The 56,114-nt window shown below is 64.3% G+C and carries 50 protein-coding genes (2 of these 50 cut by a window edge); 22 read left to right on the top strand and 28 right to left on the bottom strand.

Annotated elements, in window-relative coordinates:
* Both cobS and AC5STI_RS07610 read right to left on the bottom strand, forming a co-directional pair.
* Positions 1-734: the 5' portion of a cobaltochelatase subunit CobS gene (gene cobS, locus AC5STI_RS07615; RefSeq protein WP_058284445.1), read on the bottom strand. 253 nt of this gene lie to the left of the window's left edge; the window shows 734 of its 987 coding nt (coding positions 1-734); the start codon lies at positions 732-734; its stop codon lies beyond the left edge, outside the window.
* 530 nt (positions 735-1,264) lie between these two features.
* Positions 1,265-1,888 carry a DnaJ domain-containing protein gene (locus AC5STI_RS07610; protein ID WP_027237031.1) on the bottom strand — a complete coding sequence of 208 codons (624 nt, stop codon included), beginning with the start codon at positions 1,886-1,888 and terminating at the stop codon, positions 1,265-1,267.
* Positions 1,889-1,993: 105 nt separating this feature from the next.
* On the opposite strand from AC5STI_RS07610, the gene AC5STI_RS07605 reads away from it, so the two are divergent.
* Positions 1,994-2,248 carry a BolA family protein gene (locus AC5STI_RS07605; RefSeq protein WP_495446243.1) on the top strand — a complete coding sequence of 85 codons (255 nt, stop codon included), beginning with the start codon at positions 1,994-1,996 and terminating at the stop codon, positions 2,246-2,248.
* A 41-nt stretch (positions 2,249-2,289) separates the two neighbouring features.
* Here the strand turns inward: AC5STI_RS07605 and AC5STI_RS07600 are convergent, their stop codons facing one another.
* From AC5STI_RS07600 to gatB, 3 genes are all read right to left on the bottom strand, one after another.
* Complete coding sequence (locus tag AC5STI_RS07600; protein WP_495446242.1) at positions 2,290-2,784, bottom strand: DUF4177 domain-containing protein; 495 nt, start codon at positions 2,782-2,784, stop codon at positions 2,290-2,292.
* A gap of 170 nt (positions 2,785-2,954) precedes the next feature.
* A complete protein-coding gene (pepT, locus tag AC5STI_RS07595; RefSeq protein WP_495446241.1) occupies positions 2,955-4,196 on the bottom strand; it encodes a peptidase T in 1,242 nt (413 codons plus the stop codon).
* A 316-nt stretch (positions 4,197-4,512) separates the two neighbouring features.
* Positions 4,513-6,024: an Asp-tRNA(Asn)/Glu-tRNA(Gln) amidotransferase subunit GatB gene (gene gatB, locus AC5STI_RS07590; RefSeq protein ID WP_271905932.1), complete on the bottom strand. Its 1,512-nt coding sequence runs from the start codon at positions 6,022-6,024 to the stop codon at positions 4,513-4,515.
* A gap of 292 nt (positions 6,025-6,316) precedes the next feature.
* Between gatB and AC5STI_RS07585 the strand changes: the two genes are divergently transcribed.
* On the top strand, positions 6,317-8,683 hold the full coding sequence (locus AC5STI_RS07585; protein WP_495446240.1) for a Tex family protein: 2,367 nt from the start codon (positions 6,317-6,319) through the stop codon (positions 8,681-8,683).
* A 36-nt stretch (positions 8,684-8,719) separates the two neighbouring features.
* Here AC5STI_RS07585 and AC5STI_RS07580 read toward each other — a convergent pair whose 3' ends face one another.
* The 3 genes from AC5STI_RS07580 to pepN all read right to left on the bottom strand — a co-directional run bounded on the left by AC5STI_RS07580 (position 8,720) and on the right by pepN (position 13,183).
* A complete protein-coding gene (locus AC5STI_RS07580; protein WP_490399913.1) occupies positions 8,720-9,952 on the bottom strand; it encodes a hypothetical protein in 1,233 nt (410 codons plus the stop codon).
* A gap of 215 nt (positions 9,953-10,167) precedes the next feature.
* Complete coding sequence (locus tag AC5STI_RS07575; RefSeq protein WP_495446239.1) at positions 10,168-10,626, bottom strand: hypothetical protein; 459 nt, start codon at positions 10,624-10,626, stop codon at positions 10,168-10,170.
* Entirely contained in the window at positions 10,619-13,183 is a 2,565-nt protein-coding gene (pepN, locus tag AC5STI_RS07570) for an aminopeptidase N (protein WP_495446238.1), read from the bottom strand. Before pepN ends, AC5STI_RS07575 begins: the two co-directional genes overlap by 8 nt.
* 125 nt (positions 13,184-13,308) lie before the next feature.
* Here pepN and AC5STI_RS07565 point away from each other — a divergent pair, with 125 nt between their 5' ends.
* The 3 genes from AC5STI_RS07565 to AC5STI_RS07555 all read left to right on the top strand — a co-directional run bounded on the left by AC5STI_RS07565 (position 13,309) and on the right by AC5STI_RS07555 (position 16,438).
* Complete coding sequence (locus tag AC5STI_RS07565; protein WP_475046453.1) at positions 13,309-13,515, top strand: hypothetical protein; 207 nt, start codon at positions 13,309-13,311, stop codon at positions 13,513-13,515.
* 227 nt (positions 13,516-13,742) lie between these two features.
* Positions 13,743-15,890, top strand: coding sequence for a malate synthase G (locus AC5STI_RS07560; RefSeq protein WP_495446237.1), 2,148 nt, complete (start codon positions 13,743-13,745; stop codon positions 15,888-15,890).
* A 119-nt stretch (positions 15,891-16,009) separates the two neighbouring features.
* Positions 16,010-16,438, top strand: coding sequence for a GlcG/HbpS family heme-binding protein (locus AC5STI_RS07555; protein ID WP_495446236.1), 429 nt, complete (start codon positions 16,010-16,012; stop codon positions 16,436-16,438).
* A gap of 111 nt (positions 16,439-16,549) precedes the next feature.
* Here AC5STI_RS07555 and AC5STI_RS07550 read toward each other — a convergent pair whose 3' ends face one another.
* A complete protein-coding gene (locus AC5STI_RS07550; protein ID WP_475046447.1) occupies positions 16,550-17,032 on the bottom strand; it encodes a fasciclin domain-containing protein in 483 nt (160 codons plus the stop codon).
* 164 nt (positions 17,033-17,196) lie between these two features.
* Here AC5STI_RS07550 and AC5STI_RS07545 point away from each other — a divergent pair, with 164 nt between their 5' ends.
* The 3 genes from AC5STI_RS07545 to AC5STI_RS07535 all read left to right on the top strand — a co-directional run bounded on the left by AC5STI_RS07545 (position 17,197) and on the right by AC5STI_RS07535 (position 19,269).
* Entirely contained in the window at positions 17,197-17,817 is a 621-nt protein-coding gene (locus tag AC5STI_RS07545) for a helix-turn-helix domain-containing protein (RefSeq protein WP_475046445.1), read from the top strand.
* Positions 17,818-17,948: 131 nt separating this feature from the next.
* Complete coding sequence (locus tag AC5STI_RS07540; protein WP_495446235.1) at positions 17,949-18,728, top strand: gamma-glutamyl-gamma-aminobutyrate hydrolase family protein; 780 nt, start codon at positions 17,949-17,951, stop codon at positions 18,726-18,728.
* Between the two features lie 25 nt (positions 18,729-18,753).
* Positions 18,754-19,269, top strand: a complete 516-nt coding sequence (locus AC5STI_RS07535; RefSeq protein WP_495447739.1) for a GNAT family N-acetyltransferase — start codon at positions 18,754-18,756, stop codon at positions 19,267-19,269.
* A gap of 44 nt (positions 19,270-19,313) precedes the next feature.
* On the opposite strand, the gene AC5STI_RS07530 is transcribed toward AC5STI_RS07535, so the two are convergent.
* Together AC5STI_RS07530 and AC5STI_RS07525 are read right to left on the bottom strand one after the other, a co-directional pair.
* Positions 19,314-21,554: a xanthine dehydrogenase family protein molybdopterin-binding subunit gene (locus AC5STI_RS07530; RefSeq protein WP_495446234.1), complete on the bottom strand. Its 2,241-nt coding sequence runs from the start codon at positions 21,552-21,554 to the stop codon at positions 19,314-19,316.
* Positions 21,555-21,557: 3 nt separating this feature from the next.
* On the bottom strand, positions 21,558-22,022 hold the full coding sequence (locus AC5STI_RS07525) for a (2Fe-2S)-binding protein (protein ID WP_495446233.1): 465 nt from the start codon (positions 22,020-22,022) through the stop codon (positions 21,558-21,560).
* A gap of 94 nt (positions 22,023-22,116) precedes the next feature.
* Here AC5STI_RS07525 and AC5STI_RS07520 point away from each other — a divergent pair, with 94 nt between their 5' ends.
* The gene (locus tag AC5STI_RS07520) at positions 22,117-22,698 is read left to right on the top strand and encodes a TetR/AcrR family transcriptional regulator (RefSeq protein ID WP_495446232.1); all 582 of its coding nucleotides are present in this window, start codon (positions 22,117-22,119) and stop codon (positions 22,696-22,698) included.
* A 33-nt stretch (positions 22,699-22,731) separates the two neighbouring features.
* Here AC5STI_RS07520 and kynA read toward each other — a convergent pair whose 3' ends face one another.
* From kynA to AC5STI_RS07500, 4 genes are all read right to left on the bottom strand, one after another.
* Positions 22,732-23,565 carry a tryptophan 2,3-dioxygenase gene (gene kynA, locus AC5STI_RS07515; protein WP_495446231.1) on the bottom strand — a complete coding sequence of 278 codons (834 nt, stop codon included), beginning with the start codon at positions 23,563-23,565 and terminating at the stop codon, positions 22,732-22,734.
* Between the two features lie 148 nt (positions 23,566-23,713).
* Positions 23,714-24,907 (bottom strand): kynureninase, encoded by a 1,194-nt coding sequence (gene kynU / locus AC5STI_RS07510; protein ID WP_495446230.1) that lies wholly within the window; start codon positions 24,905-24,907, stop codon positions 23,714-23,716.
* 81 nt (positions 24,908-24,988) lie between these two features.
* Positions 24,989-25,366 carry an MmcQ/YjbR family DNA-binding protein gene (locus AC5STI_RS07505; RefSeq protein ID WP_495446229.1) on the bottom strand — a complete coding sequence of 126 codons (378 nt, stop codon included), beginning with the start codon at positions 25,364-25,366 and terminating at the stop codon, positions 24,989-24,991.
* Positions 25,366-26,118: an SDR family NAD(P)-dependent oxidoreductase gene (locus AC5STI_RS07500; RefSeq protein WP_495446228.1), complete on the bottom strand. Its 753-nt coding sequence runs from the start codon at positions 26,116-26,118 to the stop codon at positions 25,366-25,368. Before AC5STI_RS07500 ends, AC5STI_RS07505 begins: the two co-directional genes overlap by 1 nt.
* 148 nt (positions 26,119-26,266) lie before the next feature.
* Here AC5STI_RS07500 and AC5STI_RS07495 point away from each other — a divergent pair, with 148 nt between their 5' ends.
* From AC5STI_RS07495 to AC5STI_RS07475, 5 genes are all read left to right on the top strand, one after another.
* The gene (locus tag AC5STI_RS07495; RefSeq protein ID WP_495446227.1) at positions 26,267-27,217 is read left to right on the top strand and encodes an MBL fold metallo-hydrolase; all 951 of its coding nucleotides are present in this window, start codon (positions 26,267-26,269) and stop codon (positions 27,215-27,217) included.
* A gap of 224 nt (positions 27,218-27,441) precedes the next feature.
* The gene (locus AC5STI_RS07490; RefSeq protein ID WP_495446226.1) at positions 27,442-27,891 is read left to right on the top strand and encodes a methyltransferase family protein; all 450 of its coding nucleotides are present in this window, start codon (positions 27,442-27,444) and stop codon (positions 27,889-27,891) included.
* Positions 27,892-28,029: 138 nt separating this feature from the next.
* Positions 28,030-29,601, top strand: a complete 1,572-nt coding sequence (locus tag AC5STI_RS07485; RefSeq protein ID WP_495446225.1) for a Re/Si-specific NAD(P)(+) transhydrogenase subunit alpha — start codon at positions 28,030-28,032, stop codon at positions 29,599-29,601.
* Positions 29,602-29,617: 16 nt separating this feature from the next.
* A complete protein-coding gene (locus tag AC5STI_RS07480; RefSeq protein ID WP_495446224.1) occupies positions 29,618-31,045 on the top strand; it encodes an NAD(P)(+) transhydrogenase (Re/Si-specific) subunit beta in 1,428 nt (475 codons plus the stop codon).
* 229 nt (positions 31,046-31,274) lie between these two features.
* Positions 31,275-32,555, top strand: a complete 1,281-nt coding sequence (locus AC5STI_RS07475) for a DUF3422 family protein (RefSeq protein ID WP_495446223.1) — start codon at positions 31,275-31,277, stop codon at positions 32,553-32,555.
* On the opposite strand, the gene AC5STI_RS07470 is transcribed toward AC5STI_RS07475, so the two are convergent.
* From AC5STI_RS07470 to AC5STI_RS07455, 4 genes are all read right to left on the bottom strand, one after another.
* A complete protein-coding gene (locus tag AC5STI_RS07470) occupies positions 32,491-33,564 on the bottom strand; it encodes a YeeE/YedE family protein (protein ID WP_495446222.1) in 1,074 nt (357 codons plus the stop codon). The genes AC5STI_RS07475 and AC5STI_RS07470 overlap by 65 nt on opposite strands.
* 231 nt (positions 33,565-33,795) lie before the next feature.
* Positions 33,796-34,767, bottom strand: a complete 972-nt coding sequence (locus AC5STI_RS07465; RefSeq protein ID WP_475046419.1) for an ABC transporter permease — start codon at positions 34,765-34,767, stop codon at positions 33,796-33,798.
* Positions 34,760-35,767: an ABC transporter permease gene (locus tag AC5STI_RS07460; protein WP_008556597.1), complete on the bottom strand. Its 1,008-nt coding sequence runs from the start codon at positions 35,765-35,767 to the stop codon at positions 34,760-34,762. Before AC5STI_RS07460 ends, AC5STI_RS07465 begins: the two co-directional genes overlap by 8 nt.
* A 149-nt stretch (positions 35,768-35,916) precedes the next feature.
* Complete coding sequence (locus AC5STI_RS07455) at positions 35,917-37,620, bottom strand: peptide ABC transporter substrate-binding protein (RefSeq protein ID WP_495446221.1); 1,704 nt, start codon at positions 37,618-37,620, stop codon at positions 35,917-35,919.
* Between the two features lie 342 nt (positions 37,621-37,962).
* Here AC5STI_RS07455 and AC5STI_RS07450 point away from each other — a divergent pair, with 342 nt between their 5' ends.
* From AC5STI_RS07450 to AC5STI_RS07435, 4 genes are all read left to right on the top strand, one after another.
* Positions 37,963-39,783 carry an ABC transporter ATP-binding protein gene (locus AC5STI_RS07450; RefSeq protein WP_495446220.1) on the top strand — a complete coding sequence of 607 codons (1,821 nt, stop codon included), beginning with the start codon at positions 37,963-37,965 and terminating at the stop codon, positions 39,781-39,783.
* Between the two features lie 4 nt (positions 39,784-39,787).
* Positions 39,788-40,954: an acetylornithine deacetylase gene (gene argE / locus AC5STI_RS07445; protein WP_495446219.1), complete on the top strand. Its 1,167-nt coding sequence runs from the start codon at positions 39,788-39,790 to the stop codon at positions 40,952-40,954.
* A gap of 201 nt (positions 40,955-41,155) precedes the next feature.
* Positions 41,156-42,322, top strand: coding sequence for a M20 aminoacylase family protein (locus tag AC5STI_RS07440; RefSeq protein ID WP_495446218.1), 1,167 nt, complete (start codon positions 41,156-41,158; stop codon positions 42,320-42,322).
* Between the two features lie 33 nt (positions 42,323-42,355).
* Positions 42,356-43,519, top strand: coding sequence for a M20 aminoacylase family protein (locus AC5STI_RS07435; RefSeq protein ID WP_495446217.1), 1,164 nt, complete (start codon positions 42,356-42,358; stop codon positions 43,517-43,519).
* Between the two features lie 326 nt (positions 43,520-43,845).
* Here AC5STI_RS07435 and AC5STI_RS07430 read toward each other — a convergent pair whose 3' ends face one another.
* The 5 genes from AC5STI_RS07430 to moaA all read right to left on the bottom strand — a co-directional run bounded on the left by AC5STI_RS07430 (position 43,846) and on the right by moaA (position 48,893).
* On the bottom strand, positions 43,846-44,286 hold the full coding sequence (locus AC5STI_RS07430) for a c-type cytochrome (RefSeq protein WP_490399298.1): 441 nt from the start codon (positions 44,284-44,286) through the stop codon (positions 43,846-43,848).
* Positions 44,283-45,278, bottom strand: coding sequence for an ABC transporter ATP-binding protein (locus tag AC5STI_RS07425; RefSeq protein WP_495446216.1), 996 nt, complete (start codon positions 45,276-45,278; stop codon positions 44,283-44,285). The genes AC5STI_RS07430 and AC5STI_RS07425 overlap by 4 nt, the downstream gene beginning before the upstream one ends.
* A gap of 233 nt (positions 45,279-45,511) precedes the next feature.
* Entirely contained in the window at positions 45,512-46,570 is a 1,059-nt protein-coding gene (locus tag AC5STI_RS07420) for a glycosyltransferase family 4 protein (protein ID WP_495446215.1), read from the bottom strand.
* Positions 46,570-47,880, bottom strand: coding sequence for a 3-deoxy-D-manno-octulosonic acid transferase (locus AC5STI_RS07415; RefSeq protein ID WP_495446214.1), 1,311 nt, complete (start codon positions 47,878-47,880; stop codon positions 46,570-46,572). The genes AC5STI_RS07420 and AC5STI_RS07415 overlap by 1 nt, the downstream gene beginning before the upstream one ends.
* A gap of 2 nt (positions 47,881-47,882) precedes the next feature.
* A complete protein-coding gene (gene moaA / locus AC5STI_RS07410) occupies positions 47,883-48,893 on the bottom strand; it encodes a GTP 3',8-cyclase MoaA (protein WP_495446213.1) in 1,011 nt (336 codons plus the stop codon).
* Positions 48,894-48,983: 90 nt separating this feature from the next.
* On the opposite strand from moaA, the gene AC5STI_RS07405 reads away from it, so the two are divergent.
* Entirely contained in the window at positions 48,984-49,433 is a 450-nt protein-coding gene (locus tag AC5STI_RS07405; RefSeq protein ID WP_495446212.1) for a hypothetical protein, read from the top strand.
* A 57-nt stretch (positions 49,434-49,490) separates the two neighbouring features.
* Here AC5STI_RS07405 and AC5STI_RS07400 read toward each other — a convergent pair whose 3' ends face one another.
* From AC5STI_RS07400 to glmU, 3 genes are read right to left on the bottom strand one after another with little or no spacing between them, the layout of a single operon-like run.
* Positions 49,491-50,174 carry a DNA alkylation repair protein gene (locus AC5STI_RS07400; RefSeq protein WP_495446211.1) on the bottom strand — a complete coding sequence of 228 codons (684 nt, stop codon included), beginning with the start codon at positions 50,172-50,174 and terminating at the stop codon, positions 49,491-49,493.
* Positions 50,175-50,179: 5 nt separating this feature from the next.
* A complete protein-coding gene (gene glmS / locus AC5STI_RS07395; protein ID WP_490399285.1) occupies positions 50,180-52,000 on the bottom strand; it encodes a glutamine--fructose-6-phosphate transaminase (isomerizing) in 1,821 nt (606 codons plus the stop codon).
* Positions 52,000-53,355 carry a bifunctional UDP-N-acetylglucosamine diphosphorylase/glucosamine-1-phosphate N-acetyltransferase GlmU gene (gene glmU / locus AC5STI_RS07390; protein WP_495446210.1) on the bottom strand — a complete coding sequence of 452 codons (1,356 nt, stop codon included), beginning with the start codon at positions 53,353-53,355 and terminating at the stop codon, positions 52,000-52,002. Before glmU ends, glmS begins: the two co-directional genes overlap by 1 nt.
* 131 nt (positions 53,356-53,486) lie before the next feature.
* Here glmU and AC5STI_RS07385 point away from each other — a divergent pair, with 131 nt between their 5' ends.
* Entirely contained in the window at positions 53,487-54,149 is a 663-nt protein-coding gene (locus tag AC5STI_RS07385) for an HAD-IA family hydrolase (protein ID WP_495446209.1), read from the top strand.
* Between the two features lie 79 nt (positions 54,150-54,228).
* Positions 54,229-55,422 carry a DegT/DnrJ/EryC1/StrS family aminotransferase gene (locus tag AC5STI_RS07380; RefSeq protein ID WP_495446208.1) on the top strand — a complete coding sequence of 398 codons (1,194 nt, stop codon included), beginning with the start codon at positions 54,229-54,231 and terminating at the stop codon, positions 55,420-55,422.
* On the opposite strand, the gene AC5STI_RS07375 is transcribed toward AC5STI_RS07380, so the two are convergent.
* Positions 55,410-55,868 carry a CreA family protein gene (locus AC5STI_RS07375; RefSeq protein WP_495446207.1) on the bottom strand — a complete coding sequence of 153 codons (459 nt, stop codon included), beginning with the start codon at positions 55,866-55,868 and terminating at the stop codon, positions 55,410-55,412. The two genes, AC5STI_RS07380 and AC5STI_RS07375, sit on opposite strands and share 13 nt — an antisense overlap.
* A 168-nt stretch (positions 55,869-56,036) precedes the next feature.
* Between AC5STI_RS07375 and AC5STI_RS07370 the strand changes: the two genes are divergently transcribed.
* On the top strand, positions 56,037-56,114 hold the 5' portion of the coding sequence (locus AC5STI_RS07370) for a DUF1236 domain-containing protein (protein ID WP_495446206.1). Its footprint extends 576 nt past the window's final position; 78 of the gene's 654 nt are visible here — the first part of the coding sequence; it begins with the start codon at positions 56,037-56,039; its stop codon lies beyond the right edge, outside the window.

The following is a 56,114-nucleotide window of genomic DNA, read 5'->3' as shown; positions in this document are numbered from 1 at the left end:
ATAGTCTTGCGGCCCTTCTCGGTGTTGTAATGCGGCGCCTTGGACAGCACGATGGCGCTTTCGGCGTCGTGGCTCAGGTAGTTCAGGGTCGAGACCAGCGACCAGCGGTCCATCTGTGCCTGGTTGATCTGCTGGGTGCCATGATACAGACCGGTGGTGTCGCCGAGGCCAACGGTGTTGGCGGTGGCAAACAGGCGGAAGAACGGGTTCGGGGTGATGATCTCGTTCTGGTCCAAGAGGGTCAGCTTGCCGTCATGCTCCAGCACCCGCTGGATCACGAACATCACGTCGGCGCGGCCCGCATCATACTCGTCGAACACGATCGCAACCGGGTTGCGCAGCGCCCAGGGCAGGATGCCTTCGTGGAACTCAGTCACCTGCTTGCCGTCGCGCAGCTTGATCGCGTCCTTGCCGATCAGGTCGATCCGGCTGATGTGGCTGTCGAGGTTCACACGCACGGAAGGCCAGTTCAGGCGGGCGGCGACCTGTTCGATGTGGGTCGACTTGCCGGTGCCGTGGTAGCCCTGGATCATCACACGGCGGTTGTGGCTGAAGCCCGCCAGGATCGCAAGCGTGGTTTCCGGGTCGAACTTGTAGGTCGGGTCCAGCGCCGGCACCCGGTCGGAGCCGTCGGCAAAGCCCTTGACCGTCATATCCGTGTCGATCCCGAACACATCGCGCACCGAAATTGCTTCGGTCGGTTTCGCATTCATATCCACAAAGCCGTCGGTCATCCCAGTCGATCCTTATACCGCTTCCCTGCCATCAGGGTCCAATCCGCGGGATTGGTGCCCGATCTGGCGCGCGAGGGCAAGGGGAAGTGTGGCAGGAAACCAGCTGACGCCGCGATTGTTCCGGAACTGGACAGACGGCGCTGAGCGGACCGGGGACAGATGGCAGAGGGGGCGATACGCACTGCGCCCCCGGCCGGGCAGCAGGGGGCGCGTTTTGTTGCCGGCGCCCGCGAAGCTTTGGGGGGGTAGGCTGCGGCCGGCACATCTTTGCCTAACCGGTCACGGCAGGGCGGGTCAAAGAAATAAAAAGTCTATCTATAATTTTCGGCGAAAGACCGCCCATCGCCAGCTTCAAAGCGCAGCACAGCGCGGCCGGCAGTAATAATTACGGGATCGGGCGGTGAGCGGCTGATGAGGCCGGTTCAAACCGGTCAGCAGCCAGGCCAGGGAAATCAGCTCCAGGCACGGGCCCGCAGGAAAGAAAAAGAGCGGCCCCAGGCCGCCCTCCGCAATTCGGTGATCTGCCGCGCTCACTTGAAGCTGCGGCTGTCCTTGATCTGATCCCAGGCCCACATGACCTCCTGCAGCTGCTCTTCCTGGCTGCGGTCGCCGCCGTTCATGTCGGGGTGAAGCACCTTGATCAGCTTCTTGTAGGCCTTGCGGATGTCGGCCTTGGACCAGTCGTCCTTGGCTTCCAGGATCTCGATCGCCCGGCGCTCGGTGGGGGGCAGCCGGCGGCCGGTTTTGGCGGCGCGGCCCGGGTTCTGGGTGGCATTGGCGCCCAGAACCTGATGGGGGTCCTCGATGCCCAGCCGCGCCCAGGCACGGGCCTCGGGGTCGCCCATCGGCTTGGTCTCGCGCTCCCACACCTTGTCCTTGGAGCGCTGCGCATTCAGCTCCGCCTCGGTGGTGCCTTCGAAGAAATTCCACTTGTTGTTGTACTCGCGCACGTGCTCCTGGCAGAACCAGTAGAAATCATCCAGCACGTCCGGCGCCTTGGGGGCGCGGAACTTGCCTGCTTCCTCGCAGCCGTCCTTGTCGCACACGCGCACAGAGGTTTCGGACGCACCGGTAGCGGCCCGCCGCCCGCGCGGGTTCTTCTTCTTGGCAGAGCGGACGGACATATCGAAGCCAAAGGGATCGGATTTGGTCATGGGCGCACCTTCTAGACGCATCTGTTCGACTCGGAGGCAGCAGTTTAGTCTAAGGGGCGCCAGATTGAAGGGGGCGCAGGCAAAAAATATGGGGTTGAGCGGAAAATGAACGTCAAGCAGGAAATGGAAGCGGCCTTGCAGGCGGCCTTTGCGCCAAGCGCGCTGGAGGTTGTGAACGAAAGCCACAAACACGCAGGCCACGCGGGCGACGATGGCTCGGGCGAGAGCCACTTCGCGGTACGGATCCGCACCGGGGCCTTCGAGGGCATGAGCCGGGTGGCGCAGCACCGCGCCGTGCACAAGGCGCTGGGGAATATCGTGCCGCGGATCCACGCGCTGGCGCTGGATACCGGGGCGTAAGGCCGCGCGGTGGCGGGCGGAAACGCCCGCCTTTCACCTGATTATTTTTCGCCGTCTTTCACCCCGGCCCGCGCTTTCAGCGCAGCGGTCATGCCGGAGACCGGGCTCAGTTCCTCGACCCCGTCATCGGCCTGCATCTTTGCAGCTCCGGCGCCGGGAACCTGTTCCGCCTCCGGCGGCGCTTCCGGGTCGCCTGCCGCCGCCGTCAGCCGCGGTGTTTGCGGTTCGCTGCGGGGGAACGAGGCGGAGGGTGCTGCGGGCTCCTTGCGGCCTGCCGACGGAGCTTGCGCCGGCTGTTCCGCGGCAAGCGCGCGGCGGAACACCATGACATTGCGCCAGTTTGTGCTGGAGCCGGTCAGGCCCGAGCGCTCCTCGCTCGGCAGCAGCTCGGCACGCTGGAACTCCCAGCCCTCTGCCGCCATCTCGTTCAGCAGGATTTCGATCGAATTGGCAAAGCGTGCCTCGGGTGTCTTCACGCCCTTCGCCTTGGTGCCCTTGGCGGGGGCGGGGACAACCTTGTACTCAAATGCTTGCATGAACGTCTCCTGTTTCGGCCCGCAGCTTTAGCGGAAAGGGGGGAGCGGTCAAGGGGCCGGAGGGGCAGCCGGTGTGCGGCGGCCCGCCGTTTTCCGGCGCGGAAAACGGCCCGGAAAACACGTGTTTTCCGAGCCGGAATTTTCGCAAAATTCCGGGGCCGTCACCCGGTTCAGCCCTCCGCCGCGGCCATCTGCACCAGCGTCAGGCAGACCTCCGTGGCCTTGGCCATGTCCTGCACCGAAATCCACTCCAGGGGACCGTGCACATTCTGCATGCCGGTGAAAATATTGGGCGTAGGAATCCCCAGCTCGGTCAAGCGCGACCCATCGGTGCCGCCGCGGATCGGGGCCGATACCGGCTCGATCCCATGCGCGCGGCAGGCTTCCAGCGCCAGCTCCACCGGGGTCATGTCGTTTTCCAGCCAGTAGCGCATGTTGCGGTATTGCGGGTAGATTTCGCAGGTGATCTCCGCCCGCGGCTCCGAAGCCTGCACCGCGCCGCAGACCTTGCGCAGCAGGTCGCCCTTGGCGGCCAGCCCGTCCAGTTCAAAGTCGCGAAGGATCAGCTTGATCTCCATCTCCGAAGAGCCGCCGTTCAAATCGGTGATATGGATGAACCCCTCACGGCCGTCAGTGGTTTCCGGCGTCATCGTGGCCTGCGGCAGCGTCTGCACGATCTTGGCCGCCAGATGCGCGGCGTTCACCATCCTTTCCTTGGCCCAGCCGGGATGGATTGACACGCCCTTGACGGTCACCACCGCCCGGTCGGCAGAGAAGCTCTCATAAACGATCTCGCCCGCGTCGCCGCCGTCCAGCGTATAGGCGAAGTCCACGCCCAGATCCTTGGGCAGCTGTGCGCCCACGCCGCGGCCGATTTCCTCGTCCGGGGTGAAGGCGAGGCGGATCTTCGGGTGTTTGATCCCGGGGGTTGCCAGCAAGTGCCGCGCCAGGGTCATCACGATGGCAACGCCCGCCTTGTCGTCAGCCCCCAATAGGGTGAGGCCGGAAGCGGTGATCAGATCATCGCCCTGTTTGGAGGCAAGGTCGGGGGACTTCTGGGGCGACAGTACCAGGTCCGGGTTGTCGGGATAGGTGATATCGCCGCCGTCATACCCTTTGATCACCCGCGGCTTGACGCCGGTGGCATTGAACTGGGGCGCGGTATCCACATGGGCGAGGAAGCCGATGGCCGGCCCCGGCGCGGTGGCGGGAACCGTGGCCAGCACCACGCCATAATCCGTCAGTTCCACATCCTGCGCGCCGATTTCCTGCAGTTCGCGCACCAGCAGGTTCAGCATGTTGAACTGGATTTCAGTGCTGGGTGTCGTCGCTGAGGTCTCATCGCTCTGGCTGTCGATGGCGGCGTAGCGGACCAGACGGTCCTCGAGTTCCTGATCGAAAATGCGTTCCATGAAGCCTCCGGGATTTTGGGCGGAGCAAAGCCGCTGGCGCGGGGAAGGTCAAGCGGCGGCGAATATGACGGGGTAGTGAGCGGGTTTTTGTAAGCGCGAAGGGCAGCGTCTGACCGCGGGTGGGGGCGAAGCCCCCGCCCATGGGGGCGGTCGGGGGCTGTCCGGCGTGCCGCCGGACGGAAGATTTGGAATGACACCACCCGGTGCACAGGGGGTGTACAGGGGGTGCACGCATGTCACCCCCGTTCCGGCACGAAAAAGGGCGCCCCGGTTTTAGCCTTGGGGCGCCCTTTTGAATTCCGTTTTCCGGCTGGGATCAGCCGCCCAGTTTCTTGGCAACCAGCTCGTTCACCGCCTTGGGGTTGGCCTTGCCGCCGGTGGCTTTCATCACCTGGCCGACGAACCAGCCTGCCAGCTTCGGGTTCACCTTGGCCTTTTCCACCTGCGCCGGGTTGGCGGCGATGATCTCGTCCAGGGCGGTCTCGATGGCGCCGGTGTCGGTCACCTGCTTCATGCCGCGCTCCTCGACGATCTGCGCCGGGTCGCCGCCTTCGGTGTACACGATCTCGAACAGGTCCTTGGCGATCTTGCCGGAAATCGCATCGGAGGAAATCAGATCAATGATGCCTCCCAGCTGCGCGGGGGAGACTGGGGATTCGGTGATCGAATGATCTTCTTTCTTCAGACGCCCGAACAGCTCATTGATGACCCAGTTCGCTGCCAGCTTGCCGCTGCGGCCCTTGGCGGTTTCCTCAAAGAAGGCCGCCGATTCCACATCCGCGGTCAGCACCGAGGCGTCGTAATCGCTGAGGCTGAAGTCATTGATGAAACGCGCCTTTTTCTGGTCCGGAAGCTCCGGCAGATTGGCGGCAATGTCATCGACCCAGGCCTGCTCGATTTCCAGCGGCAGCAGGTCGGGATCGGGGAAATAGCGGTAATCATGCGCCTCTTCCTTGGAGCGCATGGAGCGGGTTTCGCCCTTGTCCGGATCATACAGACGGGTTTCCTGCTCGACCTTGCCGCCGCCCTCGATGATGGCGATCTGGCGGCGCGCCTCGACCTCGATGGCCTGCTGGATGAAGCGCATGGAGTTCATGTTCTTGATTTCGCAGCGGGTGCCGAGGTGGCTGAAGTCCTGGGTCTCCTGGTACTTCTCGTACTGGCCGGGCAGGCAAACGGAGACGTTCACGTCCGCGCGCAGGTTGCCGTTCTGCATGTTGCCGTCGCAGGTGCCCAGATACTGCATGATCTGGCGCAGCTTGGCGATATAGGCGGCGGCTTCCTCCGGACCCCGGATGTCGGGGCGGGAGACGATCTCCATCAGGCAGACGCCGGTCCGGTTCAGGTCGACAAAGGACATGTTGGGGTCCATGTCGTGGATCGACTTGCCCGCGTCCTGCTCCATGTGGATACGCTCGACACGCACGTTGCGCGCAGTGCCGTCGCCCAGCTCCACCAGAACTTCGCCTTCGCCCACAATGGGATGGTAAAGCTGGGAAATCTGGTAGCCCTGCGGCAGGTCGGGATAGAAGTAGTTCTTGCGGTCAAAGGCGGACCACAGGTTGATATCGGCCTTCAGGCCCAGCCCGGTGCGCACAGCCTGCTCGACGCAGTATTCGTTGATCACCGGCAGCATGCCGGGCATCGCTGCGTCCACGAATGCGACGTTGGAGTTCGGCTCGGCGCCGAACTTGGTGGAAGCGCCGGAGAACAGCTTGGCATTGGAGCTGACCTGGGCATGCACCTCCATGCCGATGACCAGTTCCCAGTCATGCTTGGCGCCCGCGATCACCTTGGGCTTGGGGAGTTCATATGTCAGGTCGAGCATGGTTTTCCGCCGTATCCGAATGTCCAATGTTGGCAAGCGTTCTAGGCCCGTGCGCGGGCAGGGGCAAGGGGGCAGGTGGCGGAGAAAACTCTTCGCAGTGCGGATCCTCCTTAATTTGCACGGGCTGTAAGCCCGGGCAGCGCCCGTCCGCCCCCATGGGCGGGCGCTTCGCTTCCGCCCGCGGACGGGCGCTGCCCTTCGCGATGGTTCGCCTGAGCCCGATTCAGCCTCTTGGCGGGGTGCATCAGGAGGGCTAGAACTGGCAGCCCGAACAGAATTTCAGGAGGCCGCCTTGGACACATCCGCCCGCATCAGCCAGACCATTGCCACGGAAATCGGCGCCGCCGCCAAGCAGGTGAGCGCTGCCGTCGCGCTGCTGGATGAAGGCGCCACCGTGCCGTTTGTCGCGCGCTACCGCAAGGAGGCGACCGGGGGGTTGGACGACACTCAGCTGCGCACCCTGGCGGAGCGGCTGGAGTACCTGCGCGAGCTGGAAAAGCGGCGGGCCTCCATCCTCGAGTCGATCAAGGGGCAGGACAAGCTGACCGACGATCTGGCGGCTTCGATCGCCAAGGCGGAGACCAAGGCGCAGCTGGAGGACATTTATCTGCCCTACAAGCCCAAGCGGCGCACCAAGGCAATGATCGCCCGCGAAAACGGGCTGGAGCCGCTGGCCGATGCCATCCTGGCCGACCGCAGCGCCGACCCGGAGAAGATGGCCGAAGGCTATGTCACCGAGGCGGTGGCCACGGTGAAGGACGCGCTGAATGGCGCGCGGGATATCCTGACCGAGCGGCTGACCGAAAACGCATCCCTGCTGGGCCGGCTGCGGGAATTTCTGCAGCGGGAGGCTGTGCTGACTGCCAAGGTGATTGAGGGTAAGGAGCAGGAGGGCGCCAAGTTCTCCGACTATTTCGCCCACACCGAGCGCTGGGCGGATGTGCCCTCGCACCGGGCGCTGGCGATGCTGCGCGGCTCCAACGAGGGCGTGCTGACGCTGGACGTGGGGCCGGAGCCGGAGGAGGGCGTGGCACGGGCCGAGGCCATGGTTGCGGCGGAGCTCGGCGCGGGCGGCAATGGCCCGGGCGACAAATGGCTGCGCAAGGTCGCGGGCTGGACCTGGCGGGTGAAGCTGAGCCTGTCGATGATGCTGGAGCTAATGGGCGATCTGCGCGGCCGGGCGCAGGAGGATGCCATTCAGGTTTTTGCCCGCAACCTCAAGGACCTGCTGTTCGCAGCTCCGGCCGGTGCGCGGCCGACGCTCGGGCTGGACCCGGGCATTCGCACCGGCGTCAAGGCGGCAGTGGTTGATGCAACCGGGAAACTGGTGGCGACTGAAACGTTATACCCGTTCCAGCCGAAGAACGATCTGCGCGGGGCGCAGGTTTCTATCGTCAAGCTGATCGCAGAACACGGCGTCGAGCTGATTGCCATCGGCAACGGCACCGCCAGCCGTGAGACCGAGCGGATGGTGGCGGAGGTGCTGAAACACCTGCCTGCCAAGATCAAGGCGCCGACCAAGTTGGTGGTGTCGGAGGCGGGCGCCTCGGTCTACTCCGCCTCCGAGCTGGCGGCGCGGGAGTTTCCCGATCTGGACGTGAGCTTGCGCGGGGCGGTGTCGATTGCCCGCCGCTTGCAGGACCCGCTGGCGGAGCTGGTGAAGATCGAGCCCAAGAGCATCGGCGTCGGCCAGTACCAGCATGACGTTGACCAGCACAAACTGTCGAAATCGCTGGAGGCGGTGATCGAGGATGTGGTGAACGCGGTGGGCGTGGACCTCAACATGGCGTCGGCGCCGCTGCTTGCTCAAGTCTCCGGCCTTGGCCCCGGGCTGGCGGAGGCGATTGTGGCGCACCGGGACATGAACGGCGCGTTCGCCTCGCGCAAGGAGCTGTTGAAGGTCGCGCGTCTTGGCCCCAAGGCGTTTGAGCAATGCGCGGGCTTCCTGCGCATCCGCGACGGGAAGGAGCCGCTGGATGCGTCCTCCGTGCACCCCGAAAGCTATGATGTGGCGCGCAAGATCGTGGCCGCTTGCGGGCGCGACATCCGCCAGATCATGGGTGACGCCGCGGCGCTGAAAGGCCTGCGGGCCGAGAACTTCGTAGGCGGCGATGTCGGCCTGCCGACTGTGCGTGACATTTTCCAGGAACTGGAAAAGCCGGGCCGCGACCCGCGCCCGTCCTTTGTCACGGCCTCCTTCAAGGACGGGGTGGAAGAAATCACCGACCTGAAGCCCGGCATGGTGCTGGAAGGCACGGTAACCAACGTCGCGGCCTTTGGCGCCTTTGTGGACATCGGCGTGCATCAGGACGGGCTGGTGCATGTGAGCCAGCTGGCCGACCGCTTCGTGAAGGACCCCCATGAGGTGGTGAAGACCGGCCAGGTGGTGAAAGTGACCGTCACCGAGGTGGATGTGCCGCGCAAGAGGATCGGTCTGACCATGAAGAAAGACGGCGGTGCGTCCGCCAAGGAAGAGCGAAATGCGCGCGGCCCGGCCAAGGGCGCAGGCCCGCGCCGCGGCGGCAAGCCCGGCGGCCCTCAGGGCGGCAAGGGCAGGATGTCTGCTGGACCCAAGGGCGGCCAAGCCAGGGATCAGGGCTCAAGCCAAAGTACAGGCGCGCTGGGCGCGGCGCTGATGGACGCCTTCAAGAAGAAATGACGGCACGGGGCTTCGGCCCCGTCTTTTGCAGGGCGGTTACGCGGGGCTGAACTCCAGCCCTTCTTCAGTAAAGGCAACCTTCTGGCCGCCTTCGATCTCCTCGCGGAACTGGGTGGCGATGGCCTGCAGCGCGCCGGCATGGCCGCGGGCGGCAAACCGGCTGAGCGAGGTGATGCGGGCGCTGTTGTCGAACCCCTCAGCGGCATGGGCCCAGACCAGCGGATGCAGCTCCTTCAGGTGGTCGCGGATCAGCCAGCCGGCGGCCGCGGCGATCTTGAGCCGCGGCAGGTCGGCCTGAATGTTCTGGCCTTGGTCCTTGCGCAGGGCGACGCTGCAATAGGCCGCCAAGAGGTTGATCATCTCCTGTGACGGGTTGGCCTGAACGATGTCCCTCAGGCCGTCGAGGAAGAACCGGGTATCGACCCGGGCGCAGGCCTGATCGTCGATGGCGATGGCGTCGAAATAGACCCAGGTGTAGCCGCCAGCGCCCCAGGTCTGTGCGGTGCGCGCAGCGGTGCGGCGGGCCTCAAGCTCCAGCGCCGCATAGGAGCCGGACCAGCGCGGCAGCATATGGGTGCCAAGGGTGCGCATGTGGCGGTGGTTGGCGGGGGCCAGGTCGATCAGGGCGGCAAAGGCATCCGCCACCGGCAGGGTGCCGCCGCTGTTGCGGGCAAAGAGGGCGCATTGCGCCGCCTTGAGGAAGGGGCTGTCCTCGCTGTCCTGGGCGATCGGCTCCAGCAGGGCGGCGGCGCGGTCGAAATGCGCGGCACAGCGGCGCTGGCTGGAGGCTGGGGCCGCAGGCGCATTGCCGGGGCCGCGCCAGGCCCAGCCGATGTCGATATGGGCCAAGGCCACCAATGCGGTCAGATAGGGGTCGTGGCGGTGCTCTGCCCGCAGCGCCTCGAACGCCATCAGGCCGCGGATCAGGCTGCGGTTGCTCGCGTCCTTCTGCTCGGCCAGAGCATTTTCGGTGGCATTCACCACGTCGGCGCGGGCGCCATAGGCGATGAGATCGGCCAGCGGCAGGCCGCAGCGGGCCGTGGCGCGGCTCAGGTCGGCCTCGCGGATCTCGCGGGAAAGGTCTTCCCAGCGTTCCTGGCGGGCCAGGAACTGGCCGCGGTCCTGGGCTTTCAGGCAATCGGGATCACCCTGGGCGCTGCAGACCGGGATCGACAGGCTGTCCTCAAGGGGCCGGTTCAAAAGCGTGCCGGCGGGGCCGGAAGAGGGCGTTAGTTCGGGGCGGCTGGCAGGCAAAGAGGTGCGGGACACCAGACCTGAAATCCGGGAAAGAAGTTCTTTTGCCTGTCGAGACTGTGTGAGCATTTTTGCTTCCTGAAAAGTGGCAGCTTATCGTTGGTCTCAGTTTCCTCAGGTAATGGGGCGCAAAGATGGCGGCAGTAGGGAAGTTCCCGCGCACAGGCGGTTAAATGCCCATCAATCTGAACAATCCGAAGTTGTTTTGGCGGGGCTTTGACGGAAGGCGTTCAAAACGCGGTGAAATGGTGCCGCTCCGTGCGCATCCCGCGCTTCTGGAATTCCGCGTCCGCTTCGGTGTGGGGCGGGGTGGCCTCTTGCGGCAGGCGGATGCGCTTGCCGCTGCGCAGGATCAGCGTGGCGCGCACCGAGAAATCCCAGCGGGTGTCAAAACGCACCCGCTCAATCTCGCTGAGCCGGGCTTCACCGCTCAGCCCGCCGCTGAACCACTCGATCCGGGTTTGCGATATTTTAAGCCCTGCCAATGGGTTGCGGATTAGGTCCCAAAGGGCGGGCAGCACCGGCAGGGCCAGCAGGACCACCAGCCACAGGGCTGCATCCAGCACCAGCCGCAGCACCAGCAGCGCCGCCAGCCAGCCGCCCGTTGCCAGCATGGCAGCCGGGGAGCGGCCCCGGCGGGAGAAGCTGTAGTCCTCCGCCGGGGCAGGTGTTCCAGGTGCGTCAGGCATCCAGGATACGGGTGACCATTTCGGTGGTGTCGCGGCTCAGGCCTTCTGTACCCGCAATGCGGGTCAGCTGGGCGCGGATCAGCGACTGGCGGCCGGCGTCATACCGCTTCCAGGTCTGGAAGGCGGCGCACATGCGGGCGGTGGTCTGCGGGTTCAGCTTGTCCAGCGCGATCAGGTTTTCGGCGAGCAGCTGATAGCCTTCGCCGCTGGCATGGTGGAAGCCCGCATGGTTGCCCGCCAGCGCCCCCATTACTGCGCGGAAGCGGTTCGGGTTCTTCATGTCAAACAGCGGATGGCGGGTAAGCTCCGCGGCGGTGGCGGCAGTCTTCTCTGGTGCGGCACAGGCGATCTGCAGGGCAAACCACTTGTCCATCACCAGCCGGTCTTCCTGCCACTGATCAAAGAACGCTTGGCTTTGCGACTCGCCCTTCTCCGCCTTCATCAGCGCGCCAAGTGCGGCGTATTGCTGGGTCATATTGTCCGCTGCCTGATACTGGCGCGCGGCCTGCTCGCCGCCGTCGAGACGGGTCAGCAGCGACAGGATGCGGCCGTTGAGGGCACGTTTTCCGGCGCCCTCGGCGTCCGGGACATAGGGGCCGTCGACCGTAGTCGCGGCATAGAGCCGGGGCAGGCTGGTTTCCAGCTGCTGCGCCAGGGTCTGGGCAAAGGTCTCTGCCGCATCATAGATCTTTTGCGGATCGGGGGTGAAACCGCGCTCATGCAGGGTCTGGGCGATGTCGGACTGGCTGGGCGGCGTCAGCACCAGGGCGCGGAAGGCCGGGTCCTGATCGTCATCGCGAACCAGTTTCTCCAGCGCGTCCAGATAGGCCGCATCGGGGGCGGCCCCGTCCAGCACCATCGCCACGCGGCTTTCCTTAGCCAGCGCGTTGCCCGCCTCCCAGCGGTTGAACGGGTCGGTGTCATGGGCCAGCAAAAAGGCCCGCTCGGCGTTGGTGGTCTCGCGCTCCAGGATCACCGGCGCGGAGAATTCGCGCAGGATCGAGGGCACGGGTTTGGAGGCGAGGCCCTCAAAGGTGAAGCTTTGCTTGGCTTCCGTCAGCTCCAGCACTTCTGTGCCGCGCACTTCGTCGCCGTTGGGGGACAGCAGGCCCACGGCCACCGGGATCACCCGCGGGTCCTTCTCCGGCTGGCCGGGGGTCGGTGGCGTCGATTGCTCGAACGTCAGGGTATAGGTGCCGTCTGCATAGTCCTCGGAGACCTTCACCCGCGGGGTGCCCGCCTGGCTGTACCACAGCTTGAACTGGCTGAGGTCGCGGCCGGTCGCATCCTCGAACACTTTCAGCCAGTCCTCGATGGTGCAGGCCTGGCCGTCGTGGCGCTCGAAATACAGTTTCAGCGCCTTGTAGTAGTTCTCATCCCCGACCAGGCGCTTCAGCATCCCGATCACCTCGGCACCTTTCTCATAGACCGTGGCGGTGTAAAAGTTGTTGATCTCCTGGAACTGCTCGGGGCGCGGCGGATGGGCTAGGGGGCCGTTGTCCTCGGGGAACTGACGGGCGCGCAGGGTGATCACGTCGTCTATGCGCTTCACCGGCTCGGAGCGCATGTCTGCGGTGAACTGAGCGTCGCGGAAAACGGTCAGCCCTTCCTTGAGACACAGCTGGAACCAGTCGCGGCAGGTGATGCGGTTGCCGGTCCAGTTGTGAAAGTACTCATGGGCGATAATCGCCTCAATTCGTTCGAAATTGGCATCTGTGGATGTCTCAGGTGACGCCAGAACGCAGGAAGAGTTGAAAATATTCAACCCCTTGTTCTCCATCGCGCCCATGTTGAAGTCATCAACGGCGACGATGTTGAACAGCTCCAGGTCGTACTCAAGCCCGTAGACGTCCTCGTCCCACTTCATCGATTTCTTCAGCGCCTCCATGCCAAAGGCGCATTTGCCCTCGTCGCCGGGGCGGACCCAGATGTTCAGCTCCACCTCCTTGCCGGATTTGGTGGTGAAACTGCCGGGGTGGTTCACCAGATCGCCCGCCACCAGCGCAAACAGATAGGCCGGCTTCGGCCAAGGGTCATGCCACTCGGCCCAGCCTTCGCCCTGGCCCATCGGGTTGCCGTTGGAGAGCATCACCGGCTCGTCGCCCTCAATCCGCACGGTGAAGGTGGACATCACGTCAGGGCGGTCGGGGTAGAAGGTGATCTTGCGGAAGCCCTCGGCTTCGCACTGGGTGCAATACATGCGGTTGGACATGTAAAGCCCCTCCAGCGCGGTATTGCCGGCCGGGTTGATCTCCACTTCGGCTTCCCAGGTGAAGGGGGCGCTGGGCACCTCGCATTTGAGGCCGCCTTCCAGCAATTCCGGTGTCACCTCTTGGCCGTCGATCTTGGCAGAGATCAGCTGCAGCTCCTCGCCATTCAAAAAGAAGGTTTTGTCCGCTGCATCCGGCTTGGGCGCAAAGCGGATCTTGCTGAGAACGCGTGTGGTTTCCGGTGCCAGGCGGAAGGTCAGATGGACGCTTTCGACGTCATATCCGAAGGGCGTGTAATCCTTCAGGTAAAAGGTCTTGGGGGCGGTGGCGGGGCTTGCATCGTTCACGGCGGAACCTCGTTTTTATGGAACCGGAGCGGGGTCCGGCACGTAGTTACCATAGTCGTAGGCAACACCGGGCGGAGCGGCAAGCCGTCCTGCGCCTCAATTTGTTTTGGAAAAGGAGTTCAGCCATGTCCGCGCCGGATACCAACGTCGACCGTCAGACGGAGAAGCACAAACCCTCGCTGCTGGGGATCGGCGCGGTTGTCGTCTTTGCGGTAATTGCTCTGGGGCTGTTTCTGCTGATGGTGTTCGACCGGGGCGGCGAACAGGACAAGGTGGAAACACCGGCCACCGCCGCCGAGGTGCAGGCGGTGATTGACGGAACTGCGGACTGACAGGCTGCCTGACTTTGTGATTTTCCGGGGTGTGCAGGGCGGCCTGTGCACCCTTGATGCGTTTCAGGTGCCCGCAGCTGAAGCATATTCGGAATTCTTTTCGGCACTTTCTTGAAAAACAAGAAATTGCGTTTGGTTTCACCGATGGGCTGTTTTGTTGCTGATCGGAAACTTCTGCCCTAACTAGGTATCAGCATACAGTGGTGTACCGCCGGAAGGAGCAAGACATGAGCCGGGTCGAGAAACAGGGAATTCAGGTGGCGCCGGAACTGGCGGATTTTATTGAGAAGCAGGCGCTGCCCGGCACCGGTGTCGAGGCCGAGACCTTCTGGAAGGGCCTGGCGGAACTGGTGAACGGTTTCGGGCCGGAAAACCGGGCTCTGCTGGCCAAGCGCGAGGACATTCAGGCCAAGATCGACGCCTGGCATATCGCCAACCGCGACAAGCCGCACGACCACGAAGCCTACAAGGCGTTCTTGTCCGATATCGGCTACCTGCTGCCCGAGGGCGGCGATTTCGGGATCGAAACCCAGAACGTGGACCCGGAGATCGCATCGGTGCCCGGCCCGCAGCTGGTGGTTCCGATCACCAACGCCCGCTATGCGCTGAACGCGGCGAACGCCCGCTGGGGCAGCCTGTATGACGCTTTCTACGGCACCGACGCGATGGGCACGCCAGCGCCCGCGGGCGGTTACGACAAGGGCCGCGGCGCACGGGTTGTGGCGCGGGCGCGGGTGTTCCTGGACGAGGCCTTCCCGGTGGAGGGCACCAGCCACGCCGATGCGCGCCGCTACCATGTGCAGGACGGCCAGCTGCTGATCGACGACCTGCCGCTGGCGCAGCCGGAGAAATTCGCAGGCTACCGCGGCAACCCCAAGGCGCCGGAATCCGTGCTGCTGCGCAACAACGGGCTGCATGTGGAGCTGGTCTTTGACCGCGCCCATGCGATCGGCGCGCGCGATCAGGCGGGCCTGGCGGATGTGCGGCTGGAAAGCGCCATGTCGGCGATCATGGACTGCGAGGACTCGGTCGCCTGCGTTGATGCCGAGGACAAGGTTCTGGCCTATTCCAACTGGCTGGGCCTAATGAAGGGCGATCTGGAGACCAACCTGGAAAAAGGCGGCAAGACCATCACCCGCCGCCTGAACCCCGATTTCGGATTCACCGCGCCGGATGGCACCGCCAAGACCGTGAAGGGCCGCGCCCTCTTGTGGGTGCGCAACGTCGGCCACTTGATGACCAACCCGGCGGTTCTGGATAAGGACGGCAACGAGGCCTTCGAGGGGCTGCTGGACGCGCTGATCACCGTGCTGATCGCCAAGCACGACCTGAAACGCGACGGCGGCAACTCCGCCCTGGGCTCGGTCTATGTGGTGAAGCCCAAGATGCACGGGCCGGAAGAGGTCGCCTTTACCGACCGGATCTTCGACAAGGTCGAGGATATCCTGGGCCTGCCGCGACACACCGTGAAGATCGGGATCATGGATGAGGAACGCCGCACCTCGGTCAACCTCAAGGAATGCATCCGCGCCGCCAGGCACCGGGTGGCCTTCATCAATACCGGCTTCCTCGACCGCACCGGCGACGAGATCCACACCTCGATGGAGGCGGGGCCGTTCTCCCGCAAGGACTTCATCAAGCGCAAGGCCTGGATCGGCGCCTATGAGAACCTGAATGTGGATATCGGGCTGGAATGCGGGCTGTCCGGCAAGGCGCAGATCGGCAAGGGCATGTGGGCGATGCCCGACATGATGGCGGCGATGCTGGAGCAGAAGATCGAGCATCCGAAATCCGGCGCCAACTGCGCCTGGGTGCCGAGCCCGACCGCCGCGACGCTGCACGCGCTGCATTACCACAAGGTCGATGTGTTTGCGGTGCAGGAGCGGCTCAAGGCCGGCGGCCGCCGCGCCCATGTCGATGGCATCCTCGAAATCCCGCTGGCGACCTACCGCAAATGGACGCCGCAGCAGATAGCCCGCGAGGTCGACAACAACGCGCAAGGCATCCTGGGCTACGTGGTGCGCTGGATCGACCAGGGTGTCGGCTGCTCCAAGGTGCCGGATATCAACGACGTCGGCCTGATGGAGGACCGCGCGACCTGCCGGATCTCTGCTCAGCACATCGCCAACTGGCTGCATCACAGCGTTGTTTCCGAGGAGGAAGTGATGGGCAGCTTGCGCAAGATGGCCAAGGTGGTGGACGAACAGAACCGCGGCGACAACAGCTACCGTCCGATGGCGCCGGGCTTTGACACCATTGCCTTCCAGGCGGCTTGCGATCTGGTGTTCAAGGGCCGGGTGCAGCCCTCCGGCTATACCGAGCCGGTACTGCACGCCCGCCGTCTGGAGTTGAAGGCTCAGGAAGCGTCAGCCTGATTGCGTCAAACTGACCCTGGAAAACAGTTTCCCGGAATTGACGGGTAGTCAAAGGGGGCCTTTTGGCCTCCTTTTTCCTTTCGTAACGTAACGTAACGTCAGCGGGAGGAAGGCCACTCATGGCAGGGATTTCATTGGATCAGGCGCGCACCATCATCCGGGCGGCGCTGGAATGCGGGCGCGGGATGGATTTGAAACCGTTGTCGGTCGTGGTGCTGGATGCCGGCGGCCACGTGCAGGCGTTCGAGCGCCAGGACGGCGCCGCGCCGGGCCGGTTTGCCATCGCCCATGGCAAAGCCTTTGGCGCGGTGATGCTGGGCATGGCGGGCACAGCGCAAATGGCCCGCGCAGAAAGCCAGGCCTATTTCATGGCTGCGGTGAACGGGGTTTACGGCGGCCAGGTCGTACCTGTGCCGGGCGGAGTGCTGGTCAGGAACGGCTCTGGTGATGTGATCGGGGCCGTAGGCGTAACCGGCGACACCTCGGACAATGACGCCGCCGCCGCGGTGGCCGGAATAGAAGCTGCTGGCCTGCACGGCGAAATCTGACGACAACCCCCTCCCGCCGGGGCTTGAGGGAAGCCCGCTCAATAAGACGGGAGAGGGCCCTGCTCATAAAGCGGAAGGGGGGTTCTGCTTCAGAGCAGACGGCGGGCGCGTTTAGGGCAGGATGACGGCGTCAATCACGTGGATGACGCCGTTTGACGCTTCGATGTCCGCAGCGGTCACCGCAGCATCATTGATTTTTACCCCGTCGCCCATCGACACGGTGATCTCTTTTCCCATAACGGTTTCCGCGGTCATGCCATCGCTCAGATCCGACGACATCACCTTGCCCGGCACCACATGATAGGTGAGGATTTCGGTCAGCTGCGCGCGGTTTTCCGGCTTCAGCAGGGTTTCGACCGTGCCTTCGGGCAGGGCCGCAAAGGCTTCATCGGTCGGCGCAAACACCGTGAACGGGCCATCGCCCTGCAGCGTTCCCACCAGATCAGCAGCGGTCAGCGCGGCTGCCAGGGTTTCGAACTGGCCGGCTGCGGCGGCCGTCTCGACAATGTCCTTGGACCCGGCCGGCACGGCCGACGGTACGGAAAGGCCGAGGGCAATGGCAAACGCAGTCACGGAGAGGCGGTTGAAAAACATGAGACATCCTTTCTGTCAGGCGCCAGCGGGAGGAGGGCAGATAGGTCTGGCACAGATAGCTTGACATGCAAAAAATTTGCATGAGATACACGTTTGTGTGAGGTGCATTTTTTTTGCACTTGGGTAAAATTTTCCAAAAAGGATTGCCCCGGAGGTTAAAAACCATGAGCAAGCCCATGCTGTCCGAGACGCTTCAGGAAGGCCTGGAGGCCTATAGAATCGGCCCCAAGCTGCGCAGTCTGCGGCAGGGGAAGGACATGGGGCTGGCGCAGCTGGGTGAACATACCGGTCTGTCAGCAGCGATGCTGTCGCGCATCGAACGGGGGCAGGTGTTCCCGACTTTGGCGACCCTGCTGCGCATCGCGATGGTGTTCGGCGTCGGCCTTGATCATTTTTTCGGCCCGGGCGAGGACGCGCCGGTGCTGGAGGTGGTGCGGGAGCGGGACCGGCTGAAACTGGGCGACAAGACGGACGGGCCGCTGTCTTATCTGTTCGAGAGCCTGGATTTCCCCGTGACCAAGGGGCGGTTCCAGTCCTATCTGGCGGAGTTTTCCGGCAACGGCGCCGAAAGCGCGCCGCACGCGCATCCGGGCGCGGAGATGATCTATGTGATTGAGGGCGGTCTGGAACTGGGCATCCACGGCCGGACCGAGGTTCTGGACAGGGGCGACTCGGTCTATTTTGATGCCGGGTTCGCCCACAGCTACCGGGCGGTGCCGGGGCAGCGGTGCCGTGCGCTCGTGGTGGTCTCGCGGGACAGTGTGCCGGACAGCCCGTCGGGCTGAGCCGGGACGGCAAGCCGCCTGCTGACGCAGGGTTGTGCAGGTGTGAACACTGTGTTGCTCTGCGCCGCCTGTTGAACCCGTGCAGTGTCAGGGCTAGGTTTTTCTTCAGGAAATGAAATTACGAGTGGATCATGACGCGACCCAAGGTTGGCATTATCGGCAACTCCTATCTGCTTAACGATCAGTACCCCGTGCATGCGGGCGGCACGATGAATTCCGAAGCAATTGCCGAGGTCGCGGGCTGTATGCCGCTGATGATCCCCTCCGACCCGCGCTTTGTCACCGTCGAGGAGCTGCTTCAGACGTTCGACGGCTTCCTGCTGACGGGCGGGCGGCCGAACGTGCACCCGCATGAATACGGCGAGGCGGAGACCGAGGCGCATGGGGCCTTTGACCGGGCGCGCGATGCCATCACCCTGCCGCTGGTCCGCGCCTGCGTGGAGCGCGGCCAGCCATTCCTGGGCATCTGCCGCGGCTTTCAGGAGGTCAACGTGGCAATGGGCGGCACGCTCTATCCCGAAATCCGCGATCTGCCGGGGCGAATGAACCATCGGATGCCGCCGGACGGCACGCTGGAAGAAAAGTTTGCCCTGCGCCACAGCGTCCGGTTCAGCGCCGGCGGTGTGTTCCGCCAGCTGTTCGGCGCTGAGGAAGTGATGACCAACACTCTGCACGGCCAGGGCATCAAGCGTCCGGGCGCCCGGGTGGTGGTGGACGGGCACGCGCCCGATGGCACACCGGAGGCGATCTTCATCAAGGACGCGCCGGGCTTTACCCTGTCGGTGCAATGGCATCCGGAATGGGATGCGGCCAGCGATCCGGTATCACGCCCCCTGTTCGAGGCATTCGGCACGGCGGTGCGGGCCTGGGCGGATGGCACAGCGCAGCCTGGTTTTCAGAAATCCGCGTAGGTGTATTTGGTTAAAAGGTTTGGGTATGAAAGGTGATTTCGAAGACGGCGCGCCCCGGCAGACGGGCACGTACAGGATCCGGCAATTCAAGGCAGGCGATGCGGCGGACTTGGCGGAGGTGTTCCGCTCTGCAGTGCATGGCATCGCAAGCCGGTTCTACACGCCGGAGCAGATCAACGCCTGGTGCCCCGGGGCGCCGCCTGCCGAAGCCATCGGGCAGAAGCTGTCCGACGGGCGGGCGGTTTGGGTTGCGATCGGAGAGGACGATACGCCGGTGGCCTTCATCGACCTTGAATCCGACGGCCATATCGACATGCTGTTCTGCCACCCCGGCGCCGCGGGGCAGGGTGTTGCGGCGGCGTTGTACACCAGGCTGGAAACGGCCGCACTGCGCCAGGGGCTTGGGCTGCTGTATGTTGAGGCGAGCGAAGCCGCGCGCGGTTTCTTTGAGCGGCAGGGCTTTGCCGTGGACCGGCGGCGCGTTTTTGAACGCCGCGGCGTGAAGATCCACAACTACCGGATGGTCAAGATCCTCGACTGATCCGGTGTGGCGGCCTGCCCGCAGCGGGGCAGACCGCTTTACGCTCAAGTCAGCAGATCGAAGTCATGCACCAGCGGCAGCCGCCGCGCCCGTTTTCCCGTCAGGTCGAACAGCGCGTTTGCCAGCGCCGGGGCCGCGGGCGGCGTGCCGGGTTCGCCCGCGCCGCCGATATGGGCTTGCTCTTGCAGAATGCGCACCTCCACCTGCGGCATCGTGTGCATGCGGATGGCGTCGTAATCGGGGAAGTTCATCTGCTCCGCGGCGCCTTCGGCAAAGGTGATCTCGCCGAACATCGCCGCCGACAGCCCATAGGCCATGCCGCCGGACATCTGCGCCTCCAGGTTTCGCGGGTCCAGCGCAACACCCAGGTCAGCGGCGATCCACGCTTTTCGAAGGCGGATGCCGCCCTCTTCCTCGGCAACTTCAATAACCTGCGCCACCGGGGTGCCAAAGCTGTAGGTCATGGCAACACCGCGGCCCACGCCTTCGGGCGTCTTACCGGTCCAGTCGGACATCTCCTTGACCGCCTCCAGCACTTTGGCGGCGGGGGCCCATTCGTCGCGCGCCAGCTCGAGGCGGAACTCCATCGGGTCGGCACCCGCGGCGTGGGCCAGCTCATCCACAAAGCTCTCCATGAAAAAGCCGTTGATCGAGGCGCCGACAGAGCGCCAGAAGCCCACCGGCACCTGCAGATCGGCGGCATAGCCGCGGATGCGGTAGTTAGGGATGCCATAGGGCTGGTTGAAGGCACCGTCGGTCAAGGCAGTGTCCGGGCCGCTCGGCGACAGGCCGATCCAGCGGTTCATCGCCTGCGCGGTGGGGGACTGGCCGGCAATCTGCCCGTCCAGCAGCAGCGCCTTGCCATCCTTCACCGCACCGCGGAACCGCGCCGCCGAGGCCGGGCGGTAGAAGTCATGGGTCATGTCCTCCTCGCGGCTCCAGGTCAGCTGCACCGGGGTGCCAGGCATCTTCCCGGCAAGGCGCGCGGCATAGACGGCAAAGTCGACTTCGCCCCGCCGCCCGAAGCCACCGCCCATCAGAGTGGTGTTCACTTCGACCTGCTCCGGCTCGATCCCCAGCGCCTTGGCGCAGTGGTCGCGGACCAGCATCGGCCCCTGGTTGCCGCACCAGATCTGCAGGCGGCCGCCATCAAACAGCGCCGTTGCGTTGAGCGGTTCCATCGTGGCGTGAGCCAAGTACGGCACCTCGTATTCCGCCGTCACCTTCTGCGCGCCGTCCGGCAGGGTGGCGGCGTCGCCGTCGTCGCGCAGGGTGGAGTTCGGCTCGGCGTCAAACGCCGCGCGGATCGCACCGGAGATCTCTGCCTGCGTGGCCGGGACCGGGGCCGCGCCCCAGTCGAACTCGATGGCTTCCAGCGCCTGAATCGCCAGCCAGGTGTTGCTGCCGACAGCGGCAACCGCATCGCCAAGATCCGCAACCGTTTCGATGCCCGGCATCTGCAGCGCGGCCGCGGCGTCAAAGCCATTCATCGCGCCGCCCAGATGCGGGTTCGCCTTCAGCGCGGCAAATTTCATCCCGGGCAGGCGCACATCAATGCCGAACTGCGCGGTGCCGGTTGCCTTGTCCGCCATGTCCACCCGCGGCTGGGATTTGCCCAGCAGCCGCCATTCGCTGCGCGGGCGCAGAGGGGCGTCGACCGGCTCCAGCCGGGCCGCATCTGCTGCCAGCCCGGTATAGGCGATCTCCGCTCCATCCGGCGCCACTACTTTGCCCTCCTGGGTGCTGAGCTGGCTGCGGCTGACGCCAAGGCGCTGGGCGGCGGCCTCCTTCAGCGTTTCCCGGGCAGAGGCCCCGGCCAGCCGCATCCGCTCGTACCCGTCCTTCATTGAGGTCGAGCCGCCGGTCACCTGCAGATCCAGCAGCTTGCCCGCCTGGCCCAGCAGTTCGCCCAGCGAGTGCATGAACCTGGACTTGTCATAGCCGGTGCTGGGCAGCGCCTCGCTCATCAGGGCGGAGTTGTAATAGGCCTTGGCGGCGGGTCCGTGCAAAACCTCCACCTGCTCCAGCGTCACGTCCAGTTCCTCGGCGATCAGCGCAGCCCAGGTGGTGTGCACGCCCTGGCCCATCTCGGCGCGCGGGGCGATCAGGGTGATCTTCTGGTCTGAGATCATTACAAAGGGGTTGAACGCCACTTCCCCGTCTCCGGGCTTCAGCGGGTTCGGGGCAGGGCGGCTGACGTAATAGGCGCCAAAGGCCACCCCGCCGACGATGGCGGCAGACCCGATCAGAAAGGAGCGGCGGGCGATTTTCTTGAAACTGGCCATGGGTTACGCCTCCTGGATCTTCTTTGCGGCGGAATGGATGGCGGCGCGGATGCGCGGGTAGGTGCCACAGCGGCACAGGTTGCCCTGCATCGCCTCGTCAATCTCCGCATCCGAGGGCGCCGGGTTTTCCGCCAAGAGGCTCGCCGCCTGCATGATCTGGCCGGACTGGCAGTAGCCGCACTGCGCCACCTGATGCTCCACCCAGGCCTGCTGGATCGCAGCCATCGCATCCGGCGTGCCGAGGCCCTCGATCGTGGTCACCTCGCCCCAGACATCCGACAGCGCCACCTGGCAGGAGCGCACGGCCTCGCCGTCAATCTGCACGGTGCAGGCGCCGCAGGCGGCCACGCCGCAGCCGAACTTGGTGCCGGTGAGGCCAACCTCATCGCGCAGCACCCACAGCAGGGGGACGTCATCAGGCAGGTCCACCTGATGGGATTTTCCATTGATGCGAAGCGTGGTGGACATGGCGTGTCTTCCTTTGCTGGGTCGCTGACAAATGTAATCGAAAGTGTCAGTATGTCAATTGACATTTTTTACAAACAATGTCAGAAGCAAAATCATGAACATGGCAGGCATAGACCCAAAACAGCAGGCAATCCTTGAGGCCGCCTGGGCGGCGTTCTCCACCTATGGGTTCCGCAAGACCTCAATGGACGACATCGCCAAGGGGGCAGGCATGTCGCGCCCGGCGCTTTACCTGCATTTCAAGAACAAGGAGGCGATCTTCCGGGCGCTTGTGGCCGCGTATTACGGCACTGCGGCAGAGAACGTCCGCGCCGGGCTGGCCTCTGAAGGCACCTTGTCAGACCGCCTGCTGGCCGCGTTCAGGGGGCAGGGCGGCGAAGCGATCGAGTCGATGATGTCCTCACCCCACGGGATGGAGCTGTTTGAGATCACCAAAAACGTCGCGGGTGAGGAGATCGAGGCGGGCGAAGCGGCCTTGCGCGGGCTTTACGCCGGCTGGCTGCAGCAGCAGGCAAAGGCCGGGCAGGCGGCGCTGAACGGCGATGCTGCGGTGATCGCGCAGACGATTTGCGCGTCCCTTAAGGGCATCAAGCAAACTGCCGCGGATTTCGCCGCCTATCAGGCCGGGGTGCGTCAGCTGGCCGCCCTGTTCGGGGCCGGGCTGACGCCGCGCTGAGGGGCGGGCCGGACGCACCGGCCCGCGCGCGCATTACAGTTCGGTGCGCAGGTGCCAGAGCTCGGGGAACAGCTCCACCTCCAGCATCCGTTTCAGATAGCTGACACCGCCGGTGCCGCCAGTGCCGCGCTTGAAACCGATCACGCGCTCCACCGTGGTCACGTGGTTGAAGCGCCAGCGGCGGAAGTAGTCCTCGAAATCCACCAGCTTCTCGGCCAGTTCGTACAGCTCCCAGTGGGCCTCGGTATCGCGGTAGACCTCTGTCCAGGCGGCCTGCACCGCCTCATGCGGCTGATAGGCCTCCGACACATCGCGGTTCAACACTTCATCCGGCAGATCAAAGCGCTGCGCCAGCGCCTTCAGCGCCACATCATAGAGCGACGGCTGCTTCAGTTCCGCCTCCAGCAGCGCCAGGATGTCCGGGCGGTGGGCGTGCGGGCGCAGCATCGCCTTGTTGCGGTTACCCAGCATGAATTCGATCTGCCGGTACTGGTGCGACTGAAAGCCTGAGCTTTGGCCCAGTTCGTCCCGGAACGCGGTGTAATCCGACGGCGTCATGGTGCGCAGCACGTCCCAGGCGGAATTGAGCTGCTCGAATATGCGCGCCACCCGCGCCAGCATCTTGAACGCCTGCCGTGCCTGGCCGCCCAGCAGCCGTTCGCGGGCGGCGCTCAATTCATGAATGGCCAGCCGCATCCACAGCTCGGAGGTCTGGTGCTGGATGATAAACAGCATCTCGTCATGGGTGTTGGTCCATGTCTTCTGCGCGTTCAGCAGCATGTCGAGCGACAGGTAATCGCCATAGGACATGCGCCCGTCAAAGGACATCTGGGCGCCGTCGTCGGCGGGATCATAGGGTTGGGTCATCGGATCATTCCTTTTCCTAAATGCAGTATATGTCAGGGAAAGGAATGCGTCCTCCGGTTCAGGGTGCCGCATTGGGCCAGACGGCGCCACAGCGCAACCCAGCCCGCCGGGCGGCAGAGCGGCAGATGGTATGCGCGGCGCTGCCGCATCAGGTGACCGCGTGGCGGACCATGTATTCCGGCCGGTCCCACAGGGCGTTTGTCATGACGTCAGCGATGATCTCCGCCGCGGCGCGCACGTCGCCTTCGTCAATGTACAGCGGGGTGAAGCCGAACCGCATGATATCCGGCGCCCGGAAATCGCCGATCACGCCGCGGGCAATCAGCGCCTGCATCGCGGCATAGCCCTCGTCGAACTTGAACGACACCTGGCTGCCGCGGAACGCAGGGTCGCGCGGCGAGGCCAGCTCCAGCTGCGGGCAGCTCTTCTCGACTTCGGCGATGAACAGGTCGCACAGCGCGATGGACTTGGCGCGCACGGAGTTCATGTCCGCCATGTCCCAGATATCCATTGCCGACTCGAGCGCGGTCAGCTGCAGGATCGGCGGGGTACCGACGCGCATCCGGTCGATGCCGTTGCCGGGCCGGTAGTCGAGATCAAAGGCAAAGGGCGCCTCATGCCCCAGCCAGCCGGACAGGGCGGGGCGGGCGGTCTCTGCGTGGCGCGGCGAGACATAGATGAAGGCCGGCGCACCGGGGCCGCCGTTCAGGTATTTGTAGGTGCAGCCCACCGCGAAATCCGCATGGCACCCGGCCAGATCCACCGGAATGGCACCCGCCGAATGGGCCAGATCCCAGACCGTCAGCACACCCAGCGCGTGGGCCTTTTCGGTCAGCACCTTCATGTCGTGCTTGCGGCCGGTGCGGTAATCCACCTCGGTGATCATCAGCACCGCGATCTCATCGGTGATCGCGTCCTCGACCTCCTCCGGGTCCACGACCCGCAGCTCATAGTCCGGCCCCAGCGATTTCAGCAGCCCGTCTGCCATATACAGGTCGGTGGGGAAGTTGCCATTGTCCGACAGCACCACCTTGCGGCCCGGGTTCAGCTCCAGAGCTGAGGCCACCGCCTGGTAAACCTTGATCGACAGCGTGTCGCCCATCACCACATGGCCCGGCTCCGCCCCGACCAGCCGCCCGATCCGGTCCCCCAGCGCCTTGGGCTTGTCCATCCAGCCGGCCTTGTTCCAGCCGGTGATCAGCATCTGCCCCCATTCGTCCTGCATCATCGACCCGACCCGCTCCCGGGCGGCGCGGGGCAGGGGGCCCAGCGAGTTGCCGTCCAGATAGATCACGCCTTCCGGCAGGTCGAACATTGCCTTGGTTGCAGCAAAATCGGTCATTGGGGCCTCGCGTGCCTTGAGGTATTTCAAGCTTAAAGCTTTTTGAAGGTGCTATCGCATCCGCATCATTCTGTCCAGTGCCTAGCGCTTGGCGGGCTGCGGGTCCGGAATGCCCAGCTCGGCGCGCTTCTTCTTGGACAACTTCGCGGTGACCATCTGATAGGACTGGGTGATCTGGTCCTTCAGCTCCGAGTCCGAAAGGCCGTCGTCGTCAAATTGCTGCAGCCATTTCATCCCGCGCGACGCCAGATAGGGCGCCGGGCGGACACCGGGGCGCTCCTGCAGCACTTCAAAGGCAAAGTCGCCGGCCTTGAAGGTGAAGGCATCCCTGCCGTCAGCCCAGCCGCAGACCGCAAACAGCTTGCCACCCGCCTTCCAGACGTCCGCATTGCCCCATTGCACCACGTGCTCAGCCGCCGGAAAGCTGGCGCAGAAGCTGTTGAACGCCTCCCGGTCCATCAGGTCTGCCCGCCCGCAATCTCGATGCACTGGCCGTTCACCGATCCCGACCCAGGCCCGCACAGCCACAGTGCCGCGGCGGCGACCTCGCTGGGCTCGATCAGCCGCTTGTGGCGGTTGGCGTTCACCATCACGTCCATTGCCTCCACCGCGCTCATACCTGCGCGCTGCGAGATCGCCGTGACATTGCGCTCGACAATCGGGGTGTCGACATAGCCGGGGCACAGCGCGTTAAATGTAAATGGCGTGCCCAGGTAATCCTCGCTCAGCGCCCGGGTCAGGCCGATCATCCCGTGTTTGGTGGCAGAATAGCAGGCCGCTCCCTTGAGCCCCCGCAGCCCGGCGATGGAGGACACGGTGATCACCCGTCCCCAATCAGTCTCCCGCATCGACTTGAAACACTCCCGGATGGTCAGAAAGGCCCCGTCGAGGTTGGTTGCCATCATGTTGCGCCAGAATTCCATCGAGGTCTTGTGCAGGGCCGCACCCTCGGCCACGCCTGCATTGGCAACACAGATCTGAACCGTTCCGCGCGCCGTCACCGCAGCCTCCACCTTGGCCGCCACGTCCGCCTCGCTGCGCACATCCATCGCCAGCGGATGCAGGCCCCCCGTGGCAACCTGCTCCAGAACCTCCTGCCTGCGCCCGGTGATGGTGACCTGCGCGCCCTCAGCGGCCAGAGCCTGGGCAATCGCAAGCCCGATCCCGGTGCCGCCGCCGGTGACCAGCGCGTGTTTGCCTTGCAATGTCATGTTACTCCGGACCTCCCTGTTTTGCGGGCCAGCCTAACCGGGCCGCGGCATCTGGCAACCCCGCCGTGCCGTCACGCCGCATGGGCAAGGCGTTTACAGTCACATTCGCATGTGTGAATGTCGCTGCAAACCTTCAGGGAGATTTCCGATGAAAGCCATTGCCGCCCTCAGCGCAGCCTTGTGCATCGCTGCAACCGCCCAAGCCAGCGAAGACATCGCTGACCAGTACCCCCAGTCTGAGCTGTATTCCAAACCGGTGGAGGTCATCCCTAATGTGTTCTCCGCCATCGGCGCCACCGCGCCGCCCACGTACGAAAACGCGGGCCACAACAACAACCTCTCCTTTATCGTAACTTCCGAAGGCGTGGTGGTGGTGAACGCCGGTGCCTCCGATGCCCTGGCCAAGGCGCTGCACGACGAAATCAAGCAGGTGACGGACCAGCCGGTGGTGCTGGTGATCAACGAAAACGGCCAGGGCCACGCGATGCTGGGCAACGGCTACTGGCGCGACTTGGGCGTGGACGTGCTGGCGCATGCCGAGGCGATTGCCGAAACGCAGGAAAACAGCGACCTGATCCTGCAGCGGATGCGCGGCTACAACAAGGACCGGGCGGGGCAGACCCGTGTCGAACACGCCAACCTGTCTTTCGAGGACCGCTATGACCTCTCCCTGGGCGGGGTGGAAATGCAGGTGCTGCACCTCGGCCCGGCGCATGATCCGGGTGACATCCAAGTCTGGATCCCGGAGTGGGACCTGTTGATTGCCGGCGACATCGCATTTCACGAACGCATGCTGCCGGTGTTCCCGCACACCTGCACCAAATGCTGGATCGAGACTTGGCAGGACAAGCTGGAACCGCTTGACCCCGCCTATGTGATCCCGGGCCACGGCCACCCGACCAATTTGCCGCAGGTGCGGCGCTACACGCTCGACTACCTGACCGACCTCCGGGCCAAGGTCGGCGCCCATATTGAGGCGGGCGGAGACCTCGCCAGCGCATACTATGTTGACCAGGAGCGCTGGAAGACCCTGGACACATTCGAGGAACTGGCAACCAAGAACGCGGGCCGGGTTTTCGAGGAAATGGAGTGGGAGTGAGCCGGCCCCGCTGCGGTACACAAAAATATACTTAGGCAAACCGGTGAATTTGTGCAGGATCATGCCGCAAGCCGGAACAGATTCGTCGTTTCTGCGGCACGAAGGGCATTTTGTCCTTTTCTTTCAGTCCCGGCCGAACCGGTCTGGACGGCCAGGACGGATAAGGGAAAACTGCCCGCGATGTGCATGATTTCAGGACATATTCTGCAAGGGGGCAGGGCCTGATGAAGTGGTTCGATGTGCCGCCGGTCTGGCTCGCGGGCTTTGTCCTGGCCGCGTGGCTGCAATCGCGGCATTTTCCGGTCGGGCTCTCCTTCGGCGGCGCCTGGGCGGAGTTCCTGGGCGGTATCCTCCTGGGCGGCGGACTTCTGCTGGCGCTGCTCGCCATCACCGAGATGCGGCGGCAGAAGACCACGGTCCTGCCGCATCAGACACCCAGCCGCCTGGTGCAGTCGGGCATCTTCAGCCGCAGCCGCAACCCGATCTACCTGGGCGATGTGCTGATCCTGGCGGGCCTCATCCTGTGGTTCGATGCGGTACTGTCGCTGCCGCTGATCCCGGTTTTCCTCTGGGTGCTGGAGAAGCGTTTCGTCATTCCCGAGGAAGACAGGATGCGCCGGACGTTCCGCGCCGACTGGGCCCGTTATGAACGGAAAGTGCGCCGCTGGATCTGACCGGAACGCGGCATTGCGGCATGACTTTGCGGCAACGCAGCAAAATTCTTGCGCAACAATCTTGCGCATTGTAGAGAAAATCATTGTGATCCGTACCCAGAGGATGCTGGCACGGGCAGGACGAGGGGGACCGACAAGGTGAAAATAGGAACACCAAAAGAAACATTTGCGGGTGAAAACCGCGTAGCGATGACGCCGGACTCTGCGCGTCAGCTGCAGAAGCTGGGGTATGAGTGCGCGATCGAGGCCGGGGCCGGGGCGGCGGCGGGGTTTTCCGATGCCGCCTATGAAGCGGCCGGGGTCGAGATCATCAAGACACCGGCGGCGCTGTGGAAGGCGGCCGATATCGTCGCCAAGGTGCGCCAGCCCGACGCCACCGAGCTGAAGCGGCTGACCAAGGGCAAGACGCTGATTTCCTTCTTCAATCCGGCAGGAAACGAAGAGGGCATGGAGCTCGCCAAGGCCAAGCGCGCCAATGTGATCGCCATGGAAATGGTGCCGCGGATCTCCCGCGCGCAGAAGATGGATGCGCTCAGCTCCATGGCCAATATCGCGGGCTACCGCGCGGTCATTGAGGCGGGCAACAACTTCGGCCGCTTCTTCACCGGCCAGATCACCGCCGCGGGCAAGGTGCCGCCCGCCAAGGTGCTGGTGGTCGGCGCCGGTGTTGCGGGCTTGGCGGCGATTGGCACCTCGACCAGCCTGGGCGCCGTCACCTATGCCTTCGACGTGCGCCCCGAAGTGGCCGAGCAGGTTGAATCCATGGGCGCTGAGTTCGTCTATCTCGACTTCGAGGAGGAGCAGCAGGACGGTGCCGCCACCGGCGGCTATGCCGCTGTCTCCAGCCCTGAATTCCGCGAAGCGCAGCTGGCCAAGTTCCGCGAGCTGGCGCCGGAGGTCGACATCGTCATCACCACCGCCCTGATCCCCAACCGCGACGCGCCCAAGCTGTGGCTCGCCGACATGGTGGCAGCGATGAAGCCGGGTTCTGTGATCGTCGACCTGGCGGCGGAGCGCGGCGGCAACGTCGAGGGCACGGTGAAGGACGAGAAAGTGGTGACGGACAACGGCGTCACCATCATCGGCTACACCGATTTCCCCAGCCGGATGGCGGCGCAGTCGTCCAGCCTCTACGCCACCAACATCCGCCACATGATGGCCGACCTGACGCCGGAGAAAGACGGCCAGGTCAACCACAATATGGAGGACGACGTGATCCGCGGCGCCACCGTGGCGTTTGAGGGCGAGATCACCTTCCCGCCGCCGCCGCCCAAGGTGCAGGCGATTGCGGCCAAGCCCAAGGAAACCGTGCCGGAGCTGACGCCGGAGGAAAAACGCGCCAAGGAAATCGAGGCCTTCAAGGCGCAGACCAAGAGCCAGGTCACGATGCTGGCAGGCGGCGGCGCGCTGCTGCTGCTGGTCGGGCTCTTCGCGCCGGTCAGCTTCATGCAGCATTTCATCGTCTTTGCGCTGGCCTGTTTCGTGGGCTTCCAGGTGATCTGGGGCGTCGCGCACAGCTTGCACACGCCGCTGATGGCGGTCACCAACGCGATCTCCTCGATCATCATCCTGGGCGCCCTGATGCAGATCGGATCGGGCAGCTTCCTGGTGATCCTGCTCGCGGCGCTCAGTGTCTTCATGGCCGGGATCAACATCTTCGGCGGCTTCCTCGTCACCCGGCGCATGCTCGCCATGTTCCAGAAATCTTAAAAGAGGGGCCGAACAAATGGATTACGGTTTCACCACCGCCGCCTATGTCGTTGCGGCTGTTCTGTTCATCCTGTCGCTGGGCGGGCTTTCCAACCAGGAAAGCGCCAAGCGCGCGGTCTGGTACGGCATCGCCGGCATGGGGCTGGCGGTTTTTGCCACCCTTATCGGCCCCGGTTCGGGCCTTTGGCTCTTGTCGCTGCTGCTGATCGCGGGCGGCGGCATCATCGGCACCTATGTCGCCAAGCGGGTGCAGATGACCGAGATGCCGCAGCTGGTGGCGGCGATGCACTCGCTGGTCGGCCTGGCCGCGGTGTTTGTCGGCTTCATCGCCCATTTCGAGATCGGAAATGTGGCATCCGCTGCCAGCACCGATGAGCTCGGCACCTTCGCCAAGCTGATCGCCAAGAAAACCCCGGCAGAGATCGCTTTCCTGCGCGTGGAGCTCTTCCTCGGCATCTTCATCGGCGCGATCACCTTCACCGGCTCGGTCATTGCCTTCGGCAAGCTGGCGGGCAAGGTCACCTCGGCCGCGACCAAGCTGCCGGGCGGCCACATGCTGAACGCCAGCGCCGCCGGCCTCTCCTTTCTCTGCCTGATCTGGTACTTCAATTCCGGCGGCTTCCTGCCTCTGCTGCTGATGACGCTGGCGGCGCTGTTCATCGGCTACCACCTGATCATGGGCATCGGCGGCGCCGACATGCCGGTGGTGGTCTCGATGCTGAACAGCTACTCGGGCTGGGCCGCGGCGGCGATCGGCTTCAGCTTGGGCAATGACCTGCTGATCGTGGTCGGCGCGCTGGTCGGCTCTTCCGGTGCGATCCTCAGCTACATCATGTGCAAGGCGATGAACCGCTCCTTCATCTCGGTGATCCTGGGCGGCTTCGGCGGCACCGCGGGTCCTGCGATGGAAATCGACGGCGAGCAGATCGCCATCGACGCCGACGGCGTCGCGGCGGCGCTGGAGGAGGCCGACAGCGTGGTGATCATCCCCGGCTACGGCATGGCGGTGGCGCAGGCGCAGCAGAACGTGGCCGAACTGACCCGCCGCCTGCGGGCCAAGGGCAAGGAGGTGCGCTTTGCCATCCACCCGGTCGCAGGCCGCCTGCCGGGCCACATGAACGTGCTCCTGGCCGAGGCCAAGGTGCCTTATGACATCGTGCTGGAGATGGACGAGATCAACGACGATTTCCCGTCCACCGACGTGGCCATCGTGATCGGCTCCAACGACATCGTGAACCCTGCGGCGCAGGAGGACCCCAACTCGCCGATCGCCGGCATGCCGGTCCTGGAGTGCTGGAAGGCGAAACAGGTCTTCGTCTCCAAACGCGGCCAGGGCACGGGGTATTCGGGTATCGAGAACCCCCTGTTCTTCAAGGAAAACACCCGCATGTTCTACGGCGATGCAAAGCAAAGCCTCGATACGCTGCTGGGCATGATCCAGTAAGCCAACGGTCATATGACAACGAAAGGCGCTCCAACCGGGGCGCCTTTTTCTTTTTGGATCCTTCATCTGGCTGAAAACATCCCGGGGGAGGCCCGCGCGGGCCGGGGGCAGAGCCCCTGCAACACCTGCATTGTATACTATTGCATCCTGCTAACGCATTGAAATAAAACATTTCTGTACATGTTTGCAAGGGCTCTCTATGGTCGGCGGCATTGCCCCGGAGACCAGAATGCCCCCGATCCAGGATCACCCCTTGCGCTACACGCTCACCAATGAGCTGCACGCCCGCCCGTTCCCCGCCATGACTTGCCCCAGCACGGTTGTGTATCTGGCGGTCAAGCAGCCGAACGAGGCGGAACACCGCGACCGGATGCAGGATCTGAAGCATCTGACCGATCTGCTGGACCGCCACGGCGCGCCGCACCCCAAGCCGGGGGCGACGCATCACGCGGCGCAGATCGGCCGCCACATGATCAAATGGGAGCAGCACACGGAATTCGTCAGCTACACCGTCTACCGCGACGGCGTCAGCGCGCGGGCTTTTGATCCTGCGGATTTTGATGTCTTTCCCGCAGACTGGCTGGCAGAGGCCCCCGGCCAGCGGATCACCTCCGCGCTGATCCGGGTTGTGCCGCGCACCAAGGCGGCGGAGATGAAGGAAACCCTGCATGACTGGTTCGTGCCGGAGAGCCTTGCGGTCTCGCAGGTGCTGGACGACAGCGCCGTGGTGGCCGGGGATTTCCGCATCGATCCGGCCGGGCACATGCGGTTCGCGGTGCTGCCGAATGCCGAGACCGGCAGCCAGCGCATCGGGCGGATTGTCCAGCGCCTGTGCGAGATCGAAACCTACCGGGCAATGGCTATGCTGGGGTTCTCCCGCGCCCGCGGCCTGACTCCGTCGATCAGCGCGATGGACACGCATCTGAGCGAGATGATGGTGGAGATGACCGGCGGGTCCACTCCGGCCGAGCAGACCCTGTCGCAGCTGCTGACCGTCTCGGCTGAGCTGGAGGCGATGGCCGCACGCTCTGCCTTTCGCTTCAGCGCAACAGGGGCTTATGACGCCCTGGTCAATCAGCGGGTCAGCCTGCTGCGCGAGGACCGGCACGAGGGATTCCAGACGCTTGCGGAATTCATGCTGCGCCGGTTCGAACCTGCCATGCGCACGGTGAAATCCACCGAAAAGCGGCTGGAGACCCTGGCGAACCGGGCGCGCCGGGCAGGGGAGCTGCTCCGGACCCGGGTTGATGTGGAGCGCTCTGCGCAGAACCAGGCGCTGCTGGCCAGTATGGACCGCCGCTCGGACATTGCCCTGCGCTTGCAGCACACGGTGGAGGGGCTGTCGGTGGTGGCCGTCAGTTACTACGCGGTGTCTCTGGTCTCAGACTTCTTCCTGCCGTTTGCAGAGAGGTACGGGGTCAGCAAGAAACTCCTGATCGCAGCGGTTACCCTGCCGGTTGTTGCCTTGGTGTGGCTGGGGATCCAGCGGATCCGGAAGAAGCTGCACTAAGCGCGGCGTTCATGCCGAGGCCGCCTAGGGCAATGAACGCGAGCGCCAGCAGGGCGGCGAGGCTGAGCGTCGGGATGCCGGCCAGCCCGGCGCCCACGGTGCAGCCGCCCGCCAGCACGCCTCCCGCGCCCATCAGCACCGCACCAGCCAGGTAACGGCCGGTTTGGCGCGGGCTTTCGAAGCTTTGCCACTGGAAGCTGCCGCTGAGCACCGCTGCGGCCAGCGCACCCAGCAGCACGCCGCCGACAAGGCCAGGTCCGAAGCCCGCAGGGATGGAGCTGGAAGCGATCACGAAGAACAGTGTATCGGCAGCGGGCGCAGTGAAGGAGAGGCTCTCCATCGCGATGGGATCAAACTCGTCATAGAGGACGAAGCCTGTTCCAACCCAGGCCACAGGCACTAGCATGCCGAGCAATGCTGCGCCCGAAAGTGTCAGCGCCCGATTGCCGGAGCGAGAGGCGACAATCAGCGCGGCAGCCGCTATCACCGCACTCCACAGCAGTGCGCCGCCGGGCAGGGCTGCAAGGGAGATCTGCTCGCCCGCAAACAGCGTGACCGATCCAAGTGCGGTGCGGACCGGCGCCAGCACACCCTTCAGCGTCGCATGGGCGGTGATGGCAAAGACCGCAATCACCATTAGTGCCCGCAGGTTGCCGCTGCCCGCCAGCACCAGAAGGCGCGAGGCGCAGCCGCGGGTCAGGATCATACCGGCGCCGAACATCAGCCCGCCAAGTGCAATCGCCAGCAGCGGCAGATCCTGCGCCATCAGCCGGTGTTCCGCAAAGCCGATCCAGCCCTGCGCCACGGCCGCCTGGGTGCCAATGACCGCTACAGCCAAAGCCATGGCCCAGACACCTGCGGCCTGACGCCGGTCCTCTCCCGTCAGCGCGCGGCGGAAGCAGAAGCGGGTCAGCTGCGCCAGCGCGCCGAACAGGGCGCCGATGCCAAGCGCAAACAGGACGGATGCCTCCCGTGCGGTGGTCTCTTCAAAGCCGAATGTTTCGAACATGGCGCTCTCCAGTTGCGGATTCGGAACGTTTTCCCGCAATGGCGGGTTCGCCGCACCGCCGCAAGTGCCGGGCGGTTTGCGGAGCTGGGTAAAGGCGGAACAAAGTTCCGGCCTGGGCGGCCCGGCAGAAAAGTGATTTTGCCGGAGCCAGGTGCTGCAAAACAAACTGGCCGCTTTGAAGAAAGCGGCCAGCAGGTATGTTTTTATTTGAATGTGTGCAGGCGTCCCGCCTCAGCGGCCCCGGATCCGCGGATCCAGCGCGTCGCGCAACCCGTCGCCCAGGTAGTTCACGCTCAGCACCGTCAGCGAGATCGCCATGCCGGGCCAGAACACCCGCTCCGGGTACTGCTGCAGATAATCGGTGGCATCAAACAGCAGCCGCCCCCAGGTCGGGAAATCCGGCGGGAAGCCGAGGCCGAGGAAGGACAGCGACGATTCCGTGATGATCGCGGTGGCGATGCCCAGCGTTGCCGAGACCATGATCGGCGACAGCACGTTGGGCAGGATGTGCCGGGTGATCAGCTTCTGGTTGGTGGTGCCGATGGAGCGTGCCGCCATCACGAACTCGCGCTCCTTCAGCGCCAGCACATCACCGCGCACAATCCGCGCGGTGGGCATCCAGCTGGTCACCCCGATCGAGGCCACGATCAGGATAAAGATGCCTTGTTCCGGCCCAAACGCCGCGTTCAGCGGCTCGCGGAACAACAGCATCATGACCAGCAGCAGCGGCAGCAGAGGCAGCGCCAGGAACAGGTCGGTCATCCGCATCAGCGGGCCGTCCAGCTTCTTGAAGAAGCCGGCCAGCACCCCGATGAAGGAGCCCAGGAACAGCGCCAGCAGCATCGCGGTCAGACCCACGGAAACCGAGGTCGCGCCGCCCGCCATCATCCGGGCCAGCATGTCGCGGCCCAGCTGGTCGGTGCCAAAGGGATGCGCCCAGCTGGGGCCTTGGTTGCGGGCGCGGATATCGATCTTGGTGGCGTCGATGTCCCACACGTAGGGGCCGGCATAGACCGCCAGGATGATGAACAGGAACAGGGCCCCGCCCATCAGTGCGCCGCGGTGGGATTTGAACTGGTCCCACACATCCAGCCACTGGCTGCGCGGCGGGTTGTGCAGCTCCTCCAGCGCGCCTGCACCGGGGACCGCGGTTGAGGCGGGCGCCATGCCTTCGTCGGGCACAAAGCGTTCCTTGTCAGTCATAGCGGATCCTCGGGTCAAGAATGCCGTACAGCACGTCGGCGATCAGGTTGAACAGCACGATCAGCACCGCAAAGATGAAGGTGAGCGTCTGCACCATCGGCAGGTCGTTGGCCTGAATGGCGCCGATCAAGAGCTGGCCGATGCCGTTCACCTTGAACACCTGCTCGGTGATGATGGCGCCGCCAAAGATCGACGGGATCCCCAGCGCGATCACGGTGACCACCGGAATCATCGAGTTGCGCAGGACGTGGACCATCACCACGACATATTCGCTCAAGCCCTTGGCCCGGGCGGTGCGCACGTAGTCCTGGTTCAGGTTGTCCAGCATCGAGGCGCGCATGAAGCGGCTCAGCTGCGCGGTGATCTGCAGCGCCAGCACCATCACCGGCATGATCATCTGCTTCAGCTGGTAGACAAAGGCGTCCCAGCTGTCGACCACATGGGTGGTGTCATAGATCGACGGGAACCAGCCCAGCTGCACCGAGAAGATCACGATCACCAGAACGCCCGAGAAGAACGGCGGCACCGAGAAGCCCACCATCGACACGAAAGTGCCCAGCTGGTCGAACCAACTGTACTGGCGGTAGGCGGAATAGATACCGATCGGCAGCGCGATCAGGATGGCGACCACATAGGCGGTGCCGACGACCCACAGGGTCTGCGGGATGCGCTGGATCACGATGTCCATCACCGGCGAACGGGTCTGCCAGGAGATCACCCGCAGGTCGCCCGCTGAGAACGAGGTGCCCAGGTAATGATCGATCAGAACCTGCGGCTCGATCCAGAAGAACTGCACCAGCCACTTCCAGAAGCGGATATGCATCGGCTGGCCGAGGCCAAGCGCCTCGCGCATCTTTTCTTTCACTTCGGGGGGGACGGTCAGGGGAACCTGCGCCATCGGGTCGCCGGGGGCGAGCTCCAGGAGCAGGAAGATCACGAGGCTGATGAACAGCAGTGTCGGAACTGCCAGGATCAGCCGCCGGATTGTAAAGGTCAGCATCAGGTAGGCGCCTTTGCAACTTGTATTAAGGTCGGAGCAGGCGGGGAGGGCCTCACATCCATGTCACGCGCAGGCGGTTAAACGTAACCAATGCAGAATGGCAAGGGGCCCCGATGTAACGTCAGGGCCCCAAGTGAGGCAAGCGCTGCTTACTTGATGCGGTACCAGTCTGCTGCGTTCCACAGCTCGCTGTCCCACACGTTCAGGTCAACGCCGCCCAGCGTGTTGGAATGCGCCGACAGGCGGCCGCGGTGCACCAGCGGGATCATGCCGCCGTTTTCGACCATGATGTCATTGAGGCGGCGGCCGATTTCGGCGCGGGCCTCAAGGCCGGCAGTCTTGGTCAGCTCGGCGTGCAGCTGGTCGAACTCCTCGTTGCAGAAGCGCGAGATGTTCTCACCCTGCCACTGGGATTCCGGCTTGGGCGCCTTGTCGCACAGTCCGTTGGCCAGATAGGCCTGCGGGTCGGTGCCGTCGAAGTTGTTGGCGTACATTTCCACGTCAGCATAGAACTTCTGGAAGGTGTCGGGCGAACCCGGGTCACCGCCGAAGAACACCGAGGCGTTGATGTTGCGCAGCTCGGATTCAATGCCGATCTGGCTCCACCACTCCTTGATCAGCGCCTGGAAGTCCTGGCGCACGGCGTTGGTCGAGGTCTGGTACAGGATCTTCATCGGCTTGCCGTCCGGGGTCTCCCGCACGCCGTCGCCATTGGTGTCCTTATAGCCGGCTTCCTCCAGCATCGCCTTGGCGCCTTCGATGTCCTGGGTGGAGCAGTCAAAGGTGTCGGAGGCAAAAGCCGCCGGTGCAGGCACCCAGTTGCAGCCGACCTTGCCGGCCTTGCCATAGCCGATTTCCACCAGCAGCGGACGGTCGATGGCCATCGACATCGCCTTGTAGACGGCCGGGTCCTTCAGGAACGGATGCGGATGCTTGGCGGTGGAGCGCTCGCCCTCCGGCAGGTCCGGCGACGGGTCGGTCTGGTTCAGCATGATGCGTTCCACCAGCGAACCAAAGCCCGCAACCGGCTTGCCCTTGCCGCCTGCTTCCATCTGGGCGATCACTTCCGGCGCCAGCTGCAGGTTCCAGGCATAGTCGAACTCGCCGGTTTCCATAACCGCGCGGCCCGCAGCGGTGGCGTCACCGCCGCCCTTGAACAGCACCTTGGCAAACGCAGGCTTCGCCGGGTCGCGGTAGTTGGGGTTGGCCGACATGGTGATCACGTCGTTCGGCTTGAACTCATCCACCACAAACGGGCCGGTGCCGATCGGGCCAAAGTTGGCCTCGGTGCATTCCGGTGCGCGGGCGCCCATGCAGTTTTCGAACTGCGCCTTCTGCAGGATCGGGCTTTCACCGCCGGAGAACGGGCCATAGGGGAAGGGGGTCGGCTTGTCGAAAGTGACCTTGACGGTCATGTCATCCACCAGCTCGACCGAGCTCACGCCCTCGAACTTGGTCAGCTGCGCGCAGCCGCCTTCGGGATGCATGCAGTAGTCGGCGGTGAACTTCACATCGTGGCCGGTGAAATCTGTGCCGTCGGACCACTTGATGCCCGGCGCGATCTTCCAGGTGATCGAGGTCAGGTCTTCGCTGACGCCGCCGTTTTCAACAGTCGGGATCTCGGTCGCCAGATAGGGCACCATGTTGCCCTGCGGGTCATAGCGGGCCAGCGGCTCGATCACCAGCGAAGCGGCCTGGATGTCCTTGGTGCCGCCCGACAGGAACGGGTTCAGGATCGACGGCGCCTGCCAGTAGATGATGTTGACCTGGCCATCGGACCCGCGCTCGGCAAAAGCTGCCGGCGCCAGGGCGGCCGTGGCCACGGCCCCCATCAAAAGGGATTTGAGTTTCATCACACACTCCTTGTCGGACACGTTTCGTGTCTTTTTGTTGGCCGGGCCGGATGAGGCCCGGAGATTTGCCGCATTGCTGCGGAAGGGTCGTAATCGCACCTGCAGGCAGGCCAAAAGCGCAGACATTAAGCACTCTTAACAAGTTTCCGGAAAGGCCGGTGCATACCGTCCTGCAGGCAACCACGGGGGTATCGAAAACCACTTCCCGGGAAATTGCAAATTCCAATTTCGAAAAGCCTATGCATTATTTGCATGAGCATTTTTGTGCAAAGTGGAGTTTACTCCGGGTGCTGAGGCCGTCATCTGTGGCTGGCCCGGGGAATGAAAGATAGGGAAGCCGTCATGCTCGACAACGCAATTGCGTCCATTCGAAATCTGCGCGTGGAGTTCCAGACCAAGGACGGTCCGGTTGTCGGTGTCGAGAATGTCTCCTTTGATGTAAGCCCGGGCGAAACCGTTTGTATCGTTGGTGAATCCGGTTCCGGTAAATCGGTCTCCTCGCTGTCGCTGATGCGTCTGGTGGAGTTCGGCGGCGGCGAAATCGCGGGCGGCGAGCTGCTGTTCAACCGCCGCGAGGGCGGCGAGACCAACCTCGCCACCTCCGAGCAGGAGATGATGAAGCAGATTCGCGGCAATGAGATCGGCATGATCTTCCAGGAGCCGATGACGGCGCTGAACCCGGTGTTCACCGTTGGCCGCCAGCTGACCGAAGGTCTGCGCATCCACAAGAACATGTCCCAGTCCCAGGCTGAGGAGCGCGCGCTGGAGCTGCTGCGCCAGGTCCGCATCCCCGAGCCAGAGCGCCGCCTGAAACAGTACCCCCATGAACTGTCGGGCGGCATGCGCCAGCGGGTGGTGATCGCCATGGCAATGGCCTGCGAACCTCGGCTCTTGATCGCCGACGAGCCCACAACCGCGCTGGACGTCACCATCCAGGCCGAGATCCTGGCGCTGATGGACCGCTTGAAGCGCGAGACGGGAACGGCGGTGATGTTCATCACCCACGACATGGCGGTGGTCGCCCAGATGGCCGACCGCGTGGTGGTCATGTTCCGCGGAAACAAGGTCGAGGAAGGCCCGGTCGCGGAGATCTTCGAGAACCCCAAGCACGACTACACCAAGGCATTGCTGGCGGCGGTGCCGAAGCTGGGCGAGATGCGCGGCAAGCAGTACCCTGAGCCGATGAAGCTGATGGGGGTCGAGGACCAGAAGATCGAGCCGATCAAGGGCACCGACGAGGTGCTGCTGGACGTGCAGAACCTGACCACCCGCTTCCCGGTCAAGGGCGGCCTCCTGCGCCGCACCATCTCCAACGTGCACGCCGTCGAAGACGTTTCCTTCAAAGTCTTCAAGGGCCAGACCCTGTCGCTGGTGGGCGAATCCGGCTGCGGCAAGTCCTCGGCCGGCCGCTCGATCCTGCGGCTGGTCGAGCCGCAGTCAGGCAAGGTGAATTTTGAGGGACGCGACGTTCTTAAGTTCAGCTCGTCCGAAATGCACAAGGCGCGCCAGGACATGCAGATGATCTTCCAGGATCCTTTTGCCTCCCTGAACCCGCAGATGCAGCTGATGGACCAGGTGGCAGAACCGCTCCGCAACTACGGCCTGGCCTCCGGTTCCGAACTGCACGACCGCGTTGCCAGCCTGTTTGACCGGGTCCACCTGCCGCGCAGCTTCATGCGCCGCTACCCGCACGAAATGTCCGGCGGCCAGCGCCAGCGGATCGCCATTGCCCGCGCGCTCGCCCTGAACCCCAAGCTGATTGTCGCGGACGAGGCCGTCTCGGCGCTCGACGTTTCGGTGCAGGCGCAGGTCCTGAACCTGATGATGGAGCTGCAGGCGGAACTGGGCCTGTCGTTCCTGTTCATCAGCCACGACATGGCGGTGGTGGAGCGGGTCAGCCATCAGGTCGGCGTCATGTACCTGGGCCGCATCGTCGAAATCGGCCCGCGCGACCGCGTATTCGAGAATCCGCTGCATGCCTATACCCAGGCGCTGATGAAGGCGGTTCCGATCGCCGACCCGCGCCAGCGGAAGTCGGAGAAGGAGCTGAACTTCAAGCCGATCCCGTCGCCGATCCACGAAGTGGGCTATGAGCCGGAACCGTCGGAATACCTGGAGCTGGAGCCCGGCCATTTCGTGCTGACCACCGACAGCGGATACTGAATACATGGCTGCCAAGCTGACGCCGCTGGAGATCATGCAAAAGCTGGTCTCCTTCCCGACGGTGAGCCGGGACACCAATCTACCGCTGGTGGACTGGGTACAGGAATACTTGGCCTCCCGCGGTATCGAAAGCCACCGCTGGGTGGACCCGGAGCAGCCGCACAAAGCCGCCGTCTTTGCCCACGCGGGACCGATGGAGGAGGGGGCTGTTGTGCTTTCCGGCCATACCGACGTGGTGCCAGTGGACGGCCAGCCTTGGGACACCGATCCCTTCACGGTGGTGGAGAAGGACGGCAAATACTTCGGCCGCGGCACCTGCGACATGAAGGGCTTTGATGCGCTCGCCATCTGGGCGCTGGTCGAGGCGCATGAGCAAGGTGTCAAACGCCCGCTGCAGCTGGCGCTGAGCTTTGACGAGGAGATCGGCTGCACCGGCGCGCCGCCGATGATCGAAGCCATGCAGCCCGTGCTGCCCAAAGGCTCCGCCGTGATTGTCGGGGAGCCTTCTATGATGAAGGCGGTGACCGGCCACAAGGGCGGCACCGGCTATGCCACCCATCTGGTCGGCTTCGAGGTGCATTCCTCGCTCATGCACACCGGCGTCAGCGCCATCATGCAGGGCGCCCGGCTGATCGACTGGGCCAACCAGCAGAACGCTCGGAACATGGCCAAGGAGCCAGGCGAGGTGCAGGCGATGTTCACTCCGCCCTGGACCACCTGCCACGTCGGCATGATCGAGGGCGGCACCGCCCACAACATCACCGCCAAGGACTGCCGCTTCATGATGGATTTCCGGGTGGTGCCGGGCGAAAACGCCGCCGATTGGGAAGCCGCCTATATCGCCAAGCTGCGCGAGGTAGAGGCAGAGATGCAGGCCATCCACCCGGAGGCCCGCATTGACGTGTCCAAGCATTTCGACGTCCCCGGTCTGGTGCCGGAACAGGACGGCGAGGCAGAGGGCCTGGTCCGCGCTTTGACCGGCGACAACGGCTCCCATGTGGTAAGCTACGGCACCGAGGCGGGCCAGTTCCAGCAGGCGGGCTACTCCGCGGTGATCTGCGGTCCCGGTGACATCGCCCAGGCTCATCAGCCCAACGAGTACATCACCGTGGCGCAGTTCAACGCGGGCCACGCGTTCATGCGCGCGCTGGTCGGGAAGCTGCGGGCCTAGGCTGCGGCACCTTGAAACCGGACGCATGATGCGCAGATTGATGCCAAGGGGGTGCACAGAAGGTGCACTGGGGGTGCACGCATGTCACCCCCGCTTTGGCGGGTTCCGCCGCGCCCCGGCGGGACCGGATACTTGCGAAGCTAAGTTTTTTCGCGGACAGTCTGCCGCAACGGAACCTGAAACGGAAAAGGGGAGGGGAAAATGCCGGCCAAGAACCGCTTTGCCGAGATGCACCAGGAGATCACGGCCTGGCGCCATCACCTGCACGAGAACCCCGAACTGATGTACGAGGTGCACCAGACCGCCGCCTTTGTGGTGGAACGGCTCAAGGAGTTCGGCATCACCGATATCACCACCGGCGTGGGCCAGACCGGTGTGGTCGCGGTGATCGAGGGCAAGACCAACACCTCGGGCCGGGCCATCGGCCTGCGCGCCGATATGGACGCGCTTCCGATCCCCGAGGCTTCGGGGGTGGACTATGCCTCCAAGACGCCCGGCGTGATGCACGCCTGCGGCCATGACGGCCACACCTCGATCCTGCTGGGCGCCGCTAAATACCTTGCAGAGACACGGAATTTCGACGGCAAGGCCGTTCTGATCTTCCAGCCGGCCGAGGAAGGCGGCGCGGGCGGCAAGGCGATGTGCGACGACGGTCTGATGGACCGCTGGGGTATTCAGGAGGTCTATGGCCTGCACAACATGCCGGGCCTGCCGGTCGGCGAATTCGCCATCCGCCCGGGCCCGCTGATGGCCTCCTCGGATGAGTTCACCATTACCGTCACCGGCAAGGGCGGCCACGCCGCCGCCCCGCATGAGGCGATTGATACGACGCTGGCGGCTTCACAGATCGTGGTCTCGCTGCACTCGATCGTTTCACGCAACGTGGATCCGGTGAAGCGGGTGGTGCTGACCGTCGGCACCTTTGAGACTGACAGCACGGCGTCGAACGTGATCGCCCATACCGCCAAACTGCAGGGCACCGTCCGCACGCTGGACCCGGAATACCGGGCCCAAGCCGAGGACTGGGTGCGCCGGGTTGCCGAAAGCACCGCAGCCGCCTTTGGTGCCACGGCCGAGGTCGAATGGGATCCCGGTTATCCGGTTACGATCAATGATGAAAACGGCACCGCCCATGCGGTTGAGGCAGCGCAGGCGGTCTCTGCCAAGGTCAATGCCGAAACCCCGCCGATCATGCCGTCCGAGGATTTCTCCTACATGCTGGAGCAGCGCCCCGGCGCCTATATCTTCCTCGGCAACGGCGACACCCAGATGTGCCACCACCCGGCCTATGTCTTTGACGACGAAGCGATCCCGCTGGGATGCAGCTGGTTTGCCGAGCTGGTGGAACGAAGAATGCCCGCGGCCTGAGGCTGCGGGGAAAGACAACCTAAGGAGTGAGAAATGCCGGTCAAGAACCGCTTTGCCGAACTGCAGGATGAAATCACCGCCTGGCGCCGTGACATCCACGAAAACCCGGAAATCCTGTTCGAAACCCACCGCACCAGCGCGATGGTGGCGGAGAAGCTGCAGGAGTTCGGCTGCGACGAGGTGGTGACCGGCATCGGCCGCACCGGCGTGGTGGGCGTGATCAAGGGCAAGGCGGATACCTCCGGCAAGGTGATCGGCCTGCGCGCCGACATGGACGCGCTGCCGATCCATGAGCAGACCGGCCTGGACTATGCCTCCAAGACCCCCGGCGCGATGCATGCCTGCGGCCATGACGGCCACACCGCGATGCTGCTGGGCGCGGCCAAGTACCTGTCGGAGACCCGCAATTTCGACGGCACCGTGGTGGTAATCTTCCAGCCCGCCGAGGAAGGCGGCGGCGGCGCCAAGGTGATGTGCGACGACGGTCTGATGGACCGCTGGGGTGTGCAGGAGGTTTATGGCCTGCACAACTGGCCGGGCCAGCCGCTGGGTTCCTTTGCCATCCGCCCGGGATCGTTCTTTGCTGCAACCGACCAGTTCGACATCACCTTTGAGGGCCGCGGCGGACATGCTGCCAAGCCGCATGAGACCGTCGACACAACCGTTCTGGCGGCCCAAGCGGTGCTGGCGCTGCAAACCATCGCCTCGCGCAATGCCGATCCGGTGCATCAGATTGTGGTCTCGGTGACGTCTTTCGAGACATCCTCCAAGGCGTTCAACGTGATCCCGCAGAAGGTGCAGATCAAGGGCACCGTGCGCACTATGTCCAAGGAGATGCGCGACCTGGCCGAGAAGCGGATCAACGAGGTCTGCACCGGGATCGCGGCGACTTTTGGCGGCACTGCCGATGTCACCTATCACCGCGGTTATCCGGTGATGGTGAACCATGAGGAGCAGACCGAATTTGCCGCCAAGGTGGCGGCCAGCGTCTCCGGCTCTTGCGAGGACGCGCCGCTGGTGATGGGTGGAGAGGATTTCGCCTTCATGCTCGAAGAGCGCCCCGGCGCCTATATCCTGATGGGCAACGGCGACACCGCGATGGTCCATCACCCGGAGTATAACTTCAACGACGACGCCATTCCCGCGGGCTGCAGCTGGTGGGCGGAAATCGTCGAGCAGCGGATGCCGGCGGCCTGACCGGGGCAGGGGGAGGGGGCGGTCTGCCCCCTTCCTGACCCTTCGGCTGAATTCACCGCTTAGGAATATCTCTGCGGCACTGCTGCTTGTGGCTGCTCCAAGAGGGTAGCGGAGGCTGGTTCCCGGAGGGCCGTTCCGGGAGCTGCTGTCGCGCAGCCTTCCTTGGGGAATGCCCGGCACGCGTTCGCGAAGTATCTTGCCGCCAGCCACGCATGTCAGCCGCCCGAACGCTGTTTTCCTCACGGCAGGGAAAGACACCCTCCGCAAAAGCCGGAGAAGTCCACCCATGAAGCTCCGTCTCCGCGAGACTGCTTTGCGCGCCCGGGTTAATCTATGTCATTTGCCCGCTGCAGCTCCCGCACATACCGGGTGATGCCCTTGACGTCGCCATCGGTCAGCCCGTGCTGGGGCGGCATGTGGCCGAAACCCCAGTGATGGGCTTGCACGCCGTTGCGGACGGCCAGCAAAAAGGCGGCGTCGCCGTGGTGCGAGGGCTCATAGATCTTGTGGACCAGTGGCGGCCCCATGCCGTTGCGGCCTGCAGCGTTGTCCCCGTGGCACTCGGCACAGGCGGCGTCGAAGGCACGCTTGCCGATTGTCGCGGCCTCGCTCAAGTCTGGCGGAAGCTGGACCGCGGCGAGGGGGGCGCCGGGCTCCAGAACGGAGCGTTGCCCGGTTGCGTCGTTGATGCCGCTACTACTGTAGATAACGTAGGCTGACGCCGCTGCCACGGCAGCGGCAGCCAGTATGGCTAGGTTTTTGTTCATGAAGGGCTCTTTCTTTCATTGGTGAATGAGTTGCCGCCGAAGGCGGGGTTGCGTTCATATCGACGACGGCATGCCGCAAGCGCCGGTTCAGTCACCCGGCCGGAGCGGGATGCGAAGGCGCGGATCTCCTGATAGCGGATCCGCACGTCCTCGCTTTGCTGGTAGAAGCGGAACAGATCCTTCAGCGGAGAGGAGAACTCCTTGTGCGCTGACAGCATCGCCACCAGCGCGCCCAGCGAGACCCGTTCCTGCAGCACGAAATAGCCGCCCAAGGAATAGAACAGGAACGGGGTGAGGGCGGTCAGGAAGTTGTTGATTGCCTTGGCCAGAAACTTAAGCCGGTGGATTTGCAGGCGCAGGTCCTGCAGTTGCCGGAAACTGCGCGCAACCGGCAGCGCGCCCCGCCCCGAAGCCCGCATGTCCCTGTCCAGGTTCTCACCAAGCAGGCGCATCTCGCGGATTCGTTTGCGGGACACTGCATTCACACGCCGCTGCAGCTTCGGCACGATGATCAGCTGCAGGGGCAGCACCGTCAGGGCTGCGGCGGCCAGAATGGGGTCCTGCACGAACATGAACAGAAGGATTGTCGCCAGTGTCCCGCCCTGCAGCAGCGGGACGGTCAGCAGTTCCGAGGCAAAGCCGCCGACTGGTTCAACCTCGGGGCCAAGAACCGGCATGATGGCCGGCTGGCGCTCCGCGGGAGGATCCCGCCGCCACTGGCGGTAGACGGCCAGCCGCAGCCGGCGCACAAAGCTTTCGGCAACCCGGCCCTTGCGGATGTTCAGCCAGTATTTGTTGAGACCGTTGAGCATAATGGCCGCCAGATAGGCGCCGCAGAGCAGAAACAGCAGCGTGACCTGCGAAACCTCGAAGCCCAGGACCGGAACCGCGGCGTCTCCGCCTTCGAAGACCCGGTTCACGATCTGCTTGGGCAGTTCCAGGGTCAGATAAAGGATCGGCATCGCGGTCAGGCTGAGCAGAACCAGGACCATCTGCCGCCGCCCTGTCACGCGCAGGATGTGACGCGGAAGACCTGCCCAAATGCCACCGTCCACTCCATTGGCAGCGGGATCAGCTGCCGCCGCCGCTTGTAAGCGCCTGCGCAGCAGCCATGCCGCCTTTGCTGCGCGCTGCATTGCCGGCCCCTTTATCGAATACCCACGGGCACCGGGACCTTGGCCAAACCCGCACGGCAGGCGTTTTCAGCAAGACGAAGAGGCGGGAGCTAGTGCTCCAGCAGCTCACGGTAGATGGTGACGAGCGTTTCCGCCTCTTTCTCCAGCGCGAAATTGGTTACGGCGTGTTTGCGGGCGGCCTCTGACCACTTAGCCAGCCGGCCTTCGGCGGAGAGCACCTCATGGATGGCCTCGACCATCTGCGTGGTCTCGCCCGGGTCGATCAATAGTCCGGTCTCGCGCGGTGCTATAAGTTCTTCGAAGGCGCCGACACGGGTGGCCACGGCCGGCACGCCGCAGGACATGGCTTCGAGCGGGGTGAGGCCAAAGCCCTCCCAGCGCTGCGGCGCCACGTAGAGGTCCAGCGCCTGGTACCAGCGGGAAACCTCCCAGACCGGCACTTCGGGCGGGAACAGCAGGCGCTCGGACAGGCCCGCCGCCTCGACCTTGGCGCGCAGTTCTTTCTCAAACGCAACGTGTTTTTCGGTGGCGCGGCCCATCACCAGTCCCACGGCCTCGGGGTGTGATTTCAGAACCTGCAGCATGGCGTCGACGAAAACATCGGTGCCTTTCTGCGCCCTGATGCGGCCATAGCAGCCGATCAGGATGGCGTCCTCCGGCAGACCCAGTTCGCGCCGCAGCGCGGGTTTGTCGGCGGGCGGGGTGAATTCCTCGGTATTGATCCCGTGATGCACCACCTGCACCGGCTTCTCCAGATAGGCCGCGCCCTTGGCCGAGGTGGCGATCACCCGGTCCATCTGCGAGATCAGCCACTTGGTATAGTCCGAATGATGCCGCTGCGAGGCGGAGGTGAACAACAGTTTCAGCCGCTTGCCCAAAAGGTATTTGAGCGCCAGCCCGCCCAGCATCTCAACGTTGCGCCGGGCGTGCCAGACGCGGGCGCCTGCAGGGCCGTTGCGGTTCATGAAAACAAGCTGTGCCGCCGACAGATTCGGCATCTCGCCGGGCAGACCGCTGCCTGCGGTGGCTATGGCGATATGCTGGCGCTGCAGCGGCACCAGCCGCACGATGGTCGAGGTCACGCCGGAGAGGCGGCGTTTGAAGTTCGGCGCGATGACTTCCACCTTATTGGCGTCAACCTGTGCCATCATGGCCTCCGTTCTGCGGGCAGAAGCGCCAGCAGGGCGTCCACCGTCTTGTCCAATTGATCCGATTGCTGGGAGATGAACTGCCCGGCGGCATTGCGTGCGGTCTGAAATACGTCCGGCTTATCCAGCCACCCGGTAACCTGGTCTGCCAATTCTGCAGCCGATCTCACCTCCGCTGCGGCGCCAAGGGCGGTCAGCTCGGCGTAGGTCTCGGCGAAATTGTAATGCCCGGTGCCGGTGATCACGGCGGCGCCTGCCTGCATCGGCTCAAACGGGTTGTGGCCGCCGATCTCGCGCAATGACCCGCCCAGGAACACAAGCGGGCACAGCGCGTACCAGGTGCCGACCTCCCCCAGCGTGTCGGCCAGATAGACTTGGGTTTGGGTCCCCGGCAGAACGCCCTTGCTGCGCCGTGCGCAGCTGAGGCCGGCGGCTTTCACCAGAGCTTCCACCTTATCCCCGCGTTCCGGGTGGCGGGGGGCCAGCAGAAGGCACAGATCCGGGTGCTGTCTGAGCAGCGCCTGATGCGCTTCCAGTACAGTCTCTTCCTCGCCGTCATGGGTGGATGACGCGACCCAGACAGGGCGCTCGCCAATGCTGCCGCGCACCTTGGCGAGGGTGTCCTGATCGACTGGCAGCGGAGCAGATACAGCCTTGAGGTTGCTGCCGGGACGGATGCGATCCGGGGCGGCGCCCATCGCTTGGAGGTTCGCAGCCGTCTTCTGGTTCTGGGTGACCAGCAGAGCAAATTGATCGAGGATGAACCGCGCGGTGTCCGCGCGCTTCCTCCAGCCTTCGACCGATTTGTCCGACAGCCGCGCGTTCAGCAGCACCAGCGGGCAGCCTGCCTTACGGGCGCGCACCAGCATCTGCGGCCACAGTTCGCTCTCGACAAACACCCCCAGATCCGGGCGCCAGTGGGCCAGGAAGCGGTCCACGGCGGCAGCGGTGTCCAGCGGCGGGAACTGGTGGCGGCAGCGCGGCGGCATTCGTTTGGCGATCAGCTCGGCGGAGGTGGGGGTGCCGGAGGTAATCAGGAATTCTGCATCCGGCGCAGTTTCTCCCATGCGCTTGATCAGGGTCAGCACCGACAGGCTTTCGCCGACCGAGGCGGCATGGAACCACACCAGCCGTCCGGCCGGGCGGGGCAGGGAGGCATGGCCGAGGCGTTCGCGCACGCGCTCTTCCGGCAGGCCGTAACCGCGCAGCTTGGCCGCGACCTTGCGCCAAGCAAAAGGGGCAATCAGCGCGCTGGCGCCGCAATAAAGGGAATAGAGCAGCGTCGGCCGCGCAGGCGTGTCCCCCGACATGGTCAGCCGCCGGTGTGGCTCATGTGGCGGGTCATCTTGCCGCCGACTTCCTGCCGCGAGTAGTCGAAATCATGGCCGCGCGGCTTGTCGCCGATGGCGGCGCGGATGGCAGCCTCCAGCACGCCGGTGCCTTCCTCGTTGGCGCGCAGGGGCGCGCGCAGGTCGGCTTTACCCTCCTGGCCGAGGCAGGTGTAGATCTCGCCGGTGCAAGTTACGCGCACCCGGTTGCAGCTTTCGCAGAAGTTATGGGACAGCGGGGTGATGAACCCGATCTTCTGGCCGGTTTCCTCCAGCCGGACATAGCGGGCCGGGCCGCCGGTGCGCTCGGCCAAATCGGTGACAGTGTAGTGGTTTTCGTATTCCGCACGCACGTCTTCGAGGGACCAGTACTGGCCGATCCGTTCCATGTTGCCGATGTCCTCGCCCATCGGCATCACCTCGATCCAGGTGAGGTCCATGTCCCGTTCGGCGCACCAGCGGGTGATGGCGGGCAGTTCTTCCTCGTTGAAGCCTTTCAGGGCAACGCTGTTGATCTTGACACGCAGGCCCGCCTTTTGCGCCGCATCAATGCCCTTCAGCACCTGCGGCAGGCGGCCCCAACGGGTGACATCCGCGAATTTCTGTTCGTCCAGCGTGTCGAGCGAGATATTCACCCGGCGCACCCCGGCGGCATAGAGGTCATCGGCGTATTTCACCAGCTGCGAGCCGTTGGTGGTCAGCGTCAGCTCCTTCAGCGCACCGGTTTCCAAATGGCGGCTCATCGCCTGGAAAAAGGTCATGATGCCGCGCCGCACCAGCGGCTCGCCGCCGGTGATCCTGAGCTTCTCGACGCCCAGGCGGATGAAGGTGGAACAGAGCCGGTCCAGCTCCTCCAGCGTCAGCAGGTCCTTCTTGGGCAGGAAGGTCATGTTCTCCGACATGCAGTAAACGCAGCGGAAATCGCAGCGGTCGGTGACCGAGACACGCAGGTAAGTGATTGCGCGGGCGAAGGGATCAATAAGCGGAGCCGTCATGCACTCTAGGTAAAGCGGGGCACCGCCCGCGGCAAGGGGGGACAGCTTTTGTGACTGGCAAAGAGTTTCGCGGATAGCTAGGGTTTGCCCATGCGTATGACAATTCTTTCCCTTACTTCGATTTCCTTGCTGGCGGCCTGCGACGGGATCCAGCTGAATTCTTCTATTCTGGACGGGCAAAGCGCGCCGGCGGCAGCGGCGCCCCAGGACCCGGTGCTGCAGCCCGCGCCCGGCATTGATGTGGCAGAGGCGGATCCGGCAGCACCTGCGGGGTCCTCCGCACCGTCGTTCCGCGGCTCGGCGACCACTGTCGCGTCGCTTGGCGACCCCTCGGTTCCGGGCATGTGGATGGAAACCCCGCTGGTTGCGGCCGAGCAGCAGGCGCTGATCCGGACCAGCCGCAACACGCAGGCGGTTGTGACATTGAAACCGATCCCGGGCGCGGAGTCGGGCGGCAGCCGCCTGTCGATCAGCGCGATGCGGGCCTTGGGCCTGCCGCTGACCGAGCTGGCCGAGGTTCAGGTGCTGCCCGCGGGCTGAGTCTTGTTCCGCTGACGGGGGAAGCGCCCGCCCTCTTGGAGCGGTGCCTTGGCCGCCTTAAACGTCTTTCAAGTACTTCGCCGCTTCCTTGCGGGCAAAGGCTTTCATTCCGGCGCCATGCGCTTCCAGAAAGACGCGGGTGCGCGCGGCGTCATGCTTGCTGAGGTCGCGCAGCCACCATCCGATGGCCTTTTGAATGAACCAGTCCCGGTCCGGCACGTAAGCAGCTGCCCAGCCGAGGATGCGCTCGCGCCGCGCCTGATCCGCCGGTTTCAAGTTGTTCATCTTGGCCCACGGCAGGGTGGACACAAGGGCGGCGCGGCGGGTCCACATATGCTCCGATTGCGACCAGCTCTCCACGGTATCCAGCCGGGCAGGATCCGCCAGCAGCCGCTTTGAGATGGCGGAACAGGCGTGATCGGCAATCGCCCAGCTGTCGAACTCCGGCACCCAGGATTGCAGCAGTTCCCAAGCCGCTTGGTCATCCTTGATACGGGCCTGGGTCAGCAGCTTGGCGGCGGCGATGCGGGCCTCAAAGATGTCGGTTTCCCACATCGCCCGCGCCAGAGAGACACGCTCGGCAATGTCCAGGGTCTGCCGCCAGGCCTTGGTCAGGTCATTGGTGGCCGGGTTGGGCACCCCCAATACTTCGCGGGTCTGCTTATGGTAAGCGGCCATCTGCTCCGCCCGGCCGGGTTCAGCCTGGCCTTTGAGCTGCGCCAGCGCCTCCTGCAGTGTCACGCCGGTCACTCCACCGTCACCGATTTCGCCAGGTTGCGCGGCTGGTCCACATCGGTGCCTTTGGCGACCGCGGTGTGATAGGCCAACAGCTGGGCGGGAATGGCATAAAGGATCGGGCTCAGCGCCTCCTTGATGCGCGGCATCCGGATGGCGCACCAGACGTCATCGCCGGCCTCGTCAATGCCGTCCTGATCGGAGATCATCAGCACCTTGCCCTTGCGCGCCAGCACCTCCTGCATGTTGGAGACGGATTTGTCGAACAGCGTGTCTTTTGGGGTCAGGACAACAACCGGCATGTTCTTGTCGATCAGCGCAATTGGGCCGTGTTTCAGCTCGCCGGAGGCATAAGCTTCGGCGTGGATATAGCTGATTTCCTTAAGCTTCAGTGCGCCTTCCAGCGCCAGCGGGTACATCAGGCCGCGGCCGAGGAACAGCACGTCGCGGGCTTCGCTGACCTTTTGCGCCGCCAGGCGGATCGCCTCATTCTGCTCAAGCGCCGAGGACAGCACGTTCGGCAGGCCGCGGACAGCGGTTGCATAATCCGCCATTTCCTCAGCGCTCAGATGGCCGCGGTCGCAGGCGGCCTTGAGCGCCAGCGCCAGCAGCACCGTCAGCTGGCAGGTGAAGGCCTTTGTGGAGGCGACACCGATCTCAGGGCCGGCATAGATGGGCAATGCCACATCGCTTTCCCGCGCGATGGAGCTTTCGGGGACGTTCACGACCGACAGGATCTTGTCTGCCTTTTCCTGGCAGTAGCGCAGAGCGGCCAGGGTATCGGCGGTTTCGCCTGATTGGGAGACGAACAGGGCAAGTGTCTTGCCCGGGATCGGAGGTTCGCGGTAGCGGAATTCCGAGGCTATATCGACCTCGACCGGCATCCTGGCTATCTGCTCGAACCAGTATTTGGCGGTGACGCACGCGTAATAGGCCGTGCCGCACGCTACCATGGTCAGCCGTTCCACCTGCGAGAAATCCACCTCGCCAGGCAGGCGCACCGCATTTTCCTCGACCGGCAGATAGTGGCGGATTGCCTCGGCGATCACATGCGGCTGTTCGGCGATTTCCTTGGCCATAAAGTGCTTGTGGCCGGCCTTGTCGACCTGGGTGGCGTCGATCTGGATGGTTTTGGTTTCGCGGTTCACCAGATCGCCGTGCACGTTGCGGATTTCCGCACCCGCGCGGGTAACGACAGCGCGGTCGCCTTCTTCCAGATAAGTGATCCGGTCAGTGAGCGGCGCCAGGGCAATGGCGTCGGAGCCTACGAACATCTCGCCGTCGCCATGGCCGATGGCCAGCGGAGAGCCCTTGCGGGCGGCGATGATCAGGTCTTCCTCGCCGTCGAACAGGAATGCCAGCGCAAAGGCGCCCTCCAGCTGGTCCAGCGTCTTGAAGGCCGCATCAACGGGGGTGTGCCCCTCTTTCAGATAGCGCTCTGTCATCAGCGCGACGGTCTCGGTGTCGGTCTCGGTGCGGAACTCCATGCCGCAGTTCAGCAGCTCTGCACGCAGCTCCTTGTAGTTCTCGATGATACCGTTGTGCACCACTGCGACGGCACCAGCGCGGTGCGGGTGGGCGTTGCTGACGGACGGCGCGCCATGGGTGGCCCAGCGGGTGTGGCCGATACCGGATTTACCAGCCAGCGGCTCATGCACCAGGAGGTCGGAGAGGTTCACCAGCTTGCCCACCGCGCGGCGGCGGCGCAGATCCCCGTTGTTCACGGTGGCGATGCCCGCGCTGTCATAGCCGCGGTATTCCAGCCGCTTGAGCGCCTCGACCAGGATCGGGGCGGCCTCGTGATTTCCCAGTACGCCGACAATTCCGCACATTACTTGGCTTCCTTCTGCAGGCGGGCCTTCTTGGCGCGCAGCATATCCATCAGCTTGCGCGCGCGGCCGGGTTTGTTGGTTTGCTCAGCGCGGCCAATGGCCAGGTCGCCGTCTTCGACATTTTTTGTGACGATGGCGCCAGTCGCCGTCATAGCCTCGGAACCGACCCTGACCGGGGCCACCAGCATGGTGTTCGACCCGATAAAGGTGCGGGCGCCGATCTCGGTGCGGTGCTTCATCACCCCGTCATAGTTGCAGGTAATCGTCCCTGCGCCAATGTTCGTTGCCTCGCCGACAGAAGCGTCGCCGATATAGCTAAGGTGGTTTACCTTGGCACCTTCGGCAATCCCGGCGTTCTTGATTTCGACGAAGTTGCCGATGTGTGTGTTTTCGGCAAGCTCCGCGCCGGGCCGCAAGCGGGCATAGGGCCCGACTTTGGCGCCGCGGCTGACGTGGCATCCCTCCAGGTGCGAGAAGGCGCGGATCAGCGCACCGCTTTCCACCGTGACGCCGGGGCCGAACACCACATTGGGTTCGATCACAGTGTCGCGGCCGATAAAGGTATCAAAGGCGAGGTAGACGGTTTCCGGCGCCATCAGGGTGACGCCCAGGTCCAGCAGTTCCGCCCGGGCGCGGGCCTGGAACAGCGCGTCCGCTTGCGCCAGCTCGGCGCGGGAGTTGACGCCCAGCGTTTCGGTCTCGTCACAAGAGACTGCGGTAACGTTTTTGTCGTCGCGCCGGGCCAGCTCCACCAGATCGGTCAGGTAGTATTCGCCAGAAGCGTTTTCATTGCCCACTTTGGCGATCAGATCGAACATCAGCTGCGCGTCGCAGGCCATCAGCCCGGAGTTGCAGAAGCTGATGGCGCGCTCAGCGGCGCTGGCATCCTTGAACTCGACGATCCGCTCCAGGCTGTCGCCCTCCATCACCAGACGGCCATAGCGGCCGGGATCGGCGGCCTCGAACCCCAGGATCACCAGATCGGCGCGCTGGCGGGCCTCGACCATGCGCTCCAGCGTTTCGGCGCTGACAAAGGGGGTGTCGCCATAGAGCACCACCGCATCGCCCTCAAAACCCTCCAGCGCGGCGCGGGCCTGGTCCACGGCGTGCGCCGTGCCCAGCTGTTCTTCCTGCAGTACAACCTCGGCTTCTTCGTCGATGCCTGCCACCGCTTCGCGCACTGCCTCGGCCCCGTGGCCCGCCACGATGATGGTGCGCTCCGGCGCCAGCGCGCGGCCTGCGGCCATGGCGTGCTCCAGCATCGGCGCCTGTGCGATCGGGTGCAGAACTTTGGGGAGGTCAGAGTTCATCCGCGTGCCTTTTCCGGCCGCCAGGATGACAAGGGCAATGCTCATAATCGCTTTTCTCTTTGTCTTTTTAGCACTTCCGTTTTATCCGCTGAGGGGCGGGGCGCAAGGGATAGCGCCATCAAACAAGGTTGCGGGCTGCAACATGCGGCGGCGGAAATGTGCCGAAAGGGCAGGATATGCGAACGGTGATCTTCGATCTGGACGGTACGCTGGCGGACACGTCGGGCGATCTGCTGGCGGCGGCCAACTTCTGCTTCCGGCAGATGGGCTTGGGCGATGTGCTGAGCCATCCTGAAGATGCAGGCGTTGCACTGCGCGGCGGCCGGATGATGCTGACCGAGGGCCTGAAACGGGCGGGGCAGTTCGACCAGGCGACGGTGGATGAGTTCTACCCGGTGCTGCTGGAGGCCTACCGCGACGCGATCGACCGCCACACCGTGCTGTACCCCGGCGCCATGGCGGCGGTGGAGGCGCTGAAGTCCGCGGGCTTTGGTGTTGGTATCTGCACCAATAAGCCTGAGGCGCTGGCGGATCAGCTCATGCGCAGTCTTGGTGTGCGGGACGCCTTCGCGTCGCTGATCGGGGCCGACACGCTGCCGGTGCGCAAGCCCGACCCGGAACCGCTGCTGGAGGCCGCAAGGCGCGCAGGCGGCGATCCGGCCCGGACTTTGCTGGTGGGCGACAGCGACACCGACCGCAAGACGTCCGCGGCGGCTGGCGTGCCGTCAGTGCTGGTGACCTTTGGCCCCTCGGGCGATGACATGGGCGCCTTGAACCCTGAGGCGTTGCTGCACCGTTTTGAAGACCTGCTGGAAGTCGCGGACCGTCTGATTGCGTGATCCCGCAACTTAGTTTCGGGAAAATCATCCCCAGGCGTTCGCACTTGACGCATCGCGGGCGGCGGCTCACAAACGCAGCATGAGCGAGACATTTACCGGGTCCTTCACCCAGCAAGAAGCCATTCCTGAAGATGCCATCGAGGCCGCTCTGGCGGTGCTCCGCCACGGACGGCTGCACCGCTACAATGTGGCAGAGGGCGAGGCGGGGGAGACCGCGCTGCTGGAACAGGAATTCGCAGCGCAGATGGGCGCGAAATACTGCCTGGCGGTGGCCTCCGGCGGTTATGCGCTGGCCACATCGCTGCGGGCGGTTGGGGTGAAGCCGGGCGACAAGGTGCTAACCAACGCCTTCACTCTGGCGCCGGTGCCGGGGTCGATTGCCTCTGTCGGGGCGGAACCGGTGTTCGTCGAGGTGACCGAAGATCTGACCATCGATCTCGACGATCTGGCGGCCAAGGCGGACCAGTCCAAAGTGCTGATGCTGTCGCATATGCGCGGGCATCTGTGCGACATGGACCGGCTGATGGAAATCTGCGACGCGGCAGGCATCACCGTGATCGAGGATTGCGCCCACACCATGGGCGCTTCCTGGAACGGGGTGCTGTCGGGCCGCCACGGCGCGGTGGGCTGCTACTCCTGCCAGACCTACAAGCATGTGAATTCGGGCGAGGGCGGTCTGCTTGTCACCGATGATGAGGAAATCGCGGCCCGCGCCATCATGCTGTCTGGGTCCTACATGCTCTACGGCCGCCACTTGGCCGCGCCGGGGCCGGAGGTGTTCGAGCGGGTGAAATACGAGACGCCCAACATCTCAGGCCGGATGGACAACCTGCGCGCCGCCATCCTGCGGCCGCAGCTGCGTGATCTTGACGCCCAGGTGGCGCGCTGGAACGAGCGCTACCGCAAGCTCGAAGAGGGCCTGCGCGGCACGCCGGGCCTGACGGTCGTGGAGCGGCCCGCGCAGGAGGTCTATGTTGGCTCTTCCATCCAGTTTCTGCTGCTGGACTGGAGCGAGGAGGCGGTGCAGGAGGCCGTCCGCCGCTGTGCCGCCCGCGGGGTGGAGCTGAAATGGTTCGGCACGCCAGAGCCGGTGGCCTTCACCTCCCGCTATGACAGCTGGCGCTATGCTGACACCCCGCGGCTGCCGCAAAGCGACCGGGTCCTGGCGGGCATCATCGACATGCGGGTGCCGCTGACCTTCAGCTTGGAGGACTGCGCCCAGATCGCCCGCATCATCCGGGCGGAGGTTTCCGCCGTCTATCAGTCGGGCTGATAAAGCGGCACAGTCGAGATCGAGACCTTGGCGGAGCCATCCGTCAGCTCAGCCGCGTGGGCGACATAGATCAGCGTCTGATTTTTCTCATCGAACAGGCGTTTGACCCGCAGCGACTTGAGGATGATGGAGCGGGACTCCCGGAACACGTCCTCGCCGTCATCGCTGCGGTCGATATCGCCCAGCGTGACCGGACCGGTCTGGCGGCAGGCCAGCGACGCGTTTGACGGATCCTCGAACCAGTTTCCCTTGGAAAGCCGGTCGATCAGCCCGCGTTCGAAATAGGCGATGTGGCAGGTCACGCCTTCGACCTTGGGGTCTGAGATTGCCTCGATCACGATGTCATTGCCGACCCAGTCGACCCCGATCTGGCCGATCTCCTCGGCGGCGGCGGGCAGGCCCAGCAGGCAGAATGCGGCAGCCAGGGCGCGGTTTAAACACTTCATGGAAATCTCCTGATTCTATTGTGCGGGGCGGTTTCTGCTCCCTTTATGCAATACCTACGCGCAGTTGCGGGAAAAGGATCCATGGAACCTTTTTCCGAGGGTGGCGTTACTCCTGCTCAACGGCGCGTTGAGGCGCCGGAATATCGATATGGAAGAGAGGAGACTATCATGTTTACGCCGAAACGCGCCCTGACCGCATCTGCCCTGGCCCTGCTGGCTGCACCGGTATGGGCCGGCGCCCAAGTG

Source organism: Leisingera sp. CC-HEC096, assembly GCF_059429235.1.
The sequence above is the reverse complement of the archived record's forward strand: the minus strand, read 5'-3'. Positions and strand labels throughout refer to the sequence as shown.

Bases quoted from the DNA above. Each gene is read 5' to 3' on its own strand.
- moaA (WP_495446213.1), bottom strand. From the start codon at position 48,893: ATGACGGCTCCGCTTATTGATCCCTTCGCCCGCGCAATCACTTACCTG.
- AC5STI_RS07605 (WP_495446243.1), top strand. From the start codon at position 1,994: ATGAACGTCAAGCAGGAAATGGAAGCGGCCTTGCAGGCGGCCTTTGCG.
- AC5STI_RS07415 (WP_495446214.1), bottom strand. From the start codon at position 47,880: ATGTCGGGGGACACGCCTGCGCGGCCGACGCTGCTCTATTCCCTTTAT.
- AC5STI_RS07465 (WP_475046419.1), bottom strand. From the start codon at position 34,767: ATGACTGACAAGGAACGCTTTGTGCCCGACGAAGGCATGGCGCCCGCC.
- AC5STI_RS07520 (WP_495446232.1), top strand. From the start codon at position 22,117: ATGAACATGGCAGGCATAGACCCAAAACAGCAGGCAATCCTTGAGGCC.
- AC5STI_RS07440 (WP_495446218.1), top strand. From the start codon at position 41,156: ATGCCGGCCAAGAACCGCTTTGCCGAGATGCACCAGGAGATCACGGCC.
- AC5STI_RS07495 (WP_495446227.1), top strand. From the start codon at position 26,267: ATGAAAGCCATTGCCGCCCTCAGCGCAGCCTTGTGCATCGCTGCAACC.
- kynU (WP_495446230.1), bottom strand. From the start codon at position 24,907: ATGACCGATTTTGCTGCAACCAAGGCAATGTTCGACCTGCCGGAAGGC.
- AC5STI_RS07435 (WP_495446217.1), top strand. From the start codon at position 42,356: ATGCCGGTCAAGAACCGCTTTGCCGAACTGCAGGATGAAATCACCGCC.
- AC5STI_RS07550 (WP_475046447.1), bottom strand. From the start codon at position 17,032: ATGTTTTTCAACCGCCTCTCCGTGACTGCGTTTGCCATTGCCCTCGGC.
- AC5STI_RS07610 (WP_027237031.1), bottom strand. From the start codon at position 1,888: ATGACCAAATCCGATCCCTTTGGCTTCGATATGTCCGTCCGCTCTGCC.
- AC5STI_RS07575 (WP_495446239.1), bottom strand. From the start codon at position 10,626: ATGCCTGACGCACCTGGAACACCTGCCCCGGCGGAGGACTACAGCTTC.
- AC5STI_RS07540 (WP_495446235.1), top strand. From the start codon at position 17,949: ATGACGCGACCCAAGGTTGGCATTATCGGCAACTCCTATCTGCTTAAC.
- AC5STI_RS07480 (WP_495446224.1), top strand. From the start codon at position 29,618: ATGGATTACGGTTTCACCACCGCCGCCTATGTCGTTGCGGCTGTTCTG.
- AC5STI_RS07525 (WP_495446233.1), bottom strand. From the start codon at position 22,022: ATGTCCACCACGCTTCGCATCAATGGAAAATCCCATCAGGTGGACCTG.
- AC5STI_RS07490 (WP_495446226.1), top strand. From the start codon at position 27,442: ATGAAGTGGTTCGATGTGCCGCCGGTCTGGCTCGCGGGCTTTGTCCTG.
- AC5STI_RS07555 (WP_495446236.1), top strand. From the start codon at position 16,010: ATGGCAGGGATTTCATTGGATCAGGCGCGCACCATCATCCGGGCGGCG.
- AC5STI_RS07500 (WP_495446228.1), bottom strand. From the start codon at position 26,118: ATGACATTGCAAGGCAAACACGCGCTGGTCACCGGCGGCGGCACCGGG.
- AC5STI_RS07455 (WP_495446221.1), bottom strand. From the start codon at position 37,620: ATGAAACTCAAATCCCTTTTGATGGGGGCCGTGGCCACGGCCGCCCTG.
- AC5STI_RS07405 (WP_495446212.1), top strand. From the start codon at position 48,984: ATGCGTATGACAATTCTTTCCCTTACTTCGATTTCCTTGCTGGCGGCC.
- AC5STI_RS07565 (WP_475046453.1), top strand. From the start codon at position 13,309: ATGTCCGCGCCGGATACCAACGTCGACCGTCAGACGGAGAAGCACAAA.
- pepT (WP_495446241.1), bottom strand. From the start codon at position 4,196: ATGGAACGCATTTTCGATCAGGAACTCGAGGACCGTCTGGTCCGCTAC.
- AC5STI_RS07475 (WP_495446223.1), top strand. From the start codon at position 31,275: ATGCCCCCGATCCAGGATCACCCCTTGCGCTACACGCTCACCAATGAG.
- AC5STI_RS07560 (WP_495446237.1), top strand. From the start codon at position 13,743: ATGAGCCGGGTCGAGAAACAGGGAATTCAGGTGGCGCCGGAACTGGCG.
- AC5STI_RS07420 (WP_495446215.1), bottom strand. From the start codon at position 46,570: ATGGCACAGGTTGACGCCAATAAGGTGGAAGTCATCGCGCCGAACTTC.
- AC5STI_RS07535 (WP_495447739.1), top strand. From the start codon at position 18,754: ATGAAAGGTGATTTCGAAGACGGCGCGCCCCGGCAGACGGGCACGTAC.
- AC5STI_RS07545 (WP_475046445.1), top strand. From the start codon at position 17,197: ATGAGCAAGCCCATGCTGTCCGAGACGCTTCAGGAAGGCCTGGAGGCC.
- AC5STI_RS07430 (WP_490399298.1), bottom strand. From the start codon at position 44,286: ATGAACAAAAACCTAGCCATACTGGCTGCCGCTGCCGTGGCAGCGGCG.
- AC5STI_RS07460 (WP_008556597.1), bottom strand. From the start codon at position 35,767: ATGCTGACCTTTACAATCCGGCGGCTGATCCTGGCAGTTCCGACACTG.
- AC5STI_RS07425 (WP_495446216.1), bottom strand. From the start codon at position 45,278: ATGGTCCTGGTTCTGCTCAGCCTGACCGCGATGCCGATCCTTTATCTG.
- AC5STI_RS07380 (WP_495446208.1), top strand. From the start codon at position 54,229: ATGAGCGAGACATTTACCGGGTCCTTCACCCAGCAAGAAGCCATTCCT.
- AC5STI_RS07450 (WP_495446220.1), top strand. From the start codon at position 37,963: ATGCTCGACAACGCAATTGCGTCCATTCGAAATCTGCGCGTGGAGTTC.
- glmU (WP_495446210.1), bottom strand. From the start codon at position 53,355: ATGAGCATTGCCCTTGTCATCCTGGCGGCCGGAAAAGGCACGCGGATG.
- glmS (WP_490399285.1), bottom strand. From the start codon at position 52,000: ATGTGCGGAATTGTCGGCGTACTGGGAAATCACGAGGCCGCCCCGATC.
- AC5STI_RS07375 (WP_495446207.1), bottom strand. From the start codon at position 55,868: ATGAAGTGTTTAAACCGCGCCCTGGCTGCCGCATTCTGCCTGCTGGGC.
- argE (WP_495446219.1), top strand. From the start codon at position 39,788: ATGGCTGCCAAGCTGACGCCGCTGGAGATCATGCAAAAGCTGGTCTCC.
- AC5STI_RS07505 (WP_495446229.1), bottom strand. From the start codon at position 25,366: ATGGACCGGGAGGCGTTCAACAGCTTCTGCGCCAGCTTTCCGGCGGCT.
- AC5STI_RS07385 (WP_495446209.1), top strand. From the start codon at position 53,487: ATGCGAACGGTGATCTTCGATCTGGACGGTACGCTGGCGGACACGTCG.
- gatB (WP_271905932.1), bottom strand. From the start codon at position 6,024: ATGCTCGACCTGACATATGAACTCCCCAAGCCCAAGGTGATCGCGGGC.
- AC5STI_RS07530 (WP_495446234.1), bottom strand. From the start codon at position 21,554: ATGGCCAGTTTCAAGAAAATCGCCCGCCGCTCCTTTCTGATCGGGTCT.
- AC5STI_RS07600 (WP_495446242.1), bottom strand. From the start codon at position 2,784: ATGCAAGCATTTGAGTACAAGGTTGTCCCCGCCCCCGCCAAGGGCACC.
- AC5STI_RS07470 (WP_495446222.1), bottom strand. From the start codon at position 33,564: ATGTTCGAAACATTCGGCTTTGAAGAGACCACCGCACGGGAGGCATCC.
- kynA (WP_495446231.1), bottom strand. From the start codon at position 23,565: ATGACCCAACCCTATGATCCCGCCGACGACGGCGCCCAGATGTCCTTT.